The sequence below is a fragment of the Hydrogenophilus thermoluteolus genome (genome assembly GCF_003574215.1).
Taxonomy (GTDB): domain Bacteria; phylum Pseudomonadota; class Gammaproteobacteria; order Burkholderiales; family Rhodocyclaceae; genus Hydrogenophilus; species Hydrogenophilus thermoluteolus.
Window position 1 is genome coordinate 1 of record NZ_AP018558.1, and the last position, 56,853, is coordinate 56,853.

General features: G+C 61.0%; 54 protein-coding genes (1 of these 54 only partly in view). 26 read left to right on the forward strand and 28 right to left on the reverse strand.

Annotated features, from left to right (window positions below):
* Positions 1-22: 22 nt before the first annotated feature.
* From dnaA to HPTL_RS00025, 5 genes are read left to right on the forward strand one after another with little or no spacing between them, the layout of a single operon-like run.
* The gene (gene dnaA / locus HPTL_RS00005) at positions 23-1,636 is read left to right on the forward strand and encodes a chromosomal replication initiator protein DnaA (RefSeq protein ID WP_119335987.1); all 1,614 of its coding nucleotides are present in this window, start codon (positions 23-25) and stop codon (positions 1,634-1,636) included.
* 12 nt (positions 1,637-1,648) lie between these two features.
* Complete coding sequence (gene dnaN, locus HPTL_RS00010) at positions 1,649-2,752, forward strand: DNA polymerase III subunit beta (RefSeq protein ID WP_119334136.1); 1,104 nt, start codon at positions 1,649-1,651, stop codon at positions 2,750-2,752.
* 40 nt (positions 2,753-2,792) lie between these two features.
* Positions 2,793-5,291, forward strand: a complete 2,499-nt coding sequence (gene gyrB, locus HPTL_RS00015; RefSeq protein WP_119334137.1) for a DNA topoisomerase (ATP-hydrolyzing) subunit B — start codon at positions 2,793-2,795, stop codon at positions 5,289-5,291.
* A complete protein-coding gene (locus HPTL_RS00020; RefSeq protein ID WP_197713700.1) occupies positions 5,292-5,561 on the forward strand; it encodes a DUF4160 domain-containing protein in 270 nt (89 codons plus the stop codon). It begins immediately after the preceding gene.
* A gap of 16 nt (positions 5,562-5,577) precedes the next feature.
* Positions 5,578-5,832 (forward strand): DUF2442 domain-containing protein, encoded by a 255-nt coding sequence (locus HPTL_RS00025; protein WP_119334138.1) that lies wholly within the window; start codon positions 5,578-5,580, stop codon positions 5,830-5,832.
* A 55-nt stretch (positions 5,833-5,887) separates the two neighbouring features.
* Here the strand turns inward: HPTL_RS00025 and leuE are convergent, their stop codons facing one another.
* Both leuE and HPTL_RS00035 read right to left on the reverse strand, forming a co-directional pair.
* Entirely contained in the window at positions 5,888-6,589 is a 702-nt protein-coding gene (gene leuE, locus HPTL_RS00030) for a leucine efflux protein LeuE (protein ID WP_119334139.1), read from the reverse strand.
* Complete coding sequence (locus tag HPTL_RS00035) at positions 6,586-7,062, reverse strand: AtaL-like protein (RefSeq protein ID WP_119334140.1); 477 nt, start codon at positions 7,060-7,062, stop codon at positions 6,586-6,588. Before HPTL_RS00035 ends, leuE begins: the two co-directional genes overlap by 4 nt.
* Positions 7,063-7,407: 345 nt before the next feature.
* Here HPTL_RS00035 and HPTL_RS00040 point away from each other — a divergent pair, with 345 nt between their 5' ends.
* The 5 genes from HPTL_RS00040 (at position 7,408) to pstB (ending at position 12,150) form a co-directional block, all read left to right on the forward strand.
* On the forward strand, positions 7,408-8,022 hold the full coding sequence (locus HPTL_RS00040; protein ID WP_145981774.1) for a diguanylate cyclase: 615 nt from the start codon (positions 7,408-7,410) through the stop codon (positions 8,020-8,022).
* Positions 8,023-8,357: 335 nt separating this feature from the next.
* Positions 8,358-9,371: a PstS family phosphate ABC transporter substrate-binding protein gene (locus HPTL_RS00045; RefSeq protein ID WP_119334142.1), complete on the forward strand. Its 1,014-nt coding sequence runs from the start codon at positions 8,358-8,360 to the stop codon at positions 9,369-9,371.
* Positions 9,372-9,457: 86 nt separating this feature from the next.
* Entirely contained in the window at positions 9,458-10,393 is a 936-nt protein-coding gene (gene pstC / locus HPTL_RS00050; protein ID WP_119334143.1) for a phosphate ABC transporter permease subunit PstC, read from the forward strand.
* Between the two features lie 2 nt (positions 10,394-10,395).
* Positions 10,396-11,331: a phosphate ABC transporter permease PstA gene (gene pstA / locus HPTL_RS00055; protein WP_119334144.1), complete on the forward strand. Its 936-nt coding sequence runs from the start codon at positions 10,396-10,398 to the stop codon at positions 11,329-11,331.
* Positions 11,332-11,337: 6 nt separating this feature from the next.
* Positions 11,338-12,150: a phosphate ABC transporter ATP-binding protein PstB gene (pstB, locus tag HPTL_RS00060; RefSeq protein WP_119334145.1), complete on the forward strand. Its 813-nt coding sequence runs from the start codon at positions 11,338-11,340 to the stop codon at positions 12,148-12,150.
* 76 nt (positions 12,151-12,226) lie between these two features.
* Here the strand turns inward: pstB and HPTL_RS00065 are convergent, their stop codons facing one another.
* A complete protein-coding gene (locus HPTL_RS00065; protein WP_145981775.1) occupies positions 12,227-13,798 on the reverse strand; it encodes a GGDEF domain-containing protein in 1,572 nt (523 codons plus the stop codon).
* Positions 13,799-13,851: 53 nt separating this feature from the next.
* Between HPTL_RS00065 and HPTL_RS00070 the strand changes: the two genes are divergently transcribed.
* The 7 genes from HPTL_RS00070 (at position 13,852) to HPTL_RS00100 (ending at position 25,056) form a co-directional block, all read left to right on the forward strand.
* Positions 13,852-15,144 (forward strand): HD-GYP domain-containing protein, encoded by a 1,293-nt coding sequence (locus HPTL_RS00070; protein WP_170141221.1) that lies wholly within the window; start codon positions 13,852-13,854, stop codon positions 15,142-15,144.
* A gap of 66 nt (positions 15,145-15,210) precedes the next feature.
* Positions 15,211-16,236 carry an NAD-dependent epimerase gene (locus HPTL_RS00075; RefSeq protein ID WP_119334148.1) on the forward strand — a complete coding sequence of 342 codons (1,026 nt, stop codon included), beginning with the start codon at positions 15,211-15,213 and terminating at the stop codon, positions 16,234-16,236.
* A gap of 2 nt (positions 16,237-16,238) precedes the next feature.
* Positions 16,239-17,843, forward strand: a complete 1,605-nt coding sequence (locus HPTL_RS00080; protein WP_197713701.1) for an ATP-binding protein — start codon at positions 16,239-16,241, stop codon at positions 17,841-17,843.
* A complete protein-coding gene (locus HPTL_RS00085; RefSeq protein ID WP_197713702.1) occupies positions 17,840-23,635 on the forward strand; it encodes an excinuclease ABC subunit UvrA in 5,796 nt (1,931 codons plus the stop codon). Before HPTL_RS00080 ends, HPTL_RS00085 begins: the two co-directional genes overlap by 4 nt.
* Before the next feature lie 90 nt (positions 23,636-23,725).
* A complete protein-coding gene (locus tag HPTL_RS00090; RefSeq protein WP_119334150.1) occupies positions 23,726-23,983 on the forward strand; it encodes a type II toxin-antitoxin system Phd/YefM family antitoxin in 258 nt (85 codons plus the stop codon).
* Entirely contained in the window at positions 23,973-24,248 is a 276-nt protein-coding gene (locus HPTL_RS00095; RefSeq protein ID WP_119334151.1) for a Txe/YoeB family addiction module toxin, read from the forward strand. Before HPTL_RS00090 ends, HPTL_RS00095 begins: the two co-directional genes overlap by 11 nt.
* 25 nt (positions 24,249-24,273) lie before the next feature.
* A complete protein-coding gene (locus tag HPTL_RS00100) occupies positions 24,274-25,056 on the forward strand; it encodes a cytochrome b/b6 domain-containing protein (protein WP_119334152.1) in 783 nt (260 codons plus the stop codon).
* A gap of 63 nt (positions 25,057-25,119) precedes the next feature.
* On the opposite strand, the gene HPTL_RS00105 is transcribed toward HPTL_RS00100, so the two are convergent.
* The 4 genes from HPTL_RS00105 to HPTL_RS00120 all read right to left on the reverse strand — a co-directional run bounded on the left by HPTL_RS00105 (position 25,120) and on the right by HPTL_RS00120 (position 29,516).
* Positions 25,120-25,584: a c-type cytochrome gene (locus HPTL_RS00105; protein ID WP_119334153.1), complete on the reverse strand. Its 465-nt coding sequence runs from the start codon at positions 25,582-25,584 to the stop codon at positions 25,120-25,122.
* Positions 25,585-25,704: 120 nt separating this feature from the next.
* The gene (locus tag HPTL_RS11515; protein ID WP_119334154.1) at positions 25,705-27,270 is read right to left on the reverse strand and encodes a methyl-accepting chemotaxis protein; all 1,566 of its coding nucleotides are present in this window, start codon (positions 27,268-27,270) and stop codon (positions 25,705-25,707) included.
* A 12-nt stretch (positions 27,271-27,282) separates the two neighbouring features.
* Positions 27,283-27,819 carry a PAS domain-containing protein gene (locus HPTL_RS00115; protein WP_119334155.1) on the reverse strand — a complete coding sequence of 179 codons (537 nt, stop codon included), beginning with the start codon at positions 27,817-27,819 and terminating at the stop codon, positions 27,283-27,285.
* Positions 27,820-28,010: 191 nt separating this feature from the next.
* Complete coding sequence (locus HPTL_RS00120) at positions 28,011-29,516, reverse strand: DegQ family serine endoprotease (RefSeq protein ID WP_119334156.1); 1,506 nt, start codon at positions 29,514-29,516, stop codon at positions 28,011-28,013.
* A gap of 97 nt (positions 29,517-29,613) precedes the next feature.
* Here HPTL_RS00120 and HPTL_RS00125 point away from each other — a divergent pair, with 97 nt between their 5' ends.
* The 4 genes from HPTL_RS00125 (at position 29,614) to HPTL_RS00140 (ending at position 32,586) form a co-directional block, all read left to right on the forward strand.
* Positions 29,614-30,591, forward strand: a complete 978-nt coding sequence (locus HPTL_RS00125; RefSeq protein ID WP_119335990.1) for a hydrogen peroxide-inducible genes activator — start codon at positions 29,614-29,616, stop codon at positions 30,589-30,591.
* A gap of 53 nt (positions 30,592-30,644) precedes the next feature.
* Positions 30,645-31,451: an NYN domain-containing protein gene (locus HPTL_RS00130; protein ID WP_119335991.1), complete on the forward strand. Its 807-nt coding sequence runs from the start codon at positions 30,645-30,647 to the stop codon at positions 31,449-31,451.
* Positions 31,452-31,618: 167 nt separating this feature from the next.
* Entirely contained in the window at positions 31,619-32,092 is a 474-nt protein-coding gene (locus tag HPTL_RS00135; RefSeq protein WP_119334157.1) for a Dps family protein, read from the forward strand.
* 59 nt (positions 32,093-32,151) lie between these two features.
* Positions 32,152-32,586, forward strand: coding sequence for a hypothetical protein (locus HPTL_RS00140; protein WP_119334158.1), 435 nt, complete (start codon positions 32,152-32,154; stop codon positions 32,584-32,586).
* Here HPTL_RS00140 and HPTL_RS00145 read toward each other — a convergent pair.
* From HPTL_RS00145 to HPTL_RS00155, 3 genes are read right to left on the reverse strand one after another with little or no spacing between them, the layout of a single operon-like run.
* Positions 32,539-35,052 (reverse strand): DNA topoisomerase III, encoded by a 2,514-nt coding sequence (locus tag HPTL_RS00145; protein WP_119334159.1) that lies wholly within the window; start codon positions 35,050-35,052, stop codon positions 32,539-32,541. The genes HPTL_RS00140 and HPTL_RS00145 overlap by 48 nt on opposite strands.
* 41 nt (positions 35,053-35,093) lie before the next feature.
* Entirely contained in the window at positions 35,094-36,239 is a 1,146-nt protein-coding gene (gene dprA, locus HPTL_RS00150) for a DNA-processing protein DprA (protein ID WP_119334160.1), read from the reverse strand.
* The gene (locus tag HPTL_RS00155) at positions 36,236-37,381 is read right to left on the reverse strand and encodes a LysM peptidoglycan-binding domain-containing protein (protein WP_170141222.1); all 1,146 of its coding nucleotides are present in this window, start codon (positions 37,379-37,381) and stop codon (positions 36,236-36,238) included. The genes dprA and HPTL_RS00155 overlap by 4 nt, the downstream gene beginning before the upstream one ends.
* A 50-nt stretch (positions 37,382-37,431) precedes the next feature.
* Between HPTL_RS00155 and def the strand changes: the two genes are divergently transcribed.
* Genes def through htpX form a run of 3 tightly spaced genes read left to right on the forward strand, consistent with a single transcriptional unit; the run spans position 37,432 to position 39,774 of the window.
* Positions 37,432-37,935 (forward strand): peptide deformylase, encoded by a 504-nt coding sequence (gene def, locus HPTL_RS00160; protein WP_119334162.1) that lies wholly within the window; start codon positions 37,432-37,434, stop codon positions 37,933-37,935.
* Positions 37,932-38,924, forward strand: a complete 993-nt coding sequence (fmt, locus tag HPTL_RS00165) for a methionyl-tRNA formyltransferase (protein WP_119334163.1) — start codon at positions 37,932-37,934, stop codon at positions 38,922-38,924. The genes def and fmt overlap by 4 nt, the downstream gene beginning before the upstream one ends.
* Positions 38,914-39,774 carry a zinc metalloprotease HtpX gene (gene htpX / locus HPTL_RS00170; protein WP_119334164.1) on the forward strand — a complete coding sequence of 287 codons (861 nt, stop codon included), beginning with the start codon at positions 38,914-38,916 and terminating at the stop codon, positions 39,772-39,774. The genes fmt and htpX overlap by 11 nt, the downstream gene beginning before the upstream one ends.
* Before the next feature lie 30 nt (positions 39,775-39,804).
* On the opposite strand, the gene HPTL_RS00175 is transcribed toward htpX, so the two are convergent.
* The 3 genes from HPTL_RS00175 to HPTL_RS00185 are packed head-to-tail and all read right to left on the reverse strand — an operon-like array spanning position 39,805 to position 42,956.
* Positions 39,805-40,218: a GtrA family protein gene (locus tag HPTL_RS00175; protein ID WP_197713704.1), complete on the reverse strand. Its 414-nt coding sequence runs from the start codon at positions 40,216-40,218 to the stop codon at positions 39,805-39,807.
* 12 nt (positions 40,219-40,230) lie between these two features.
* Positions 40,231-41,928, reverse strand: a complete 1,698-nt coding sequence (locus tag HPTL_RS00180; RefSeq protein ID WP_119334165.1) for a glycosyltransferase family 39 protein — start codon at positions 41,926-41,928, stop codon at positions 40,231-40,233.
* Entirely contained in the window at positions 41,925-42,956 is a 1,032-nt protein-coding gene (locus HPTL_RS00185) for a glycosyltransferase family 2 protein (protein WP_179949080.1), read from the reverse strand. The genes HPTL_RS00180 and HPTL_RS00185 overlap by 4 nt, the downstream gene beginning before the upstream one ends.
* 46 nt (positions 42,957-43,002) lie before the next feature.
* Between HPTL_RS00185 and HPTL_RS00190 the strand changes: the two genes are divergently transcribed.
* Positions 43,003-43,887: a ChbG/HpnK family deacetylase gene (locus HPTL_RS00190; protein ID WP_197713705.1), complete on the forward strand. Its 885-nt coding sequence runs from the start codon at positions 43,003-43,005 to the stop codon at positions 43,885-43,887.
* A 73-nt stretch (positions 43,888-43,960) separates the two neighbouring features.
* Here the strand turns inward: HPTL_RS00190 and HPTL_RS00195 are convergent, their stop codons facing one another.
* From HPTL_RS00195 to pdxH, 3 genes are read right to left on the reverse strand one after another with little or no spacing between them, the layout of a single operon-like run.
* Entirely contained in the window at positions 43,961-45,106 is a 1,146-nt protein-coding gene (locus tag HPTL_RS00195) for a peptidoglycan -binding protein (RefSeq protein ID WP_119334166.1), read from the reverse strand.
* 10 nt (positions 45,107-45,116) lie between these two features.
* Positions 45,117-46,208 (reverse strand): flagellar motor protein MotA, encoded by a 1,092-nt coding sequence (locus HPTL_RS00200; RefSeq protein ID WP_119334167.1) that lies wholly within the window; start codon positions 46,206-46,208, stop codon positions 45,117-45,119.
* 18 nt (positions 46,209-46,226) lie between these two features.
* Positions 46,227-46,892 (reverse strand): pyridoxamine 5'-phosphate oxidase, encoded by a 666-nt coding sequence (gene pdxH, locus HPTL_RS00205; protein WP_197713706.1) that lies wholly within the window; start codon positions 46,890-46,892, stop codon positions 46,227-46,229.
* A gap of 10 nt (positions 46,893-46,902) precedes the next feature.
* On the opposite strand from pdxH, the gene HPTL_RS00210 reads away from it, so the two are divergent.
* A complete protein-coding gene (locus HPTL_RS00210) occupies positions 46,903-47,295 on the forward strand; it encodes a rhodanese-like domain-containing protein (protein WP_119335995.1) in 393 nt (130 codons plus the stop codon).
* Positions 47,296-47,298: 3 nt separating this feature from the next.
* On the opposite strand, the gene HPTL_RS00215 is transcribed toward HPTL_RS00210, so the two are convergent.
* The 12 genes from HPTL_RS00215 to HPTL_RS00270 all read right to left on the reverse strand — a co-directional run.
* Complete coding sequence (locus tag HPTL_RS00215; protein WP_119334169.1) at positions 47,299-47,490, reverse strand: 2-hydroxymuconate tautomerase; 192 nt, start codon at positions 47,488-47,490, stop codon at positions 47,299-47,301.
* 80 nt (positions 47,491-47,570) lie between these two features.
* Positions 47,571-48,446 carry a SphA family protein gene (locus HPTL_RS00220; protein WP_119334170.1) on the reverse strand — a complete coding sequence of 292 codons (876 nt, stop codon included), beginning with the start codon at positions 48,444-48,446 and terminating at the stop codon, positions 47,571-47,573.
* Positions 48,447-48,474: 28 nt separating this feature from the next.
* Positions 48,475-49,260 (reverse strand): 2-oxo-3-hexenedioate decarboxylase, encoded by a 786-nt coding sequence (gene dmpH, locus HPTL_RS00225; RefSeq protein WP_197713708.1) that lies wholly within the window; start codon positions 49,258-49,260, stop codon positions 48,475-48,477.
* Positions 49,261-49,287: 27 nt separating this feature from the next.
* A complete protein-coding gene (gene gstA, locus HPTL_RS00230; protein ID WP_231999992.1) occupies positions 49,288-49,911 on the reverse strand; it encodes a glutathione transferase GstA in 624 nt (207 codons plus the stop codon).
* A gap of 21 nt (positions 49,912-49,932) precedes the next feature.
* Positions 49,933-50,982, reverse strand: a complete 1,050-nt coding sequence (dmpG, locus tag HPTL_RS00235) for a 4-hydroxy-2-oxovalerate aldolase (protein ID WP_119334172.1) — start codon at positions 50,980-50,982, stop codon at positions 49,933-49,935.
* Positions 50,983-51,009: 27 nt separating this feature from the next.
* A complete protein-coding gene (locus HPTL_RS00240; protein WP_119334173.1) occupies positions 51,010-51,933 on the reverse strand; it encodes an acetaldehyde dehydrogenase (acetylating) in 924 nt (307 codons plus the stop codon).
* An 18-nt stretch (positions 51,934-51,951) separates the two neighbouring features.
* On the reverse strand, positions 51,952-52,581 hold the full coding sequence (locus tag HPTL_RS00245; protein WP_119334174.1) for an antibiotic biosynthesis monooxygenase: 630 nt from the start codon (positions 52,579-52,581) through the stop codon (positions 51,952-51,954).
* A gap of 55 nt (positions 52,582-52,636) precedes the next feature.
* Positions 52,637-53,419: a 2-oxopent-4-enoate hydratase gene (gene dmpE, locus HPTL_RS00250; RefSeq protein WP_119334175.1), complete on the reverse strand. Its 783-nt coding sequence runs from the start codon at positions 53,417-53,419 to the stop codon at positions 52,637-52,639.
* 32 nt (positions 53,420-53,451) lie between these two features.
* Positions 53,452-54,312, reverse strand: a complete 861-nt coding sequence (locus tag HPTL_RS00255) for an alpha/beta fold hydrolase (protein WP_119334176.1) — start codon at positions 54,310-54,312, stop codon at positions 53,452-53,454.
* Between the two features lie 102 nt (positions 54,313-54,414).
* Positions 54,415-55,422, reverse strand: coding sequence for a branched-chain amino acid ABC transporter permease (locus HPTL_RS00260; RefSeq protein WP_197713709.1), 1,008 nt, complete (start codon positions 55,420-55,422; stop codon positions 54,415-54,417).
* Between the two features lie 20 nt (positions 55,423-55,442).
* A complete protein-coding gene (locus tag HPTL_RS00265) occupies positions 55,443-56,330 on the reverse strand; it encodes a branched-chain amino acid ABC transporter permease (protein ID WP_119335997.1) in 888 nt (295 codons plus the stop codon).
* 18 nt (positions 56,331-56,348) lie between these two features.
* Positions 56,349-56,853: the 3' portion of an ABC transporter ATP-binding protein gene (locus HPTL_RS00270; protein WP_197713711.1), read on the reverse strand. Its footprint extends 227 nt past the window's final position; 505 of the gene's 732 nt are visible here — the last part of the coding sequence; its start codon lies off the right edge, out of view; it ends in the stop codon at positions 56,349-56,351.

Genomic DNA, 56,853 nt, shown 5'->3' on the forward strand with positions numbered 1-56,853 from the left:
TTTCACGCTACAATTCGCAACGATGAGCGAAACGAACCCTTCCCCATCCGACGACCTCTGGCACACCTGCTGCGCGCGCTTGCAGAGCAAGATCCCGGTACAACAATACAAAACCTGGATTCGACCGCTTGCAGGCGTCGCAGTGGACGGTGCGGGTGCCGAACTGCGCGTCTTTGCGCCCAACCGCTTCATTTTGCAGTGGGTACGCGAACGCTACTGGGGCATCATCACCGACGAACTCGCGGCACTCGGCATCGAACGCGCGGAATTGACATTGGGGGAACCGCCGCGTCGGGACACTGCTTCCCAAACCGGCGCAACCCAAGCGCAGACGGCGCCAGCCGAAGACGCGGTTGCTTCGTCGCGCCCGCACGCCGAACCAGAAACCCCTTCAGTGGAACCCGCACCGGTTTCGGCTGGAGAAGATTCCGCTGGAGAAGAAGAGAAGACCACCAGCCCTGCGGCGCCTGCCGCCGTCCCATCTGCCGACACCGCAGTTGCGAACACCGCCGCTGTTTCCCCACCCCCCACTGCGCGGTTACGGGCTCGGCGCAAGCCGCCTGCGGTAAATGACGCCGACCCGACCCACGCGCCGACGCTCGAAGCGCTCTACGAACGAACCCGGCTCAACCCCAACGCCACTTTCGAGACGCTGGTCACTGGTCGCGCGAACGATCTGGCGCGCGCCGCTGCGATGCAAGTCGCGCACCACCCCGGAAACTCCTACAACCCCCTCTTCATCTATGGCGGAGTGGGGCTGGGCAAAACCCACCTCATCCACGCAATCGGCAACGCGATCTTCCAAAACAACCCACGCGCGGTGATTCGGTACGTCCACGCCGAAGACTATTACGCCGACGTGGTACGCGCCTATCAACAGAAGAGCTTCGACGCGTTCAAACGGTTCTACCGCTCGCTCGACGTGCTGTTGATCGACGACATCCAGTTCTTCCAGAACAAAACCCGCACGCAAGAGGAGTTCTTCCACGCGTTCAACGCGCTCACCGAAGCGCGCAAACAGATCGTGATCACCTGTGACACCTACCCCAAAGACATCCAAGGGTTGGAAGACCGCTTGATCTCGCGCTTCGACTGGGGCCTAACCGTCCAGATCGAACCCCCAGAGCTCGAAATGCGGGTGGCGATCCTCAAGAAAAAAGCGGAACTGATGGCGATCGACCTCGCTGACGACGTCGCGTTCCTCATTGCCAAGCACCTCAAATCGAACGTGCGTGAACTCGAAGGGGCGCTCAACAAAGTGGTTGCGTACGCCAATTTCCTGGCCCGCCCGATCACGTTGGAACTGGCGAAAGAGGCGCTCAAGGACCTGCTCAACGCCTTCAACCGGCAACTTACCGTCGAGCAGATCCAAAAAACGGTGGCCGACTACTACAAAATCAAAGTGGCCGAGATGCACTCTAAGAAACGCACCCGCGCGGTCGCGCGCCCCCGGCAGGTCGCGATGTATCTCGCCAAAGAGCTCACCCCTTTGTCGCTGCCCGCGATCGGCGAAGCCTTCGGCGGCCGCGACCACACCACGGTGATCCACGCCTGCCGAACGATCACCGAACTGCGCAACCAAGACCCACAGCTCAACCACGACGTTCATGTCCTACTGCAAGTGCTACGCGGATAACAAGGAGACGCCATGCTGATTCGAGCCCCCCGTGATACGCTGCTCACACCGCTCGCTGCCGCGGCCGGTATCGTGGAAAAGCGGCAAACCAAGCCGATCCTCGGCTGTTTCCTGCTGGAGCGCAGCGACGACGGTCTTACCGTCACCGCTACCGACCTCGAAGCGCAAATCGTCGTTCGGCAACCGCTTGGCGAATTGGCTGGGGAAAACGGCGCCTGCGCGGTGCCAGCGAAGAAGCTCCTCGATATTCTGAAGAGCTTGCCCGACGGGGCCGAAGTGCAGCTCCTTGCCGAAGAGAACACCCTCAAGATAACGAGCGGACGGTCACGCTTCACGTTGCACACGCTGCCGGCGCACGACTTCCCGCGCCTTACCCCCCCCAGCGAAGGCGACCAACTGACGCTCACGCAACACACCTTGCGCCGCTTGGTGGCGCTCACAGCGTTTGCGATGGCCCAACAAGACGTCCGCTACTATCTGAACGGGCTCTTTTTCCACCTCCACGACCAGAATTTGCACGTGGTCGCTACCGACGGGCATCGCCTCGCCCACGTCGAAGAGGCGATGCCGGAATTTCGCGACGAACGGGAAGCGATCCTGCCGCGCAAAACGGTCCTCGAGCTCCAGCGACTCCTTTCGGACAGCGACCAGCCGGTGGCGATCACCATCGCCGAACGGCAAGTGGTCTTCACCACCGGTGCGGTGCAATTCACCAGCAAAATCATCGAAGGGAAGTTCCCCGATTACCGTCGGGTGATCCCCATGAACCACCCCGTGCGGATCGTCTTCGACCGGGTTGAACTCCTGCGCGCACTGCAACGGGTTGCGGTGCTTGCCGAAGACAAATTGCGGCCGATCAAACTCACGTTCGAAACGGGGCTCGTGCGCATCTCCGGGCACAACGTCGAACGCGAAGAAGCGGTCGAAGAGATCGAGATCCACTACGAAGGGGCGCCACTCGAGATCGGCTTCAACGTCAGCTACCTCATCGACGTGCTCACTGCGCTCACCAACGAAGTGATCCACATCCAACTCAAAGACAGCATGGCCGCAGCGCTCATCACCACACCGGACGACGAACACTTCCATTACGTCGTGATGCCGATGCGGCTGTGAAACAACGCACACCACCGAACGAACGCAGCGAATCAAACCGATGGTCCAGGAAAACGCAATGACCCAAACCTACGACGAAAGCGCGATTCAACAACTCGAAGGGCTCGAAGCGGTCCGCAAACGCCCCGGCATGTACATCGGCGATACCTCCGATGGAACGGGGCTCCACCATATGATCTTCGAAGTGGTCGACAACGCGATCGACGAAGCGCTGGCTGGCTACTGCGACGACATCGTCGTGACGGTCCACGCCGACAACTCGGTTTCGGTGCGCGACAACGGCCGCGGGATCCCCACTGGCATCAAATGGGACGACAAAAACGAACCGAAACGCTCCGCCGCAGAGATCGTGATGTGCGTGCTGCACGCCGGTGGCAAATTCAACCAGAACAGTTACAAAGTCTCCGGCGGGCTTCACGGTGTCGGCGTCTCGTGTGTGAACGCACTCTCCAAATGGCTCAAACTCACCATCTGGCGTGACGGGTACAAACACGTCCTCGAATTTTCTCGTGGCGTGCCCACCCTCTTCGACGAAACCTGGGAAACCCCACCCGGCGGCGGGGAACCGGTGCACGTGCGCAAGATGAAGGTGGTGGGTGCGACGCAAAAGCGCGGCACCGAAGTCCATTGGCTTGCGGACGAAGAGATCTTCGGCACGATCGAATACCACGCCGACCAGATCGCGAAGCGCCTGCGCGAACTTTCGTTTCTCAACAACGGCGTCAAGATCCGCTTCATCGACCAACGCACCGGCAAAGAAGAGGACTTCGCCTTCTCGGGCGGCGTCAAGGGCTTCGTCCAATACCTCAACCGCAACAAGCAGCCGCTCCACCCCACCATCTTCCACGCGAGCGGCGCGGTCACCGTCCCGCAAGACGTCGGGCACGAAGCGGAAATCAGCATCGAAGTGGCGATGCAGTGGAACGACAGCTTCGCCGAACAGGTGCTTTGCTACACCAACAACATTCCGCAACCCGACGGCGGCACCCACCTCACCGGGTTGCGCAGCGCGATGACGCGGGTGATCAATAAATACCTGGAAGCGAACGAAATCGCAAAAAAAGCGAAAGTCGAGATCACCGGCGACGACATGCGTGAAGGGCTCACCTGCGTCCTATCCGTGAAGATGCCCGACCCGAAATTCGCCAGCCAAACCAAAATGAAACTGGTGAGTTCGGAAGCGCGCACCGCGGTGGAAGAGGTAGTGGGCAAAGCGCTCGAAACCTTCCTGCTCGAACACCCCAACGAAGCGAAAGCGATCGTCGGCAAAATCGTCGAAGCAGCACGCGCCCGCGAAGCGGCGCGCAAAGCGCGCGAAATCACGCGCCGCAAAGGGGTACTCGACGGCGTGGGGCTGCCGGGAAAACTTGCCGACTGCCAAGAGAAAGACCCGGCAAAATCGGAACTCTTCATTGTCGAGGGCGACTCCGCCGGTGGCTCCGCGAAGCAAGGGCGCGACCGCCGCTTCCAAGCGATCTTGCCGCTCAAAGGCAAAATCCTCAACGTCGAAAAAGCGCGTTTCGACAAACTCCTGCAAAGCCAGGAGATCGCCACGCTGATCACCGCGCTCGGCACCGGGATCGGCAAAGCGGACTACAAACCGGAGAAGCTGCGCTACCACCGCATCATCCTGATGAGCGACGCCGACGTCGACGGCGCCCATATCCGAACACTGCTGCTCACCTTCTTCTACCGCCAGATGCCGGAGCTGATCGAACGCGGCCACGTCTATATCGCGCAACCCCCGCTCTACAAGGTGAAACTGGGTAAGACCGAGCGCTACCTCAAAGACGACGCGGAATTACAGCAATTTCTCATCGAACTGGCGGCGCAAGAGGCCGAACTCCTCCCGGCGCCAGACGCCGCACCGATTCGCGACGAAACGCTCTTGGGGCTGTTGCGCCAATGGCAACGCGCGCAACGGATCATCGACCGCCATAGCGCCCTCATCGACCCCACCATTCTGCAAACGATTCTGAACCACGCGATTGCGATCGACCTCAGCAACCAAGAAAACGCCGTCGCAAGCGCCCAACGGTTGCAGGCGGTGCTGGGCGACCAACTCCGCGTCCTCGCCGCATTCGACGAAGAGCGCGATCAATGGAGCTTACGCATCGAACGCACCGAACACGGGCTCATCAAGCGCAGCCTGCTCGATGCCGAACTCCTGGAATCTGGGGATTGGCAAACCGTGATGCACGTTGCCGAAACCACTGCGACGCTCGTACAAGGTGAAGGGGAAGTGCGGCGCGGCGAAAAACGGCAGACGGTCCGCCATTTCGCCGATGCGGTCGCTTGGCTGATGGCCGAAGTAGAACGCCAGATCGTCAAACAACGCTACAAAGGGTTGGGCGAAATGAACCCGGAACAGCTCTGGGAGACGACGATGGATCCGGCAACCCGGCGGCTGCTCAAAGTGCAGATCGAAGACGCGATCGCCGCCGACGAAATCTTCTCGACCCTGATGGGCGATGCGGTCGAACCGCGGCGCGAGTTCATCGAGGCGAACGCGCTCTTCGTGCGTAATTTGGATGTGTGAATGATGCCAGTACTGGCAATGTTTTATGGCATCATTATTCGAATGTACCTGATGGAAGGTAGCCAACACCATCGCCCGCATATCCACGCACGGTATGGCGAATTCGAAGCAGCGATTGATATCGAAGAGGGGGAATTGTTGGCAGGTGAGTTACCGCGCAAACAACTTCGACTCGTCCAAGCGTGGATCGAGTTACGGCGGGACGAACTGCTCGCCAACTGGGAACTCGCCCAACAAGGTATTCCTCCGTATCGGATCGACCCTCTGTAACCACGAGGAACCACAGATGGATTGGGACGTTGTCAAAGTGAAACCGTTGGACGGCTACCGACTTCACTTGAAGCTTGCCGACGGAAAAGAAGGAATCGTGGACCTGACCCCGCTCCTCAGCAAGAAGGGGTTTCAAGAGCTACAAGATCGCGACTATTTCTGCCGAGTCTTTCCTTTTCTGGGCGCTTTGACTTGGCCTAACGGTCAGGACATTTCACCGGAGTGGGTTCTCGAACATCTCACACCGAACACTGAGGAAGTGCCTGTGTAACCGGCGCAGCACGAAAGCCGCTTCACATCCTGGGTAAAGGTCTGCGCGGCAAGCTTCACCCCCCCACCCGCGCGAACGCATCGCGCACCAGCTTCGCACTGAAGAGCAGGAAAGCACTGCCGGTGGCCGCAAGCCCCCACGCATGAGCGCGCGGTCGCGCCTGGCTCCAACGGCGCAGGCGCGCACCCGCCAGGATCAGAATCGTCAGATAAGTGGCGCTGATCACCTGTAACGTCAGCCCAAGCAATGCAAACGCCAGATAGGGGTGGGGCGCATCCGCATCGACGAAGAGCACGAAAAACGAGAAGAAAAAGAGGATCGCTTTCGGGTTCAACAGGCTGATCACCAACGCCCGCCGAAACGGGTGGATCGCTACCCGGCGCGGTTCCGGTTCGGGGGCGGCTGCCCGATCGTCCTCGTTCGCGGTGGCCGTTTGCTTGCCCCAGCCGTGCCGAACCGCTTCCCAAACGAGTTTTCCGCCCAACCACGCCAGGTATACGGCACCAGTAAGCTGCAACACCGCAAAGAGCGTCGGCAGATAGCGCAGTAGCGACGCCGCGCCCAACACCGCGGCGCTCATCAGGATCGCGTCCCCGGTCAAAATCCCGAGTGCCGCGCGAAACCCCGCAGCGGGGCCCTGGCGCGACGCGGTGACGAACGCATAGAGCGAATTGGGTCCTGGCAACAAAACCACCAAAACCGTTCCCAAAACGAACGCGCCGTAGTCGTGAATCCCCAATGCGTGCCACAAACTCATCGTCTCTCTTGCTCCGCTTGTAACGCCCGCGCAAGCGCAACGACATACGCTTCGTCTGCGCTGCGGTAAGCCGCCGCCAACCAGGCGGAGAGGTCAGATCCGTCCGGCAATGTGGCGTCACCGTCCCGCACGAACCGCCGATAGGAAAAGGTCAAAGACCAGCGCATCGCGTCGCGTTCCACCAAGGTGATGGTCAAAAGACTCCCGGGGTATTCCGGGGTTGCCTGAGTGACGAACCGCAGCCATTCCCCCGTTTGCCACGTCACACGCTCTTCGAACGTCCGGTCACCGAACGCGATCCGCCGCGTCAGCGCTGCTTCTTTGGGCGCGTGCCAAAGCACATCACACGCCGTCACCCCGTCGATCCACCGCTGTGGGAACGTGACGCGCTCCCACAAACGCTGCCACACCGTGTCCCGTGATAGCGGCACCGATACCGCAAGCGGCAGGGTATGACAAACCTCCAACAACATGGTACCTCACCCACGCGTCGCGCACACGTCACCCATCGCCACTGTAGCGAACGAACCCCTTCGCCGTCAAACGGGCGCGAAGCCGCGCGGCATCCCCCTCAGAGGGCAGTTCTGTTTTTATGGTTTGGTTTTTCTATAAATATCTCTAAAATAAGTCTACACTCTGCCCAATCGTGGGGATAACCCCCTGAAAGCCGCCAAGACATGCGCCAAAACCCTGGGGATACTCCTGTACACAACGCCGGTACGGCGGTTGGAACGTTGACGTACCGTTTGCGGTGCATGCTGAGAAAGAGACGATGGTTCGTCAACCGTTCCCGCGCCATCCCCAGCTTGTCCACTGTGGTGTTTCTGCTACACCTGCTACTGGGTATCGCATTCGCACCCACCGCTTGGGCGGGACTGCTGCCCCAGTGGTTGCAGAGCCACGTCATGCCGACGCTCCTCATCGACCCTACGGACGGCACCATCGTAGACGCGAACGGCGCGGCAAAGGCCGAAAACCGCAACGATTTCGTCTTTCCCCACCGCTTGGCCGACGGCCGCGTCAGCGAAATCCACGGGTTGGTCCACGACGTCACCAAAGAGATGCACTTGACCGAAGCGCTCGAACGGATCGCGTACCACGATCCGCTCACCGGATTGGCCAACCGCAACGGGCTTGTCGCTGGGCCGAGCAAGCGATCGCACGCTGCGTCGCAGAAAAAAAACCAAGCTTCGTCGTGTTGGGGGTGCTCGACCTCGACGAATTCGCGGCGGTCAATCTCCACTACGGGATTGTGCGCAAGGATACGGGATCGCGAAGCCGATGCCTGCGCAGGAAGCCGCGGCGTGGGCGGCGTCGTGCACGTTCATTCACAAAATTATCCACAAGCCGAAACCTGCATTACAGGTAACCATCCTGCAACCGATCGGAGTGGGTCGCATTGGGGAAAAGTTGACGCACAGATCACGCAATGATTTGTCGATAAAAGAAAAATGGCACGGTGACTGCTTTTTCATCCCCAAACGATCCCCGCCAAAATCCAAGTCGATCCCCAAGATTACCGACAGCACATTGCTGGACGAAGTCTATTGTTAACAGAGTTATCCACAGAACAACGGCGCGCATTGTTTACAGAGTCTCTTGTAAGAAAAATCAAAGTCAACAAATTCATCGACCCCGAACCCACGGCAAAGAGTGCGTGGTACGGATCACGAACGCGCCCGTTGCGGTACAATGCGTGTCATCAAATTGTCACATTCGCTCGGTAGACTGCGCCCCGTCATCCTCAGTAACCCAAAGGAGCAGTCCGATGAAACTTCGCAACACCCTTTCCCTGGTCGCCACGCTTGCCGTAGCGGGTGTCGTCACAACCCCGGCGGTGACCTTCGCGGCGGAAAAAATAGTGAAGATCGACGGTTCGAGCACCGTCTATCCCGTCACCGAAGCCGTTGCGGAGGAGTTCCAGACCGCGCAACGCGGCAAGGTGAAAGTCACGGTTGGCATTTCCGGCACCGGCGGCGGTTTCAAGAAGTTTTGCCGTGGTGAGACCGATATCTCCAACGCGTCGCGTCCGATTCTCGACAACGAGATGAAGTTGTGCGCCGAAAACGGCATCCAGTACATCGAACTCCCTGTGGCGTTCGACGCGCTCACCGTGGTGATCAACCCGAAAAACACCTGGGCCGAAGAGATGACGGTTGCCGAACTCAAGAAGATGTGGTCGCCCGAAGCGCAAGGGGTGATCACCAACTGGAAGCAGGTCTCTCCCCGTTTTCCGGATCGGCCGCTCAAACTCGCGGGTGCTGGGTCGGATTCGGGAACGTTCGACTATTTCACCGAAGCGATCGTGGGTAAAGCCAAGTCGAGCCGTGGCGACTACCTGGCGTCTGAGGACGACAACGTGGTCGTGCAGTTCGTGAGCTCGGATGAGAACGCGCTCGGTTACTTCGGCCTGGCGTACTATCTTGAGAACCAAGACAAACTGAAAGCGGTGAAGATCAAGAAGGACGAAAATTCGCCAGCGGTCGCGCCCAGCGTCGAAACGGTGAATAACGGTACCTATCAACCGCTTTCGCGCCCGATCTTCATCTACGTCAATGCCAAAGCGGCCAAAGAGAAACCGGAAGTGCGTGAATTCGTCGCGTTCTACCTCAAGCACGCTGGAAAGTTGGCCAAAGAGGTGGGGTACGTCAATTTGCCCGACCGTGCGTATGAGCTGGCGATGAAGAATTTCCAAGCGATGAAGACGGGTACCGCTTTCGGTGGCCATGCCGAAGTGGGTGTGAGCGTCGAAGAACTGCTTGCGCGCGAAACCAAGGAGTAAATGGTTTTAGAGAAAACGGCTGTGGGCAAGGGTGCGTACAGCCGTTTTTTTTGTCTACCCTGCATCACCGACAAGGAAACCCTGTCGTGACCGCTGAGCCAAGCCATTGCGCATCGCTTCCTGAAGGGCATGTCACCCATACCCGTGCCCGCAACGTCAAAGAGCGGCTGATCGAAACGGCGCTGTTCCTTGCCGCATTTTCTGCGGTGGCGACAACCGTGGCGATCGTCGCGATCCTCCTCTATGAAGGGTGGAGCTTTTTCCAGCACGTCTCACTCGTGGAATTCCTCACCCATACGCAATGGACACCGCTCTTCGAAAAAGCGGAGTATGGGGTCTTGCCGCTTATTGCTGGCACATTCACCATTTCGGCAATCGCGGTGCTGGTCGCGATTCCGCTTGGGCTCACGGTTGCGATCTACCTCTCTGAGTTTGCTTCGCATCGCGTACGCGAAACCGTCAAACCCTTTCTTGAGCTTTTGGAAGGGGTACCGACCATCGTCTACGGTTACTTTGCGCTGCTTTTCGTCACGCCGCTCTTGCAGAAACTCATTCCTGGGCTGCCCGGTTTCAACATGTTGAGCCCCGGGATCGTGATCGGGATCATGATCACGCCGTATGTGGCGTCGGTATCCGAAGACGCGATGCGCGCGGTGCCGATGGCGATGCGCGAGGCCTCGTACGCGATGGGGGCGACACGCTTCCAAACGGCAATGAAAGTGGTGTTGCCCGCCGCGATCTCCGGTGTGGTCGCCGCGTTCATCCTGGGTATTTCCCGAGCGGTCGGGGAGACGATGGTGGTTGCGATCGCTGCGGGGCAACAGCCCAATTTCACCTTCGATCCGCGTGAGCCCGCCGCGACGATCACTGCCTACATCGTGCAGGTGGCGATGGGGGATCTGCCGCACGGGTCGATCGGTTATCAGAGTATCTTCGCAGTCGGGTTGGTGCTCGTGGTGATCACCCTCTTTTTCAACGTGATCGGCCAATACGTGCGCCGGCGCTGGCGGGAGGCCTACTGATCATGCAGCAGAGCGAAAAAAACGAACTTACCGCGCTGCGGCGCGATATTGCGAAGCGCCGCCGCTGGGACGTGATTTTCGGATTGATCGGCTTGGGGGCGACGCTCATCGGAGTGATCGTGCTGTTCGCGCTCTTTACGGACCTGGTGCTCGATGGGTACCGCCACGTGGTGCAGGAAGAGTTCTATTTCAACTTCCCGTCGCGGCGGCCGGAGCGCGCCGGGATCTATTCCGCGTGGGTGGGAACGGCGTTGGTGATGATCGTGACCTTCCTGGCCGCAGCACCGCTGGGGGTTGCCGCTGCAGTCTATCTCGAAGAGTACGCGCCGAAGAACTGGCTCACGGAGCTCATCGAGATCAACGTCACCAATTTGGCCGCGGTGCCGTCGATCGTCTATGGGTTGCTCGCGCTGGGTCTCTTCGTCTATATCCTCGACTTCGGGCAAAGCATTCTCACCGCGGGGCTGACGCTCGCGTTGATGATCCTGCCGGTGGTGATCGTCGCGACGCGTGAAGCGTTGCGCGCGATTCCCCAGCACATCAAAGAGGCGGCGTACGCGTTGGGCGCTACCCGGTGGCAGGTGGTTTCCGACCATCTGGTCCCGTACGCGTCGGGCGGGATCCTGACCGGGGTGATCATCGGAATGGCGCGCGCGATCGGCGAAACGGCGCCGGTGATCACGATCGGGGCACTCACCTTCATCGCGTTCCTGCCGCCGATGCCTTTCGCTGGCGATCCCCCCGCAGGGCCTTTCGACTGGCTCTTTTCCCCATTTACTGTACTGCCCATCCAGATGTTCAACTGGCTTTCCCGACCACAGTCTGAGTTCCATTCGCTTGCGGCTGGGGTGGGGATCGTGATCATCGTCGCCACGCTCCTGATGAATGGTCTGGCGATCTGGCTCCGGTACCGTATTCGTCGCAATCTCACTTGGTAAAGCACCATGGATCAACCACAACGCATCGTTCATGAAGCCACCGGGGTAACACTCGACGCGCCGGTGAAAGCGCAAGCCAAAGGGTTCCACTTCTACTACGGCGCGCACCATGCGCTCAAAGACCTCAACATGCCCGTTGCGGAAAAACGGGTGACGGCGCTGATCGGCCCTTCGGGGTGCGGGAAATCGACTTTCCTGCGCAGCTTCAACCGCATGCACGACCTCTACCCGGGCAACCGCTATGTTGGTGAAATCCGTCTCTATCCGGACGACATCAACCTGGTTTCGCCCGAAGTCGACCCGATCGAGATCCGCATGCGGGTGGCGATGGTGTTTCAGAAGCCCAACCCGTTTCCGAAATCGATCTTCGACAACGTCGCGTATGGTTTGACGGTCCGTGGCATGAAAAACCGCACCGAAATCGCGGACCGGGTGGAAGCGGCGCTCAAAGCGGCGGCGTTGTGGGACGAAGTGAAAGACCGGTTGGATGCGTTGGGCACGTCGCTTTCCGGCGGACAGCAGCAGCGGCTCTGCATCGCGCGGGCGCTTGCGGCGGAACCGGAGATTTTGCTGCTCGACGAGCCCACGTCGGCGCTCGATCCGATTGCGACCGCGTCGATCGAAGAGCTGGTGACCGAACTGCGCGACCGGGTGACGATTCTGATCGTGACCCACAACATGCAACAAGCGGCACGGATCTCCGATTACACCGCGTTCATGTATTTGGGGGAACTGGTCGAGTTCGGCCCGACGGACGAGATCTTCGTCCGCCCGAAAAAGAAACAGACCGAAGACTACCTCACCGGCCGTTTCGGTTGAGCCGTCTCGGGTGCGTTACAGGGGGTGTGCCGTGTCGCACCCCCTACCGCTGGTTTGTGGCCAGAGCTGGCGCGGCTTATGGTTGGCGGGCGGCCACGACCCGGTTCTTGCCCGCGCGTTTCGCGGTGTAGAGCGCTTCGTCGGCGCGGGCGACCAGCTGTTCGAGCGTTTCGCCGTCACCTAGCCATTCGGCGACGCCAGCGCTGAAGGTGATCACGTGGTGGCGATCGTCGTAGAAGAAGAGCGATTTGGTGAGCTCGCGCTGCAGGCGTTGGACCACCCGCTCGGCCACGGAGCGATCGGTTTCGGGAAAGACGATCACGAACTCTTCGCCCCCCCAACGGGCGATGCCATCCTGCGGACGCAGATAGCGTTTCGCGATCGCGGCCAGGTGCTGTAACGCCCGGTCTCCGGCCAGATGACCGAAGGTATCGTTGAATTTCTTGAAATTGTCGAGGTCGAGCACCGCGAGCGAGAGCGGCGTCTGTAAGCGGAGCGCACGCGCTTTTTCGCGGTGCCAGAAATTTTCCAAACCGCGGCGGTTCTTCAGGCCCGTGAGCGGGTCGCTCACCGTCTGTTGCGACAATTCGCGCAGCTCTTGTTCGAGCCGCTCCATCCGTTCGCGCGTCGCCAACAGCTCTTGCTGGATGCGCTGTGCCGTTTGCGAAATCTGCGCAGAAGAGTGGTGCATGAACTGAGTGCGTTCAACCGTTTGCACCAATACGTCGCGCAGTTCGGTGAGGGTTTTTGCCTGCTGAACTTTGGCAACCGTTTTCTTGAGTTCGTCGGCGTACTGACCGCTGTCGCTCGAAAACGACGCAAGCCGTTCGATCACGACGGAGAGGAGTTCGCGGATCTCCACTTCGGCTTTGCGCCGTTCGTCGATCACCTGGCGTTGCGCGTCGATCAATTGTTCGAGCCGTTCGCTCGCCTCCTCCAAAATGCCCGCTTCGTGCATCCGCGCAAGCGCGTCGCGGATGAATTTGACCTGTTGCCGCGCCAGTTCCGCTTCGAGCACGAAATTGTCGAGGTGGCGCAACATCAATTCGACCAGCCGCGTGAGGTCGCGCGCATGGTCGCTTACCGCGATCGCGATCGGCGCCGCGGCCTCGATGAAGAGTCGCAATTCGTGCGCCAGTTCCGCCGTCATGGGTTCCGCATCGAGGCGCTGCAACAGCGAAACCGCGATCTCGTGCAGGTCGGCTTCTGGGTTGAGGAACGGGAGAAAAAGCTCGCGGATCACCGCAGCAAAGAGTTCGTTGAACTCGCGGTCGAACGCGGCAGGCTGTGGCGCTGGAGCCGCGGTCGCGGAAACGGAATGGGGATGTTCCGGCTCGTTGGCCAGAAACCATTCGGCCGCCCGTTCGAGCGCGGGTTGCGCGGCGGTGTAGTTGCGTTTGGCGAGCGCGTCGTGGGCGATTTTCAGGTGGCGCGCGATCTCGGGGGGATCGCTGGGCAGCAGTTTCGCGAGTGTTTGGAGCAAAACCGGCGTGGCAGGAGTCGGGGGGACGGGCAGACCGCGCACGTCGAAATAGGTTTCGCGCAATGCGTCGCCACTCAAACGCGTGCCGAAGCGCTCGATCAGCCGGGCGATGATCGGCCGTAACTCCTCCGTTGCCGCCCCGTTTTTGTTATGCTTCGTACTCAAGCCGTTACCCTCTTTTTTTCTTTGCCAAAGTATATAACAAAGGTTGGAAGCGCGTGCGCGAACGTCGTGATCCGTTACCCGAAGTCTCTCTCGAGCAGTTGCAACCCGGGGTCCATATCGAGCTCGACCTGCCGTGGCTCGACCATCCCTTCTGGTTCAACGCATTCACGATCAAAGACGAGGCGCAGTTGGCCGAACTCAAAGCGTTGGGGTTGACGAAGGTGCGGTGGAACCCCAAAAAGAGCCGGGTACCGCCGCTGCCGCCTCCAGAAAAGGGAACCGCACAGCCGACAACCGAATCCCAGCAAGCGGTAGCCAATGTCGAGAAGGTTCGGGCGCAGATCGCGGCGCAACGGGCCGACAAACGCAAACAGCACGAAGCGGTGGTGGCGATGCGCCGAACGTTGGCCCGCTGCCAAGAGGCCTACCAGGCAACCACCGAACGCACCCGAGCGGCGCTTGCCGCGATCGACCGCGGACAGCCCGACGGCGCGCGGTTGGCGCGCGATGTCGCTGCAGAGGCGGCGAGCCGTTTCACCCCGCAGGCGGAGGTGGTATTGCAGCTCATCGCCGAGCATGCGCACGACGAGGGGGCGACGGGCCATGCGCTCAACACGATGGTGGTGGCGCAGATGCTCGCGCATCGCATGGGCTTCGATCAGGCACAGATCGAGGCGGTGGGCACCGCAGCGCTGCTGCACGATATCGGCAAAGCGCGCATTCCCACGAGCGTGCTCTATAACACGAAGCGAAACCGCGCCGAAGAGCGACTCTATCGCCTCCATCCGGTCTATGGGGCGGAATGGTTGGCCGAAATCCCAGGAATAGCCGACGAGATCCGTCTTTGGGTTCGTGCGCACCACGAGCGCATCGACGGCAAGGGGTTTCCCGATGGCTTGGCGGACGATGCAGTGCCGCTCGCGGCGCAGATCGTCGGGTTGGCGAACCGCTTCGACAATCTCTGTAACCCGATCCCCGGGCTACCTGCATTGCCGCCCGCGAAAGCGGTGGCGTGGCTCTATCGCCACGAAAAGGGGGCATGGAACGAGGCGCTCTTCGCCGTCTTCGTCAAGATGATCGGTGTCTATCCGCCCGGGACCTTCGTCCGTCTGTCCAACGACGCGGTGGGGTTGGTGTTGCGCAATAGCCCCCGGGATCCGTTGCGCCCGTGGGTGCTGCTCTATGAGCCCGAAACGCCGCGCAGCGAACTGGTTGCGATCGACCTCACGACGGTTCCCGACGTGACCATCGCCGAAGCGGTGCCACCGGAACGCTTGCCGCCGGAGGTGGTCGAAACGCTCGACCCCAGGTGCAAGGTCCGTTATTTTCACGACGTGGCGCGCTGATCCTGGCGTACGGTTCGAGAGGGGTTGGGTCGATTGGTCGAAAGCAGTTGAGGGCAAAGGGAAGAAATGCGTTTTTTCATTACCGGAACAGCCGGTTTCATCGGTTTTCACTTGGCGCAGCAGTTGCTCGAAGCGGGTCATACGGTCACCGGCTTCGACGGGCTGACCGACTATTACGACGTAACCCTCAAACGCCGCCGCCACGCGCTTCTTACCATGTATCCGGCGTTCACCGCGGTGGAAGCGCTGCTCGAGGATCAGACGGCGTTGGATCGCGCAGTGGATGCGGCGCAGCCGGAGGTGATCGTCCATTTGGCCGCGCAGGCCGGGGTGCGTTACAGCTTGGAAAATCCGCGTGCGTATATCGACGCGAACCTGGTGGGCACGTTTCACCTTTTGGAAGCGGCAAAACGGGTGCAGCCCAAGCACCTGTTGCTGGCGTCTACAAGCAGCGTCTATGGCGCGAACCGCGAGATGCCATTCGTCGAAACCCAGCCGACCGAGACGCCGCTCACCCTCTACGCCGCGACCAAAAAGGCGAACGAAGCGATGGCGCACGCCTACGCGCACCTGTGGCAGCTTCCCACCACCCTTTTTCGCTTCTTCACCGTCTATGGCCCGTGGGGTCGGCCCGATATGGCGCTCTTCAAATTCACCCGCGGCATTCTCGACGGCACGCCGATCGAGATCTACAACCACGGTGAGATGTACCGCGATTTCACCTATATCGACGACTTGGTGCGCGCGATTTGCTTGCTGGTCGACGTGCCGCCACCCCCTCCGTCGGCGCGTACCGAAGAACACGGTTGGCAGCCGATTCCTGGCGATACGCTGAGCCCGGTTGCGCCATGGCGGGTGGTCAATATCGGCAATTCGCAACCGGTGCGGCTGTTGGATTTCGTCGATGCCCTCGAAAAAGCGCTCGGAAAAAAGGCGGTTCGCCGCTACCTCCCCATGCAAAAGGGCGATGTCCCGGCAACGTGGGCCGACTGTTCGCTGCTCGAGCGGCTCACGGGGTACACGCCGCAGACTCCGGTTGCCGAAGGGGTGGCGCGGTTCGTGGCGTGGTATCGCGACTATACCGGGAGATGAGGATGGATAAGAAACTGCCGATCGGCATCCAGAGTTTCACGCAGATCCGCCGGGAAGGGTACTACTACGTCGATAAGACCCCATTTTTGGCACGCATGGTGGAAAGCGGCGGCAAGTACTATTTTCTTTCCCGTCCGCGGCGCTTTGGCAAGTCGTTGCTGCTCGACACGATCGCATGCGCCTTTTCCGGGCAGCGCGAACTCTTCGCGGCGCATGATGGGCGAGACGGCAGCGCGCCGCGCGAAGCGCTCTACCTTGCGGATCATTGGGACTGGCGCAAACGCTATCCGGTGATTCGCCTTTCGTTCGGGACCGGTTCGTTCGCGAACGAAGCGGCGGTCGATGCGGTGATCCGCTATCAACTCAAGCGCAACGCACAACAGCTAGGACTCGGTGACGCGCCGCAATGGCCGCAACCGGGGCTTGCGCTCATGGAGCTCATCGAACGCGCCGCGAACCAGCACGGCGCGCCGGTGGTGGTGCTGGTGGATGAATACGACAAACCGATCCTCGACGCGATCAACGATCCTGAGCAAGCGGCGGTGCACCGTGCGATCCTGCGCGACCTCTATAGCGTGCTCAAGGACGCTGCAGAGAACCTCCGTTTCGTCTTCCTCACCGGGGTCTCCAAATTCAGCCAAGTCTCGCTCTTTTCCGGGCTCAACAACCTCAACGACATCACGGTCGATGACGACTTTGCGGCGATCTGTGGCTACACCGACGCCGACCTCGACACTGTCTTTGCGCCCGAGTTTGCCGCCGCCGCGGCAGACGGCAAGCCGCTCGACCGCGAACGGGTGCGCTTATGGTACAACGGCTACTGGTGGGGCGGCACCGAGCGGGTCTATAACCCGTTCGACGTGCTCCTTTGCTTGGCCAAGCGCGAATATCGCCCGTGGTGGTTCGAAACCGCAACGCCGACCTTTTTGATCGAGCTCCTCACAGCGCGCGGCTTTTTCACACCACAACTGGAGCGCACCTACGCCACCCACCAGCTGCTGGGTAGCTTCGACGTCGGGACGATGCCAAGCGAGACGCTCTTGTGGCAGACCGGCTATTTGACGATTGCCCGTAAAGTGGAGGAAGCGGGGCAACTCCTTTACGAGTTGGCCATTCCCAACCAAGAGGTGCGGGTGGCGTTGAACGAAGCGTTGTTGGATGCGCTTCTGCCCCACCGCCACGAAGTGGAAGCGACGCTCAACGTGCTGCGGGCGTTGCGTGAAGGCGACAGCGAGACGCTGCGGGCCGAGTTCGACCACCTTTTCGCGCAAATTCCCTATGACTGGCAGTACCCGCTGGGTCACCTCGAAGCCTACTACGCAAGCCTTTTCTACAGCTTTCTGGCAAGCACTGGCGTGCGGTTGCTGGCCGAAGCGCACACCCGTGATGGTCGGGTCGACCTGGTGATCCAGGCGGGTGCGACCGTCTGGGTGGTCGAATTCAAGGTAGTGGCAGGCGAAAGCGCAACGGGGGCGGCGCTGGCGCAGCTGCGTGCGCGCGACTACGCCGCTGCGTATCGTGCCGCGCCGGGTGTGACGCGGGTGATCGAACTCGGGGTGGAGTTCAGCAAAACCACACGGCGGATCGTCGGATGGATGTGCGCATGATCCGGGTGATCGGGGCGCGACAGAACAACCTCAAAGAGCTTACCGTCACCGTTCCCACCGGGCGGCTGGTCGCGATCACCGGCGTTTCGGGGGCGGGTAAATCGTCGCTGGCGCTCGAAATCCTCTACGCCGAAGGGCAGCGGCGCTACGTCGAAACCTTTTCCCCGTACGCGCGGCAATTTTTCGAACGGCTCGACCCGCCGGACGTGGATGCAGTGGAAGGGATCCTGCCGGCGGTGCGCATCGAAGCGGGGGGCGCGGTACGCACTTCGCGGGCGACGGTGGGCACGCTCACCGAAATCGACGACCTCCTGAAGGTGATCTGGGCGCAAGCGGCGACGTGGCGCTGTCCCTGTTGCGATTGTGACGCAGTGCGTTTCGCCGACGCACACGCGGTCTGGTCATGGTGTACCGAGCAGTTTCGGACACCCGACGCAGGGAACGTTGGGGAAGAAACAGAGAACGCAGGGAAAAATGGGCGTGCGGCGGGAGAGCGTGTCGCGATCGCCTGGCCCCTCCTCGTTCCTGCGAATTGGTCGCCCGAAGCGGCATGGCGCGGGCTCGCCGCGCAGGGCTTTTCACGCGTATTGGGCGCCACCCCACACGAAAAGGGGGCGGTGTGGTGGGTGGTGAGCGACCGGTTGCGCTTTCATGCGGACGAACGAGAGCGGTTCGTCGCCGCGGTGACCGCCGCGTCGGCGCGCAGCGATAACGGCGTGGTGCTCATCGCTCGTTGGGACGCTGTTGCTGCGTGGCACGCAAGCGAAGGGGAACTGCCCCGCCATTGGGAACCCCCCCACGACGGAGTTTGGTTCGTTTCGCTCACCGACCCCTGTTGCCCGCGGTGTGGCGAAGCAGCGCCGCGCGCGACCCCGGCGCTCTTTTCCTACAACAACCCGCTGGGCGCATGTCCCACCTGCCGCGGATTTGGCGACCTCCTCGAGATCGACTGGGACAAAGTGATTCCCGACCCGTCGCGCACCCTTTCCGACGGCGCGATCCGCCCGTGGCAGAGCGGCGAATCGCAGCAGTGCCAAACGGAACTGGAACAGTTTGCCCGTGCCCGCGGGATCCCTTTGGATGTGCCGTGGGAAGCGCTTCCCGACGCGGTCCGGCGCTGGGTGATCGAGGGCGACCCGGAGTGGGTCAGCTGGGAGCACAGTTGGCCGAAACACTGGTACGGCGTGCGCCGCTATTTCGAATGGCTGGAAAGCCGCAGCTATAAGATGCACATGCGGGTGCTGCTGTCGCGCTACCGTTCGCCGCGCCGTTGCCCGGCGTGCCACGGCACGCGGCTCACCCCCGCGGCGCTCGCTTGGCGGTTGGCTGGCACGACGATCGCGGCGTTTCGCGAATGGGCGGTGCGTGACGCACGCGCGTTCTGGGAAACGCTTCCCGTCGCCACCTGGCCCCGCGGCGTGCGGCTGGCGTGGGAAGCGGCGCGCGAACGGCTCCGCTACCTCGACGAAGTGGGGCTGGGCTATCTGACGCTCGCCCGCGCCGCACGGACGCTTTCCGGCGGCGAACTGCAGCGGATTCGCCTCACCACGGCGCTCGGGGTGGAACTGACGCAAACCCTGTTCGTCTTGGAAGAACCCACTGCGGGGTTGCACGCGCGCGACGTCGATCGCGTGATCGCCGCGATGCGGCGGCTCGTCGCGTTGGGCAACACCGTGGTGGTGATCGAACACGACCCGCAAGTGATCGCCGCGGCCGATTGGGTGATCGACCTCGGGCCAGGGTCGGGTGAACGCGGGGGTTCGCTCGTCTTCGCTGGGCCACCCAGCGCGCTCGCTGCCCATCCGACTTCACGCACTGGCCACTATCTGCGCCGATGGCACGAACGGTGGGCAGCCGATCGAAACGCTGTTGCCTCCGCAACACACGCCGCACCGCCTTCCTGTGTCCCTGACGCGGAGTCACCTGTGCGCGGCAAGCTTTCCGCACCCCCTGCTGCCGTTGTCGAATCCCAAACCGTGCCGAATGGACGCGCCAAACCCGCTGCGCCGACCCTGACCCTTTCGGTTCGCGAACGGCACAATCTGCGCGATTTCTCCGTGACCCTGCCTCTGACGGGTCTCACGGTGATCGCCGGGGTTTCCGGTTCCGGTAAATCGACGCTCGTCGAGGAGGCGCTGGTTCCCGCAGTGACCGCCGCGTTGGCCGGGTTGCCGCTTCCCGACGGGGTAACCCTCACCGCCGACTGGGACGGGCGAACCGAACGCGGACCCGACCCTGCCATTCCGTTGCCGATTGCCGAAGTGCTGTGGGTCGACCAATCGCCGCTTGCCAAAAGCGCCCGCTCGGTTCCGGTCACGGTGCTCGGGGTTTGGGACGGCTTTCGCAAAGCGTTTGCCCAGAGCGACGCAGCGCGGCAACAGGGGCTCAACGCCGCCGCGTTCTCGTTCAACAGCGGTGCCGGTCGCTGCCCGGCGTGCCAAGGCGCGGGGTACACCCGGATCGAGATGCAGTTCCTGGCCGACGTCTACCTCAAATGTCCGGTGTGCGACGGCAAGCGCTTTCGCAGTGAAGTGCTGCAGGTGACCTGGTTGGGGGCGAACGTCGCCGAATGGTTGGCGATGACCGTCGATGAGGCGATCGCGCGTTTGGCGACCGACCCGGTGGGGAATAAGCTCGTCCCGCCGCTCGCGCACCTGGCGGCGTTGGGTTTGGGGTATCTGCGGCTCGGGCAACCGACGCCGACTTTGGCGGGCGGCGAAGCGCAACGCTTGAAACTCGCGGCGGCGCTCGCCGCCGAAAAGGGGGCGGCGAAGCGCGCGCCCGAAGCGCATAATCGACGTTTGATCGTACTCGACGAGCCAACCACAGGGCTGCACGAAGCCGAAGTAGCGCAACTCCTGGCCTTTTTGCGCGCCCGCACCGCAGAGGGGGACGCGGTGGTGGTGGTCGAACACCATCGCGAGGTGATCGCTGCGGCCGACTGGGTGATCGAATTGGGCCCCGAAGGGGGTGAAGCGGGTGGACGGCTGGTCTTCGCGGGGCCGCCTGCGCAACTCGCGGCGGCAACGACCGCAACCGCTGCCGCGTTGCGCGGCGCGGCCCTTTCCCCATCTCCGCTGGCAACACGAACCGCTACCCCCGCTGGCATCGAGGCGGCAGCATCGGGGAAAGAGGCGAACGACCCCCAACTGCGGCACGTTGCCGAAGCGCCTGCGCCGTACACGGGCGCCGTTTCACACCCTTCTTCCGTCGCGGCTGCGCTGCCCGCACCAGCGGATGAGACGAAGCGACACGTTTCGGTACTCCCACCCTCGGCACCCCCCTCGGCGATCGCGGTGATCGGCGCGCACGAACACAACCTCAAAGGGATCGACGTCACGATCCCGCACGGGCGCTTCACCGTGATCACCGGCCGCTCCGGTTCGGGGAAATCGACGCTCGCGTTCGATATCCTCTTCGCCGAAGGACAGCGCCGCTACCTGTTGGCGCTCGATGCCTACGCGCGGCAGTTCGTTCAGCCGCCGCCCCCGCCCGCGGTCGATCGGCTCACGGGGTTACCCCCCACCGCGGCGATCGAACAGCGCACGAGCCGCGGCGGCTGGAAAAGCACAGTCGCTACCCTCACCGAACTCTCCCCTTTCCTGCGCCTGTTATGGACCAAACTGGGCGTGCCCCAGTGCCCGAAATGTAACGTCCCGGCTGCGGTTCGTTCCGCCGAAGCGTGGGCGGAAGCGCTGTGGCAAAGTGGCGCGCCGCCCGAGGTCGTCTGCGCCGCGCTCGTGCGCAGGCGCAAAGGGGTCTATCAGGATCTCGCCGATTGGGCTGCGGCGCGCGGGTACGAAACGCTCTTCGTCGACGGCGAGGAACGGCCCACCCATCCGTGGCAACGGCCCGATCGCTACCGTGAGCACGAGATCGACCTGCCGGTGGTGTGGCGCCCCCGCACCGAACCGGAACTGGCGCGGGCGATCGCTGCCGCGTGGCGGTTGGCCGACGGCTGGGCGAAGGTGCGCGTCGCGGGCACGTGGCGGGTGGTGAGCGCGCATGCGGTCTGTCCCGCGTGTGGTGACGCACTGCCGCCTTTGGATCCGCGCCTCTTTTCCAACCATTCGCCGCTCGGTTGGTGCCCCGAATGTCTGGGAACGGGACGGCACATGGTTGGAGCACGTGCTGAGACGGACGACGGTCAGCCCCGCTCCTTTGCCGAAGCGGTGGAGTGGGAGACGAAACACGTCGATGCGAACCGCCCCTGCCCGGCGTGCCACGGCAGCCGCTTGAACCCGGCGGCGCGCGCGGTAACGGTGGCGGGACTCCGTTGGGAAGCGCTCGAACGGATGACGATCGCCGAAGTGGCGGCGTGGCTCGACGCCCAAGAAGCGCATTGGCGGGCGTCTGCGTCTGCGGCGATCGTCGCCGAGCTCCTTCCCGGGTTGCGCGCGCGGCTGCAGCTGCTCGACGACGTCGGCGTCAGCTACCTCACGCTCGACCGCGCCGCGCCAACCCTCTCCGGTGGCGAAGCGCAGCGGATCCGCCTCGCGGCGCAACTGGGGGTGCAACTGACCGGTGTCGCCTACATCCTCGATGAGCCGACGATCGGGCTCCATCCCCAAGACGACGCGCGCCTCATCGCTGTGCTCAAACGGCTGCGCGATCAAGGGGCGACGGTGGTGGTGGTCGAACACGACGCGCGGGTGATCGAAAGCGCCGACTGGGTGATCGACCTTGGCCCGGGCGCAGGCGAACACGGCGGCGAAGTGGTCGCGAGCGGTCCGCCGGAAGCGATCAAGAACCACCCCACGTCGGATACCGGTCGCGCACTCCGTGAAGGAATTCCGCACCGCCTGGTTCCACCGCGCGACCCGCCTACCGCGTGGCTCACCGTGCGCGGCGCGTGTGCGAACAACCTCACCGGTTTCGACGTCGCGATCCCGCTCAATCGCCTCACGGTGGTCGCCGGTGTTTCGGGATCGGGCAAATCGACGCTGGTGCATGAGGTGCTTGCTGCCTCGCTCACCGCTCGCCGCCCCGTTGGCTGCCGCGCGGTGGACAACGCCGACGCGGTGGCACGACTCGTCGTCGTCGATCAAAGCCCGATCGGCAAGACCAGCCGCTCCTGCCCCGCCACCTACCTCAAATGTTTCGACCCGATCCGCGCCCTCTTCGCTGCGACGCCCGAAGCGAAAGCGCGCGGCTACCGCGCCGCTTTCTTCTCGTTCAACAGCGGCGAAGGGCGGTGCCCGGTGTGCAACGGCAACGGCTGGGTCGCCGCGGAGATGGCCTTTCTGCCGACGGTGCGCGAACCGTGCGATGCGTGCGGCGGCAGCCGCTACCGCAGCGACGCGCTTGCGGTGCGCTATCGCGGCAAGACCATCGCCGAGGTGCTCATGATGACCGCCGAAGAGGCGGCCACCTTCTTCGCAGCCCACCCGAAGATCGCCGAGTCGTTGCGCCTGATGACCGAAGTGGGGTTGGGCTACCTGCGGCTTGGGCAGACGAGCGCGACCCTTTCGGGGGGCGAAGCGCAACGCCTCAAACTGGTCGCGGAATTGGGGAACCGAGCGGCACGGCCAACACTCTACCTCTTCGACGAACCGACGGTTGGGCTCCACATTGCCGATGTCGCGCTCCTTCTGCCCGTGCTCCACCGCCTGGTCGATGCCGGCCACACCGTGGTGGTGATCGAACACGACCGCGACGTCTGGCAAGAGGCCGACTGGTTCATCGAACTCGGACCCGCGGGCGGGCGTGACGGCGGGCGGCTCCTCTACGCCGGCCCGCTCGATGGCGTGATCGCCGCGCAGACGCCGAGCGCGCGGGCGTTGATGGGTTAGAAACCGTGCGGTTGTCGTTCCTCTTGTCAATCGCGGTGCAACCGTTTAGAATAGTACAGATAATGGTACAATTATCGCGGAACGGTTCCCATGCGCGTAGTCAATTTTTCCGAAGCCCGGAACAACCTCAAACGGGTGATCGACCAGGTCATTGCCGACGCCGACTATACGATCATCGTCCGTCGGGATGCTCCCGATGCGGTGGTGCTGTCGCTGGAAACCTTCAACAGCCTGATGGAGACGGTTCATCTCCTCAAATCACCCGCGAATGCTGCTCACCTCGCGCGTTCGCTCGCGCAGTACCGTCAGGGTCAAGTGACGCAGCAGGACTTGATCGATGCCGAGTGACGAGCGGCCATTGAAACTCACCTGGACCCTGGCGGCGTGGGAAGATTATCAATATTGGCAAAGTCAGGACAAAAAGACCTTGAAGCGCATCAATGCATTGATCCAAGACTGTTTGCGCCATCCGTTCGAAGGCATCGGCAAACCCGAACCGTTGCGCGAGAACCTTTCGGGTTTCTGGTCACGCCGCATTGACGAGACCCACCGCTTGGTCTACTGTGTCGATGGCGAAGCGTTGGTGGTGATTGCGTGCCGTTACCACTACTAGGCGCAACTGCTAAGGAGCATCGGGTATGTCGCAAAACCAAACCCCAATCCCCGTCTGGGATCCGCTGCTGCGCCTCTTTCACTGGGCGCTGGTTGCGTGCGTCGTCGGCGCGTTCGTTACGGTGAAATTGGGCGGTAACGCGATGATCTGGCACGGTCGGTTCGGTGTCGCGATTTGCGGGTTGATCGCGTTTCGCCTGCTTTGGGGGGTGATTGGGCCAGAGACCGCGCGTTTTTCCCAGTTCGTCAAAGGGCCTGCGGCGATTCGCGCCTATCTCCAAGGGGCATGGCACGGGATCGGCCACAACCCGTTGGGGGCGCTCTCGGTGGTCGCGATGCTCGCCGTGTTCGGAATCCAAGCGGTGCTTGGGCTCTTTTCCTATGACGAGATCGCGTTTCGTGGGCCGCTCGCGCGCTTGGTCAGCGAAGCGACGCAGCTCGCGCTCACGAGTTGGCACCGCCAACTCGAACCGGTGCTGATCGCGCTCGTCGCGCTGCACCTCACCGCAATCCTCTTTTACCGCGTGGTCAAACGCGAAGACTTGGTGCGGCCGATGATCACCGGCTATCGTTTGGCAACGCCGCATGAGGTCAAGGCCGCACGACTAGAGGCCACCGCCGCGTCGCAGGACGCATCGGCGGCGTCGCACGACGCAACAACTCTACCCTTTGCGGTGGTGTGGCACACGAAAGCCTATTGGGTACGGGCAAGCATTGCGATTGCGGTGGGGATTGCTACCGCGCTTGTGGCGAGCGGGGTTTGGATCCCCGCCCCAGAAGTGGCGCCGGTTGCGGCGCCCGAATGGTGAGCGCTACCCGGTGATCGCTTCGTTTCTACCCGTGGGCGATCACCGCCGCGCCAAAACGGTGGGTTACTCCTCTTCGCGGAATTTTTCGTGGCAGGCTTTGCAGGCTTTGCCGACTTCACCAAACTGCGCTTTGATTTCGTCTTTGTCACCCATTGCCGCCACTTCGGCGAGTTTGTTCGCTTGTTCGACGAAATTGGTCGCGATTTTCCGCACTTCGTCCTGCTCTTGGAAGAAATTCTCCTTGAGGCGCGACTTCTTGAAGCCGACAACGCCCAGCGTATCGGGCGAATAGAGCGCGCCCATACCGGAATTGGCGATCGCGGCGATCACGTTCGCGGCTGCAGAGACCTGCGTCTGGCTGAACGGCATCGTGCCATCAACGACCATCGCTTTGATTTTGCCCATGTTCCAGGCCATGGTGGTGTAGCTGGCCTGGCGGAATTTCACTTTGTCTTCCGGTTTGAGCGCGTCGGCGTGTGCTGCTGCGGCACAGAGTGTGAGCGCTGTGATCATGGCGATGCGTTTCATGGTTCGTCTCCTATCGGGTTGGTCAATCAAAAAGTGATTATAGACGGTCTTTGCGATCTTTGCACAGGGGTGCCCACCCTTTTGCCGTGTAGGCATCCCGTTTGGCGGCGCTGCGTGTGCTCACGCGGTGCCCACGCTGCGGCCACGCAGGCGCGCTGTTACCGAAGTACGCTTTTCAGGCTGGGCAGTTGCATCGTACTTCTGCGCCATCATCTCCCCGATCAAGCGGATCACCTGCTGGCTGCCGGTTTCGGCTTGGTGCATCCCGGCGACGATCGCCTGCAGGATCGAATCGTCGTGGAGCCAATCTTGCTTCGCTTGCGTGATCGCAGCGCGCACACCACTGTGGACCTGTTGGTGCGGCCCTTCGAGTTCGCGGTACGCGGGCAGATGGGAAAACGCGGCTTTGCCGTGCCCTTCGTAGTACCATTTGCCCAAGCGGCAGTTGTGGTGGTCGACCAGAACCGCTTGCGCCTCTTCCCCTTCGCCGCCCTTCTCCACCGCGACGTAGCCGCGTTGCATATAGATCACATGGTCGAGCTTCACGAGGCTCGCAAACGCCACGTCTTTCGCTTTGGTGAGTGCCGCGATCGTCTCTTTCGCGCTTTTTGCCACCTCGTCGAATTGGGCTTCGAAGCCGGTGACTTTGCCCGCAACCTGTTGCGCGGCGTCTGAGAGGGCGAGCGTTTGTGTGACCATCGCGTCGACTTCGCTGCGTAACCCGCCCATCACCTGCCCGATCTCCTCGGTGGCTTTGCGGGTGCGTTCTGCGAGTTTGCGGACTTCGTCCGCAACCACCGCAAAGCCGCGCCCCATCTCGCCCGCGCGCGCTGCTTCGATCGCGGCATTCAACGCCAAAAGGTTGGTCTGCTCGGTGATATCCGCAATCAACTGCACCGCTTTGTCGATCTGGGTGCTCGAGGCTTCGAGCTGTTTTGCGGTTTGTGCGGTTTCGCTCATGCGGTTGGTGATCTCAGTGAGCGTCGCGGCAATAGCACGTACCGTCTGTTGGCTTTGTGCCGCACCCGCTTCGTTCTGTTGCGCGAGTTTCAAGACGCCGTCCATTTCGTTGCCGACCGCTACCAGGTCGCTCTGATTCCCCGCCAAGTTTTTGAGGAGGTTACCGGTATTGAGGTGGTGGAGTTCGCTCATCAAGCGGTTCTTGCGCGAAAACTCCGCCGCTTGTTGCATCGCGTCGAGCGCTTCGTTGATCGCCGCCATCGAGACCGCGAATTCTCCCGGCATCCCGGCCACGAGCGCTTTGCGGGTGAAATCGTCGCGCTGTGCGCGCAGGAAACAGGTGGTGACCTCTTTGAAGTAGGCTTCGACGATATCGAGGAACTCGTTGAGTTCCCACGCCACTTTCCCGATCTCACCCAGCCCTTTGGTATGGGTGATGCGGCGGCTGAAGTGCCCTTTTTTCACCTCCTGCAGCGTCGTAGCGATCTTGCCAAGGGTGACGAAAGGCTGCACGATCGAGCGGTAGGCAAAAAACGCCAAAAAGGTGGTGACGAGCGGCGCGACGATATTGGGAATTTGTGGACCGTTCATCACGAGTGAGTAACCGGCCATCGCCCAGATGAACAACACGAGGACAACCAGGGTGAATTTGATCCGTTGCAGCAGGAACGGAATGTGGGCGCTGACGTGACTCGTCGGCTTTTCGATGAGATCGAGCTCGCTCATGGTTGGGACTCCTTACGCATTGGGGTGCGACTGGAAGAGGTTGAGGACAAACGACTCATAGGTGTGGCCCTTTTCCGCAAGGTGCGCAGTGAGCCATGCAAGCGACGCGTCGCACGCTTTCGCGGCACCTGCTTCCTGTTCGATGCGGCGCATCTCGGCGTAGAGGGGTTCGATCACCGCGATCGCGGCGCGCGGTGCCTGGCGGCGTACCGAAAAGTAACCGAGGATGCGGCCCGCTTCGATGTCGGGCGTGACGTTCGCGAAGACCCAGTAAAAGTGTCCCTCCTTGGTGATGTTTTTGACGAACCCAAACCACTCGTGGCCCTGCGCGATCGTGTCCCAGAGGTGTTTGAACGCGCCTCTGGGCATATCGGGGTGGCGCACCAGATTGTGTTGTACGCCCAGTGCGTCTTCTTCGGTGAAACCAGAAACCTTCATGAAAACGCGGTTGATATAGGTGATACGCCCTTTCGGGTCGGTCTTGCTGATGATCTGCTCATCGGGCGAAAAAGTGACTTCGGTTTGGGTCGGTGTGATCTTGCGTTTCATCGCGCTTTCCCAGAGAGCCGTTTGCACTCATTATAGTGAATCTATCGGCTGCCAACGGAAAAACTTGAGCCCTTTTGGCCCACAAAAAGGCCCACCACCGGTGGGCTCAGGGGGTATCTCAGGCCGTATCGGATTCAGGCAGTCGGAACGGGCCCCTGCCTTGAGGCGTGAATGGGCAGGGGGTGCTCTTGTTATCGGGTTACCGCGATGAAAAGACGCATGCCGTCACGGTCGATCAGCAACGCCACCCGTTTGCCCGCTTTGGCGAGCGCCGCTTTGAGCTCGGCTGGCGTTTGGACCCGCTTCTGATTGACGGCCAAAATGACGTCACCAGGCTGAATTCCCGCTTGCGCAGCGGCGCCGCTCACCGCAGTGACGATCACGCCGCCTTCTACGCCGCGGTTTTTCGCTTCTTGCGGGGTGAGCGGGCGCACGGTGAGGCCGAACGGGGTGTCGTTGTCGGTCCCTTTGGCGGTGGGTGCCGCATCGGGGTCGTCGAGTTCCGCGAGCGTCACCATTTTTTCCAGCCGTTTGCCTTGACGGAGGAGCCCAATCGTCACTTTCTCCCCAGGTCGGCGCTCGCCGATCATCCGCGGCAAGTCACCCGAGTCCTTCACCTCGTTACCATCGACCGCGACGATGATGTCACCCACCTCGATGCCGGCGCGGGCAGCGGGGCTCCCCGGCTCGACTTGCGTCACCAGTGCGCCGAAAGGTTTTTCAAGACCGAAACTCTGCGCCAGCGCCTCGTCCATACCCTGGATCACCACGCCGAGTTTGCCGCGCTGCACTCGACCGTACTGGATGAGTTGGTCTTTGACCTTGAGCGCAACGTCGATGGGGATTGCGAACGAAATCCCCATATAGCCGCCGGAGCGCGAGTAGATCATGCTGTTGATGCCGATCACCTCGCCCTTGAGGTTGAAGAGCGGCCCACCGGAGTTCCCCGGGTTGATCGCGACGTCGGTTTGGAGAAATGGTACGTAGGTCTCGTCGGGCAAGCGGCGCGATTTCGCTGAGATGATTCCGGCGGTGACCGTTTGGTCGAGCCCAAACGGCGCGCCCACGGCGATCACCCATTCGCCCACCCGCGCTTTTTGGGGATCCCCGAAACGGACCGTGGGGAGATTCTGCGCGTCGATTTTGACCACTGCGACGTCGGTCCGTTTGTCGACTCCCACTACCTTCGCGGGGAATTCACGGCCGTCGGCAAGGCGCACGGTGAGTTCCGTCTTACCCCCCTCTTCATCGGAGACGACGTGGGCGTTGGTCAGAATATAGCCGTCGCTGCTGATGATGAAGCCTGAACCCACGCCACGCCGCACTTCGGGGGCGCCCCCCGGGCCGTGCGGGTTGGGAATGATCGGCATCGGAATCCCGAAGCGGCGGAAAAATTCGTAGAAGGGGTCACCCTCTTCGAACGGGAACGGCATCGCGCCGGGAAAACCGGTCCGCTCGACGGTGGTTTTTACCGAAATGTTGACGACGGTGGGTTTGACCGCTTCGGCAAGGTCGGCAAAATCGGGAAGTGAAGCTTCTCGCGTTTCACTGCCGAAAAAGGCTGGGGTGAGCGCCGCGGAGGCGTGGGGGTGGGCGTGCGCGAACAAGGGTAGCAGCGATGCGGCCGCGGTGAGGCACAGCGCTGCCGCGCGCCGGGAAAGGTTCGTGCGGGGATAACGGGCCAGGATTCCATCCATATTGCGTTCCTTTGCAGACAAACGTGGTGTGATCATACCAGCAGGTTAGAATCCTACTCGGTACGGAGAGTTCCAGGAGCGCGAAACGATGACCGGCATCACGTTGAACGAATTGCGCTACTTGGTGGCGCTGGCGCATGCGCGCCATTTCGGACGCGCGGCGGAGCAGTGTGGTGTGAGCCAGCCCACGTTGTCGTTGGCGATCAAGAAGTTGGAAAAACGGCTGGGCGCGTTGCTCTTCGAGCGCACCGCTGCCGATGTGAAGCTCACCGAAGTGGGGCGCGACGTCGTGGCGCAGGCCGAAAAGGTGCTCTTCGAGGTGCAGCGCCTGGAGGAGATCGCGCAAGCGCATCGCGATCCGTTCATGGGGCCGTTGCGGGTGGGCGCGATCTATACGATCGGTCCCTACCTCTTTCCCCGTCTGGTTCCCAAAATGCGGGAAAAAGCGCCACAGATGCCGCTGATTCTGGAGGAAGGGTACACGGCCCAGTTGGCGGAGTCGTTGAAGCGCGGGACGTTGGATGTCGCGGTGTTGTCGCTGCCGTTCGAAGAACCCGGAATCGTCACGCAACCGCTCTATGACGAACCGTTCCGCGTGCTGTTGCCTGCAGACCATCCGTGGTTGGTGCATGAAGCGATTCCGGCGTCGTGGTTGGCCGAAGCGTCGGTGTTGCTCTTGGGGCCGGGCAACTGCTTTCGCGATCAGGTGTTGGAGATCTGCCCGCAGTGTGTCCGTCGATCCCCGCTTGAAGAGCCGTTTGCCGGCAGTTCCTTGGAGACGATCCGTCTGATGGTCGCCAGTGGCTTGGGGATCACGGTATTGCCCGCCTCCGCGGCCGACGACGCCAGCCGCTTGTCGCCGCTGCTTGCCGTGCGGCCGTTCGCACCGCCCGAACCCTACCGCCGGGTGGTGCTGGCGTGGCGGGTCACCTACCCCCGCCACCGCGCGGTCGATCTGCTGCGCGAAGCGATTTGGGAAGCAGGGTTACCGGGTGTGCATCGGACAGGGACGTTGGCGGACGGTTATCTCACCAGTCAGGGAGAGTGCTGGGAGACGACGCAGTCCGTGCGCTAGTGTGAGACGAAAATTTGAAAAAATAATTGACAGAGAAGGAGTCTTGGACTATGATGACAGAGAAATCCGCCCCTGGCAGTAAGCCTTCCCTCACGGATTCAGGGATCGCCGAACCCAGGGGCAGTTCTCTTTTCGAACTTCGCCCTGTCGACCTTTTGCGCCACGTCTCTCCTATCGTCACTGCGGTGATGGTGGATGCTGAATTTTTTCTCAAGCGTGCGCATCGCCTGTTCGGTCCAACAACGCCCCGCGACGCTGCCGAAAAGCTTCACAAGCTGGCACTTGATCATCTCAATGACTCGCACGGCCAGCGTACGGCCCGTTTGTACCGTATTTTTGTGTACGATGCCCCTCCTGTTGCCTGGAAGGGGCATACGCCCCTCAGAAAGCGGTCGCTGGATTTGGCGCAGTCTCCGACGGCACAGTGGCGGCACGCGTTTCATGAGACGCTTCGTGGTCTGCGAAAAGTCGCGCTGCGCCTGGGTGAAATCCCTACCAACCAAGTGCGGTGGCAACTCAAGGCAGAGGTGTTGAAAGAACTCATCAACGGCAAACGCCGTTGGGAAGATCTGACCGACGACGATTTTCGACTGGACTTGCGCCAGAAGGGTGTCGATATGCGCTTGGGTCTGGATATCGCTTCCTTGGCTTACAAGCGGCAAGTCAACCAGATCGTTTTGATCTCGGGCGATGCCGATTTTGTGCCAGCAGCGAAGCTTGCACGCCGAGAAGGTATCGATTTCATCCTGGACCCGATGTGGGCTACGATCCGCCCAGACTTATACGAGCACATCGACGGCTTGCGCTCGGTATGTCCGCGTCCGTCGAAAAAAACTCAGAGTAACGCCGAAGTTTCTTGACACCGTGCGTCAGTGACCGTGATTTCGAGCGAAAGCGCGTCGATTCGACACGCGGCGCGCCAACTCCCTGTGGTTCCCTATCGTCGCGATAGGTTTTTCGTGCTCGCAATGTGGGAGCGATGCTGCTATAGTGTTGACCACGACAACGGATCGGAAAGGAGCAGACCATGGAACCGAAAATCGACATCGGCATCGCGCAGGAAGATCGGCAAGCGATCGCGCAAGGGCTCTCCAAACTTTTGGCCGATACCTTCGTGCTCTACTTGACGACGCACAATTTCCACTGGAACGTCACCGGCCCGATGTTCCAGACGCTGCACACGATGTTCATGGAGCAATATACGGAGTTGTGGAACGCACTCGACGAGATCGCGGAGCGGATCCGCGCGCTCGGTCATCCGGCGCCGGGGAGCATGTCGGAGTACCTGAAATTGACTCGCCTTTCCGAAGTCCACGGTGTGCCGAAAGCGGAGGAGATGGTCCGGATTTTGGTTGCCGGGCACGAGGCGGTGTGTAAGACGGCGCGCGAGATCGTGCCAACCGTGGAACGCGCCAACGACGAGCCGACGCTCGATCTCCTCACCCAACGGTTGCAGATCCACGAAAAGACGGCGTGGATGTTGCGCAGCCTCTTGGCGTGAGCGTCTGTTCGTTGTCTGGTCTGGTAACGTCTGGTAACGTAAGCAGAGCGCGCTCCGAGATGCCGACGACGCGTCCGCGCGGCTGGTGGCTCGCAGTGACGCAGGCGTTACTCAGCTGGTGGGTCGAGGTGCGCGGTTGGGCGGCCGCCACCGCGACGCCGCAGGGGGCGGCTGTAGCGCTTGCCGTGGTGGGGTTGCTTTTCTTTCTGTTCGGGCTCTGGTGGTTCGTCTTCGACTGGGATCAACTGGTGGCACTCACCCACAACAGTGGGCGCTGCGTCCCATACCTCACCGGCCCGAAAGCGGCGTTTTTCATCGTCGCGACCCTCACGGCGGTGTTGTTGTCGCTCTTTTCCATCGCCGAGGCGGTTTCGCTCTACCTGCACCGCCGTCGGCGCAAACAGCGCTGGTCGAATTGGCTCGTGGGGCTGGGGGTTTCGAGTATGCTACTCTGGAGCGCGCTCCTCTACGGCCTTGCGGCGTGGTGTTTTTGACTCCGGAAAGCGAAATCCCACCTTACCCGTCGGATCGAGCGTCAATTGCGCTTTGAAGCGGCGACGGGTCCGCGCCGAAACGAACCCTTCGAGTACGCGGGTGGTCTTTTCCCGCAGCAGTTCGGCGGCGATTTCCGGGGCGATCGGTTGCTGCAGGATCGTCGCCGCAAGGCGAAAGTCACACGTAGGCTGCGGCGTGAGGTTATTACGACAACGGTAGCCGTTTTGCCAGACGACGACGGCATCGCCACACTTCGGACAGGGACCGATCACCTCGGCGTTTGCGAGCGCTTCGCGCTGCGCTTCGGGGTCGAGTGGTTCCTCTTCGTTTGCGAACGTGAATTTCGGTTCGTGGTTTTCGTCGAGTTTGAGTTCTGCGGTAAACGGCCGCCCTTGCTTGCTGCGGAACCCGTCGAGCGGACCCACCCGTCCGTTGCGGATCAGGGTTTCGGCTTCGTCCGCGCTCAATTCCCGCCCCGCGATCTGCTTGAAGAAACCCCAGCCGCACGTTTCGCACTGGAACTTCTTGTAGTTCTCTTTGACGACGCCCCCGCACTTCGGGCATGGCGCGTTCAGGGTGGCGTAGTCACCCGGAATCGTTTCCGCGTCGTACCGTCTGGCGCGTTCGACGATCTCGGCGGCCATTTCGCGGATCGACGCCATGAAGGCGTCGCGCGGGATTTCGCGCTTTTCCATGAGGGCCAGGCGGTGCTCCCACTCTCCGGTCAATTCCGGTGAACGTAAGAGTTCGATCCCGAGCCCTTTGAGGAGCGTCATCAGAGAAAAGGCCTTCGGAGTGGGAATGAGCTCGCGTCCGTCGCGGATCAGGTAGTGGTCCTGGATCAGCCCTTCGATGATCTGGGCGCGGGTCGCAGGCGTTCCCAGGCCACGTTCGGCCATCGCAGCGCGCAGTGCTTCATCTTCCACGAGCTTACCGGCGCTCTCCATCGCGGAAAGGAGGGTGGCTTCGGTGAAACGGGCGGGCGGTTTCGTGGTGAGGGCTTTGGCTTCGATCGCCGCAACCTTCGCAGTTTCACCAGGCAGCAACGGCGGAAGCGTCCCCGTTGCGGTTTCGTCGTCCGTTTCGCCCTGTTTGCCATAGACTTCGAGCCAGCCGGGCTGCACCAGAACTTTGCCTTCGGTTTTGAACGCGTCTTCCCCGACGCGGCTGATGCGGGTGGTGATGCGGTACTCCGCGGCAGGGTAGAAGATCGCAAGGAAGCGGCGCACCACCAGGTCGAAGAGTTTCGCTTCGGCGTCGTTGAGGTGTTTGGGGCGCTCGCCGGTGGGGATGATCGCGAAGTGGTCGGAGACTTTGCTGTTGTCGAAGATCCGTTTGTTGGGCCGCACCCAGCCGTTTGCGAGGATCTTGTCGGCGAAGGGTTGATAGGTGTCCGGCAGATGGGCGAGTGTCTCCCGCACCGTCGCGATCATGTCTTCGGGAAGCGCTTTCGCGTCGGTACGGGGGTAGGTCAGCACCTTGTGCCGTTCGTAGAGCGCTTGCGCAAGCGCCAGCGTCTGCCGCGCAGAAAAACCGAAGCGGCTGTTCGCTTCGCGTTGTAGGCTGGTGAGGTCGAACAAGAGCGGCGCCGACTGCTGGCTGGGTTTGCTGCGCTCCTCTACCGTAGCGGTTTGACCGCGACAGCGATCGACGATCGCCTGCGCTTCCTCCTCGCGCCACAGCCGGTAGGGCGTTGCGTCCGGGTCGTCCCCCTTTTGGAACGATTCGCGGAACCAGCGGCCGCGGTAGGTGCCGGAGGCGATCGCGAATTCGGCTTCAACCTCCCAGTAGGGGCGCGGGGTGAATGCGCGGATCGCCTTTTCTCGTTCGACCACCATCGCAAGCGTCGGGGTCTGTACCCGTCCCACCGGCGTGAGTTGGAAGCCACCCGATTTCGAGTTGAACGCCGTAAGCGCACGCGTGCCGTTGATCCCGATCAACCAGTCGCTCTCGGCACGCGAAATCGCGGCTTCCCGCAAACCGGTGAGCGCTTCGTGGTCGCGCAGTTCGGCAAAGGCGGCGCGAATCGCTTGCGGCGTCATCGACTGGAGCCACAGCCGTTTCACCGGCTTTTTGATTTTGCCGTAGGTGACGATGTAGTGAAAGATCAACTCCCCTTCCCGCCCGGCGTCGCACGCGTTGATCAAGCCCACCACGTCTTTGCGCTTCGCCAGGCGCAGGAGCAGTTTCAGCCGGTCTTCGCTCTTTTTGATCGGTTGCAGGTCGAAGTGGTCGGGCAGAACCGGAAGGTGGGCGAACGACCATTTGCCCCGCTTCGGTTCGACCCCTTCCGGTGCCTTGAGTTCGAGGAGGTGGCCAACGGCTGAGGAGAGCACGTAAAGGTCCGACTCATAGTAATCCTTTTGCCGCTGGAACCCACCGAGCGCCCGCGCGATGTCCTGGGCCACCGAGGGTTTCTCCGCGATGATGAGCCATTTGCCGTGTGGGGGTGTGGTGTCGTTCATGATGAATGGGTTTCCTGATGATGGGTTCGTTCGCGTTGGGTTTAGGAGAGGCGTTGGTAGCAGTCACCCGGGAGTTTCGCAACCCGCCCTTCGAGCTCCCATTCCAGGAGCCGGGCGCTTACTTCGCTGCTGGAAAGCCCCGTTCGCGCGACGAGCGCGTCGAACGGCACCGGGTCGAAACCCAGCGCCTGCCAGAGGGGGTCGTCCCGGTGTGTTGATTCCGGTTGCTGGGTGCGCTGCCGAGCAGACGCACCGACCCCGACTGCTTCGCCGTTGCCAGCCGCTGTGTCGGAAGGATGGGCGGTAAAGGGCAGCGGCGGGGTTTGCCATCGCCACTCTTCAAGGATATCTTCGACACACTCGACCAGTTTCGCCCCGTCCCGGATCAGGCGGTGACACCCTTTCGCCAAAGGGTTGTGGATCGAGCCGGGAATCGCGAAGACGTCGCGCCCCAGTTCCGCCGCAAGCCGCGCGGTGATGAGCGAGCCGCTATTGACCGCGGCTTCGACGACGAGCGTCCCGCGGGCGAGTGCCGCGATCAACCGGTTGCGCCGGGGGAAGTGGTGCGGCAGCGCCGGGGTGCCGAGTGGAAATTCGCTGACGATCGCGCCGTGTTGCGCGATGCGCTGCGCCAGTTGGCGATGCGCGGCGGGATAGACGCGATCGGCACCGGTGCCGATCACCGCGACGGTGCGGGCAATCGCCCCTTCGTGCGCCGCGGCGTCGATCCCCTGCGCGAGGCCACTCACCACGGTGACGCCCGCTTGCGCGAGCGCTTCGGCGAACGCGCGCGCGGTGGCTTTGCCCGCTGCGGTGGCCCGCCGGGCGCCGACGATCGCGAGCGCGTCGCCGTTCAGCAACGCCGGGTTGCCGACAACAAAGAGGACGAGCGGCGGGTCAGCCAGATCGAGGAGCGTTTTCGGGTACCCGGGCGAGGTGAGGGTGAGCAAATGGTGGTTGGGTTGCGCCAGCCACGCGAGCGCCGCGTCAAGGAGCGCTTCCGCGGGCGGCGTTGCAAGCGCTGCCGCAATCGCTTCGCCCAGTTCGGCGGCTACCCGCGAACGCGGCTGCGCGAGCACCTCTTCCGGTAACCCGTAGCGCGCCAGCAGCAGTCGCAGGTTTGCCGCGGTGAGCTTGGGGTTGAGCGTGAGGGTGAGCCAGGCACGGGCTTCTTCGAGCGACGTCATGGCGCGCGCGCGCGGTCTCCCAAACGGACGGAATCGGTGGTTTCGAGCACCAGCGCGTAGGCTAAGTGCGGGAAGGTGCGAAAGACCATCGCAACGCCGTACCGTTTAGGGGGTAACGGCACCGGTTGCTTCGTTTCGGGGTCGGTAATCGCACCCCGGTCACGCCAGAGCGCAACGACATGGCCGCGTTCGAGCCCTTCGTTTTCACCGGCATCGAGCAAGACGACCTCGTACGCGCCGCTTTCCGGCGCCTCACGCCAAAAACGGACCACTTCGGCGTCGAGGTCGGGGTCCGGCGCGTGCGGGACGAAATTGGTCAGCGGCTCGGGTTCGGGAACGAGCACGCGGTCCCCCGCACGAATCTCTGCGACCGTTTTGGTGAGCGTGAGCACGGCACCTTGGCGGGGATCGTCACCGAACGCGACTTCGGCTTCACCCAAATAGCGCGCCTCGAAGCCGAGCAGGGTCTTGCCGTCGCGCCGGGTGATCGGCTCAGCGGGGCGAAAGAGTTGCACGCGGCGCGCCCCATCGGGAACCCCGACGGCGAACGCCCGGTCGAAGAGTCCCGCGAGCGTCCGTCCCTCTTCGAAACCGATTACGCGCCCGGCCTTTTCGAGTTCGCGTTGTGTCACGACCAAGGGACGAGTGAGGAAGGGATTGACCGCAGCGAGCGGAAGCGTCGGGATCGCGGCTTCGAGCGGCGCGTGACGAAGCGACGGGAAACGCTTTTCATAAAGCAGCGGCTGCGCGATGTGCAGGCGCAATTGCCTGCGGTCGAGCAACAATTTTTGGCCCGGATAGATGAGATGGGGATTGGCGATCGCTTCCCGATTCATGCCCCAGAGTGTCGGCCATTGCCAAGGATCGTCGAGGTAGCGGCGGGCGATTCCCCACAGCGTGTCGCCACGCTGGACGGTATAGAGCTCCGGCGCGTCGGCGCGCAGTGTGAGGGGCGGTGTGGCAGGGCGCTCATGATGCTGTTGGACTGCGGGCGCGGCTGTAGGGGCGGCTACGGGGCGCGCGCCTGCCTCCCCCGTCTGCGCGCGCACGAACGCGGGTGGCGCTACCAGCGCCAATGCGGTGACCAACTGCGCGTAACGCTTTATAATGCCAACCATTCCTGTCCTTTGCGCCCGTTTCATCGCGCTCATTCTAAAACAATTTTTTCTTGAGGCAATAGGAAGACCCAACGATGGCTCTGCTACCGATCCTCCATTACCCCGATCCCCGCTTGCACCGCAAAGCGGAAGCGGTGGAGCATGTTACGCCGGAGATCCGGCAACTGGCAGCCGATATGGCCGAAACGATGTACGAAGCGAACGGCATCGGCCTTGCGGCAACTCAGGTCAATGTCCTCAAACGGGTGATCGTCGTCGATGTCAGCGAAACGCGCGATCAGCTGCAGACTTTCATCAACCCGGAGATCGTTGCGAAAGACGGCGAAGTGGTCAGCGAAGAGGGGTGCCTTTCGGTCCCGGGTATCTACGACAAAGTGAAGCGTGCCGAGCGGGTCACCGTGCGGGCGCTCACGCTCGACGGCGAGACGGTCGAATTCGACGCCGAAGGGCTGCTCGCGGTCTGCATCCAGCACGAGATCGACCACCTCGACGGCAAAGTGTTCGTCGATTACCTCTCTCCGCTCAAGCAGTCGCGGATCAAAGCGAAGCTCGCCAAGCGCGCTCGGATCACGGCATGACGCGGGATTCCGGTGCCCGAATCGAGCGGGTGGCATTTGCCGGGACGCCCGAATTCGCGGCGCGCGCGTTGCACGCGATCGTCGCAGCCGGGTATGCGGTACCGCTCGTGCTTACCCAGCCCGACCGACCTGCCGGACGGGGGATGAAGCCGACGGCGAGTCCGGTGAAACGGATCGCGCAGGAAGCGGGGGTGCCGGTTTGGCAGCCCGTGACCCTCAAAACGCCGCAAGCGTGGGGGGCGCTCGTTGCCGAACCGCCCCCCGACGTCTTGGTGGTGGCAGCCTACGGGTTGATTCTGCCGCGGGCAGTACTGGAATGGCCGCGGTATGGCGCAGTGAATTTGCACGCGTCGTTGCTGCCGCGTTGGCGTGGGGCGGCGCCGATCCAGCGTGCGATCGAAGCAGGCGACGCCGTGACCGGCATCACGGTGATGCAGATGGACGAGGGGCTCGATACCGGCCCGATGATCGCACGGTACGAACTGGCGATCGCACCAGATGAGACCGGCGGGTCGTTGCACGACAAACTGGCCGTACTTGCGGCACAGGCGATCCTCGACGTCTTACCCGATTTGCCGCAGCGTCTGGCCGCGGCAGAGCCGCAGCCCGATGTAGGCGTGACCTACGCCCACAAAATCGATCCCGCCGAACGGCAACTCGATTGGCAACAACCTGCCCCGCTTCTCGAACGCAAAATCCGCGCATTCGATCCCTACCCGGGGACGCAGACGCGCTGGCGGGGACAGCCGCTCAAGGTGTGGCGCGCAGTGGTGGCGCCTGACGCGGCGGAGGTTTCCCCTGGAACGGTGGTGGCGGTCGATCCGGCGCGTGGGGTTCGGGTCGCGTGCGGCGAAGGGAGCTTGTGGCTTACCGAGCTGCAGCGTGCGGGCGGCAAACGGCTGCCCGCAACGGAATTTTTGCGCGGTGCGGCGGTCGAAGCGGGCGAAAAGCTCGGAATGGGTGATGAGGAGGATGACGATGTTCGGTAACTGGTTGAAGACCGGATTGTTGATGGCGGCGATCGTCGCGCTCTTCGGCGTGGTGGGCGCGGTGATCGGCGGGCAGCAAGGGATGCTCATTGCGCTTCTTTTCGGCGGGCTCACCAACCTCTGGGCCTACTGGTTTTCCGACAAAATGGTCCTTTCGATGTACCACGCGCAGGAGGTGGACGAGCTCACCTCTCCCTACCTCTTCCGCATGGTGCGGGAATTGGCGCAGCGCGCCGGGATTCCGATGCCGAAGGTCTATATCATCCCGGAAGCGCAACCCAACGCGTTTGCCACCGGGCGCAACCCTGAGCACGCGGCCGTTGCGGTCACGACCGGTATTCTCGAACTGCTGAACGAACGGGAGCTGCGCGGGGTGCTCGCGCACGAGCTGGCGCACATCAAGAACCGCGACATCCTCATCTCGACGATGAGTGCCACCGTGGCCGGTGCGATCTCGGCGCTCGCGAACTTCGGGATGTTCTTTGGCGGCCGTGACGAAAACGGCCAGCCGACGAACCCGATCCTGCTGCTCTTGGTCGTGCTGCTGGCGCCGATTGCAGCGATGATCATCCAGATGGCGATTTCGCGTACCCGGGAATTTGGCGCCGACGCCGGTGGTGCGGCGATCAGCGGCGATCCGTTGGCGTTGGCGTCGGCCTTGGCGAAGATCGAAGCGTACGTACAGGGCATTCCGCTACCCACGGCGGAGATGCACCCGGAAACGGCGCAGATGATGATCGCGAACCCGTTGCGTGGCGGTGGCGTGATGCGGCTCTTTGCGACCCACCCCTCGACCGAGGAGCGGATCGCGCGGCTCCAAGCGATCGCACGGCAGATGGGGCAGGTCTGAAGCAGGTGGAAAAGGGGCAAATGGAGACCGTCAGCGACGAAAAGTCCAGAGGCGGTTGGCCGCGTAGTGCCAGAAGAAGAGGGTTGCGGTCACTGCAACCTGTGCGGCGAGGTAGGGAAAGTGGGCAACCGCCGTCGCGAGAAAGATCAACCCGGTGTTGAGGCCCCACCCGCTTGCGGCAACCAGCAGAAACTTAATCAGCGCTTCGCGGTGGCGGCTCTGGGTTTCGGGAAAGGCCCAACGCCGCGCCAACAGGTAATTGACGAGCGCGCCAACGACAAACCCGACAGCGGTGCCCTCGGTCGGCGTGCGGTGCGCCCATTCGACCAGCGTGATCAATACCGCGTAGTGAGCCGCGGTGCCAAACAGACTGGCGAAGGCGAAGTGGGTGATGCGTTTCAGGTTCGGGGGTAAGCTGTGCATCATCGAAACCGTTCGTGTCACCCGAAGCATCGCTTATGGGATTGGCGTGGTGAAGGGGCGGTCTTGACGCACCGCTTTGAGGACCGCCAGGGTTACGCCGCGGCGGTCGACCGTCGCGATCGTTTTGCCGTCGAGCACATAGTGGCAGTTGTCGTGGGTGGTGGAGAGAAAGAGGTCAGCGTCGTCCCAATCATCGACGATCACCACGTTTGGCGGTAACCACGGTTCGATCTGAAACCCTTCGCCGCAATAGGCGAGGTTGGCGACCGTACCGGGAGGTTGCTGGGCCAGCCAAGCTTCGATCGCTGGGATCAAGGCGCGCGTGGCGTCACTCCAGTAGTCGGTTTCCCATGCAATTTCAGCCTTTTCGAGGCCGCCAGCAAGGGTGTTGTAATAGACGTGTTCGTAAGGGTGGAGGGTGGCATTCACCCAGGCGACCCAGAAGAGGTTCGCGCACCCCACAAGCGCTACGCCAGCCATTAGAACGCGGCGAGAACCGTGGGCCTTGCCAAGCGCTTCGCTTAGCGCAGCCCACCCGGCGGCCGAAAGGACCAGCAGCCAAGGAACGAGGAAGAGGAAATGGCGGATACCGTTGTAGAGCGGCGGACGTGTGGCGATAACATAGGCGAGTACGAAACACGCCGCAAAGACCACGACCCGCATGCGCGCTCGCCGTTTTACTGCGAATCGGCTTAGGTTTTTGCAACCGTAAACGCCAAAAAACCAAAGAAGCAAGCCAAGCAATACGCCTTCAGGCAGACGGACCAGCAAGTAGCGAAGCAGGTAAAAGCGGCTGACTTGGCTATTGAGTAGGCGCTCCCCGTCTTCCCAGGTATAGATATCGAACGCGAAATGGGAGAATTTGGTGAGCGCCAGCCAGAGGTGGTCCCAGCCCATGACGCTCCACGGCCAGGCAAACGCGGTAATCGCCAGCGCAACCGCACACCCGGGGAGCAGCGACCCGAGCCAGTCAGGGATCCGGTGTGCGAGTGTTCGCAGCCTCGTGCCCCACGGCGGGTTGTCGCTGAAAAACCCATCGGCTGGCGGGGTTTCGGCGCAGGGGCGTGGCCAGAGGGTGTTGATCACGAGCCCGGCAGCGAGAAAGAAGGGGATGAGCACGGCGCCGACGCGGATGCCGAGGGCGATCCCCGTGGCGAACCCCCAGAGGAGCACGTGGCGGAGCGCCAGTCGCTCCGGGTGGTCCGCCAGACGTACGGTGTAGTAGAGCGCCCAGACCATCGCCGCAGCAAACGGAATATCCTTGGTGTGGGTGAAGATCGCGCCCCAGAACGGTCCGGTTAGCAGGGTAAGCGCAAGGGCGATCACTTCGCCCGTTTTGCCGGCAACGAGCCGAGCCAGCCGCGCCGTGCCCCAGAGCGCCAGGAGGCCAAAGGTTGCGGTGAGGAGGTGGCGCCACGGCCACCATTCCCAGCCGAACGCGCGTGTTCCCGCCGCAGCGATGAGGTCGAAGAGCCCGCCGTAGAGATAGAGATTGCTGAACGAGAGGAAGGTCTTGTCGGTGGTGCCCGAAAGCCAGAAATCCCAGAGGAGCTCGCCGTAGGTGTGCTGTACCCATTCGTCGTTGCTGGGGGTATGGCGGTTGTAGCCTTCGACGACGAAGGCGAGCGCCACCACCCAGAGCACAACGCGCGCGATCCGAATGGGTGAGAAGTGGTCGAGCTGTAAGCGCGCTCCCCCGCGCCCCAAGGCGTTACTCAGCGCGCCCATCATCTGGGTTCAGGTTGTTCCGGCTGCGCCGCAAAGCCGGCGCTGGGTGCGACGCCCGGGTCGGGGAGATTCGCGACTTCGCCCACCAGATAGAGCGGGCGCCGTTTCACTTCTTCGAAGACGCGTCCCAGATACTCACCCAGGACACCGAGGCTGATCAGTTGCACCCCGGAGAGAAAGAGGATCGCCACCATGATCGAGGCGTATCCCGGAACGTCGCGCCCGAAGACGAGGGTACGAACGATGAGGTAGAGCCCGTAGCTTCCCGAGAGTAGGGCAACAAACGCGCCGATGCTCGACCAGATGTGCAGCGGCAGCGTGGTGAAAGAGACGAGGCCGTCGATCGCGTACCGCCACAGTTTGCGCAGCGACCACGCGGAACGGCCTGCGTGGCGCGCTGCAGGTCGAAACGGGAGCGTCTGGTGGGTGAAACCAACCCAGTTCGCCAACCCTTTGAGGAAACGTTTGCGCTCCGGAAGCGCGTTAAGGGCTGCGACCACCCGACGGTCGAGCAGCCGGAAATCGCCGCCGCCGGGGGTGAGCGCGACCTCGGAGATCGCTTGATAGAGGCGGTAGAAGAGTCGTGTGAGCGAGCGGCGCCACAGCGGGTCGGTCTCCCGGTCGGTGCGTACCGCGGTGACGACCTGAGCTCCTTGTTGCCACAGTGCGACCATCTGCGGGATCAATTCCGGGGGGTGTTGCAGGTCGGCGTCGAGGATCACGACCGCCTGACCGCGCGCGGCATGCAGTCCGGCGGCCATCGCCGCCTCTTTGCCGAAATTGCGTGCAAAACGGATCCCTTTGACGCGGCGATCGCGCGCGGTGAGACCGACGATTCCCTGCCAACTGGCGTCGCGACTCCCGTCGTCGACCAAAAGGATCTCCCAGCGATCCGGTTCGGGTTCCTGTGACGCTGCGTTTTCAAGTAGAGCGACAGCTGCGTCGAGCGCGGCGCTCAGGCGTTCATAGAGAAGCGGTAGGCCGTCTGCTTCGTTGTAAACAGGGACGATGGCAGAGAGAAGCGGTGTCATCTTACGGTAGACTCAGCACACGAACAAAGAGGGGTTTGCCCAGCCTATGACCCAAAAAAAGGAAAAAGTTCGCAACGGGGAAACGCGCGCTTCCGGTCGTCCGATCGTGCTCTGTGCCGACGATTTCGGGCTGGCCCCAGGCGTGAACGATGCGATTATAGAACTGATTGCCCAGGGAACGATTACCGCGACGAGCGTGATGCCGGGTCAGCCCTTTTGGCCTACTGGCGCATTGGTGCTGCGTACGGTGGCAGCGGGCCGAGCCGCGGTGGGTTGGCACGTGACCCTCACCGAACAGCAGCCGGCATTTACGCACGGACGGTTGGTCCGTTTCGGTCGGTTGCCGCCCCTCAAGGCGCTTCTTGCCCGTGCCTGGACGCGTACGCTGCCGCTTGCCGCGGTTCGGGATGAACTTACCGCGCAACTCGATGCGTTCGAGGATCGGTGGGGCGCGCCGCCCGCGTTCGTCGATGGTCATCAACACGTCCATCTGTTACCGGGGGTGCGGGAGGTGTTGCTGGAACTCTTGCTCGAGCGCTATTCCCCCACCACCTTTTGGGCACGCGACACGGTGGAACCGATCGCTGCGATCCGCGCGCGTGGGGTGGGGGTGGGGAAAGCGGCCTTTTTGTCGCGCTTGGGGCGGCGGTGGCGCACGCTTCTCGACCACCACGGCATTGCGCGCAACGACGGTTTTGCCGGTGCGCACGATTTTGCCGCGGAACCGCCATTTCGGGTCAAATTTCAGGCATTTTTGCGCCACGCGGGGCCGCGGCCGCTCCTTTTTCTCCATCCCGGGATTCCCGACGCGGCGCTTGCGCAGGTCGAGCAGCTGGTTGCAGCGCGGGCCTGGGAATATGCCTATCTCAAGAGCGACGCGGTTTGGAGCGATTTGGCGGCAGCAGGACTACGACCTGCGGCGCAGTGGTAAGCCGGGCGGTGGCGCAAGCCGACGGATACGGCGGCGATCCTGAGGAGAGCAACGGTCCAAAGGAAAGCAGCGGTTACCGCGTCGTCAAGCGCAGTTCGATCCGGCGGTTGCGCGCGTAGGCTTGCGGCGTGTCGCGCGGGTCGATCGGGTGGTATTCGCCGTAGCCGGTCGCGGCCAGGTGCTCGGGCGGGATACCGGCGTCGCGCAGAACCCGCACCACCGCCATCGCGCGTGCGGTGGAGAGCTCCCAGTTGGAGGGGTATTGCGGGGTGTTGATCGGGCGGCGGTCGGTGTGCCCTTCGATCTGCAACACCCAAGGGAGCGTGCGCGGGATTTTTGGCGCGAGCGCCTTGACCACTTGCGCCACCTGTTCGATCCGTTTTCGCCCTTCGGGGGTGAGTTCCGCCGAGCCGCTGGGGAAGAGGATGTCGTCGGCCAGTAAGAAGCGCTCGCCCTCGATGCGCACGTTGGGGTTGTTCTCGAGTGCTGCTTTGAGTTGCGCGAAGAGTTCGGAACGGTAGCGCTCCAACTCACGGATCCGCACGACGAGCGCCAGATTGATCGTTTTTTCCAGTTCGGCGAGTTTGCGCTCTTTTTCCGTTGCTTTCGCTTCCGCTGCGGCAAGCGCCGAATTGAGCGCGTCGAGCTGACGGTTGAGTTCGGCTAGGAGGCGCTCGAGTTCGCTCACCCGCGCGGTACGTTGCGCGATCTCTTCCCGGGCCGATTCGAGTTGCCGGCGCGCCGCGGCAAGCGCGTCGTCCTTTTCGCGCACCGCGGCTTGAAGTTGGGTTTTTTCGGCAGCGAGCACATCGCGCTCGGTTTCTAATTGCGCGATTTTCCCTTCGAGTTCTTTGCGAATCACGGTGTTGGCGTCGATCTCCCCCTGTAGCGCGGTCATACGCCCTTCGAGCTCCAATATCCGTTGTTGCGCGGCGTCGCGTTCGCGCTCAGTGGTGGCGAGCGTCGCTTTGAGTTGCGCGACGGTGGCTTCGAGCTTCTCTCCTTTCTCTTCGGCAAGTCCCAACTTCAGCGCCAACGCTTGGAGCTGTTGCTGAAGCTTGTCGATGACATCGTCGCGCTCACCGATCGCGAACGACAGCGCGAATTGGCCGAAGGTGAAGATCAGGAGCACGAAGGTGAGCGCGATGATGAGCGAAGTGGCCGCGTCAACGAAGCCGGGCCAGAAGTCGAACGGGCGTCTGGGTCGTAAGCGGGCCATCCGAATGCCCTCACCGCGGGGCGCGCAGGTTACTGTGCGCGCTCAACCCTTTGGCCAGGAGACGCAGTTCGTCGCGCAGTTCGTCGAGCTGCAACCGCTGTTGCGTCGGCAGTTGCGCCAGTTGCCGCACGAGCGCCCGCAGTTCGCCGTGGAGTTCGTTGACGGCTTCGATTTCGCGCGACTCACGGGAAAGCAGCGTCACCAGCCGCCCCACTTGGGCGTTGAGTTCCACGAGTTGCGCGGCGCTGTCGCGTTCAACCCCCTGCTGTTCTTGCATCAGGCGGCGTAATTTGTCGAGGCTTTCCGCGGTTTGATCGAGGAGCGCTGCCAGATAGGCGGGCGTCGATTCCTCTTCGCTCCAACCGAAGTGTTTGAGGCGAACCCACCCGGCCAGCCACTCTTCCAGTTGGTTGGTGAAGCGGTTGGCGGCGTGGCCGGCTTGCAGGTCCAAGAGGCCCAAGAGGAGCGAGCCGGCAAGACCGAAAAGCGACGTGGAAAAGGCGGTACCCATCGCCCCGAGCGGCTCTTCGATCCGCGATTTGAGGGCCAGGAAAACCTGCAACGGGTCGCCACCCAATTCGAGCCCGGCAACGATTTCGGCCACCGCGCGGATGGTGCCGATCAGCCCCCAGAAGGTGCCCAGAAGACCCAGAAAGACCAAAAGACCGGTCAGGTAACGGGTGAGGTCGCGTTGCTCGTCGAGGCGGATCTGTACGCCGTCGAGGATCGCGCGCGCTGCGGTTGGCGTCAGTTGCATCGAACGGTGGTCGAGCGGGGTGAGTTGCCGTGCCAACGGCGCCAACAGTCGCGGCGGCGGAGCGCTCTCGTTGCGCGAAAAGGCCTGGAGCCAGCGGATTTCCCGGTTCAGGCGCGCAACTTGAAACATCGCGACCAGAATGCCGACCGCAAGCACCGCGACGATCACGCCATTGAAGAGGGGGTTGTAGCGAAACGCGGTTTCGAGCGGCACCCAGAACACGGCGACGAGAATCGCCGCTTGCACCAGCACGAACCCCATCCAGAAGAGCGTTCGCCCTGGGCGCGCGAAATCGAGGATCAGCGGGTCGAGCGGGGTTTCGCGCGTTTCAACCGATTGCACCATCGTGATCCTCCTTTTGTGTCACGGCGCCAAGCGTTGCCGCTGCCACGTCCCGTCCGGTTGCCAGCGGTAGCTGATGCGGTCGTGCAGGCGGCTGGGGCGACCTTGCCAAAACTCCCAGTAATCGGGGATCAGGCGGTATCCGCCCCAATGCGGCGGGCGGGGCGGATGCACCCCATATTGTGCCGCAAAATGGGCTGCGCGTTCGAGCAGGAAGGCGCGGCTGGGGATCGGTTCGCTTTGCGGGCTTGCCCACGCGCCGATGCGGTTCGCGAGCGGCCGTTCGGCGAAATAGGCGTCCGACTCCGCGGCACTCACCTTTTCCACTCGCCCTTCGATCCGGACCACGCGCTCCAACTCGACCCAGTGGAACTGTAGTGCGGCAAAGGGGTTTTCCGAGAGTTCGCGCCCTTTTCGGCTATGATAATTGGTGTACCAGACGAGCCCACGCGCATCCGCCGCTTTGAGGAGAACGGGGCGCGTAGCCGGGCGCCCTGAGGCGCCGACGGTGGCAAGCGTCATCGCGTTGGGTTCGGGAACGTGGCAGCGCACGGCGTCGTCGAGCCAGCGGTGGAATTGCACGAAGGGGTCTGCAGCGATCTTGTCTTCGTCGAGGCTGTCGCGGTCGTAATCGCGACGCATCTGCGCGAGTCTGTCGAAAATCATGCGATTAGAAAGGGAGACCATGAAACGCGAACTGCAACATCTTACCCCCAAAGAGGCTTATGCGTTCCTGCAGGAACACCCTGAGGCGCTCTTCATCGACTGCCGCTCCGAGATCGAATATTGGTTCGTCGGTCACCCCGTGGGGGCGGTGCATGTGGCATTGGTCGAGGCGCCCCAATGGGCGCGCAACCCTCATTTCGAAGATCAGGTGCGGAAATTGGCGGGCGATGGACTCCACCGCCCGGTGGTGGTGATCTGCCGCAGCGGCAACCGTTCCGTGACTGCGGGTGAAGCCCTTTTGGCTGCGGGCTTCACCCATGTGATCAACGTGGTGCATGGGTTCGAGGGCGACCTGGACGAGCACCACCACCGCAGCAGCGTCAATGGATGGCGTTTCGATGGGTTGCCGTGGGAGCAGGGGTGAAACTCACCGTCCCCGTTTTGCGGCGCTCTCTCCAGCAATCCCAAAGTGCTCTTTCGGCATCTCGATCAAAATCACGCGAATCGATTCCATTGGGGCGTCGAGTGCGCGGTGGATCGCGTCACTGACCTCTGCGATCAACCGCTCTTTTTTTTCGTTGTCTCGCCCTTCCATGATATAGATTTGTGCGATGGGCATACTTTTCCTCTTACATCGGGTTCGTGGTGAGAAAAACGGCACTATCCCGATCGGATAGTGCCGTTCTATTAGCAATAGAATCAAAAGACCTTGATGAGCGTCACTCTAAAAAGATTGCCCTTGGCATCGCTATTGCTGCTGACTTCATGGTAGCCGGCAAATTTGAGAATTACGCCATGCTCCATGAGGGGGTAATCAAACTGAACGCCGATTGCGCTCTTCGATGGCTTGACGGGGAGAGCACCCGGGCCACTGTCTTTCGTCGTCTGTTTCTGATAATAACCAACCAAACCCAGTTGTTTCCCCCCCCCGATCTGTTTTCCAATACCCCACTCGATGGAAAGTCCATCACCCGGCGTAATCCCTGTTTGGTCTTGTTTACCGTTTTGCTCATAACGAGCCAAAGCCGAGATGGACCATGTTTTGGCGGAATCCGGGTAGACGGTACCGCCCAAAGTCCACATCGTCGACTTGTATCCTTTGCCCACTGAGGAAGGGTTAGTAGCAGAGAAGTCACCGTTGTCGAACCATAGGCCTAGAGCAAAAACCGAGTCCCAGTTGCTTCCATGCCAACCGAGGACAACGGGCCCCAGAAAGACGTCGCCCAAACCTCGTGACGAACCGCTGTAGCCGATACCATTGAAGGTGAATGAAGTGGATTGGAGCGGCACGATGGCTTCCAAGCCGTAGTCGGCACCCAGGAATTTCTGGTTGGTGATCCAGACAAAACGATTGGCCAATGCCGTCACGGTGCCATCGTTTTGCCCTGGTGCGCCATCAATTTTGTCGATGTTGTAATTCACCAAATACCCTAGGTAGTACTTCCCAGGGGGGGGAACCGAGGCAGCTTGGATCCCTTCCACCCCAGGTACATAGTGCCCGCCTGCATGAGCAATGCCGCTCATTGCCATCGTCATGCATGAAACTGCGAATGCGAGTTTGCTTGCCTTTCTCATGAGAACTACCTCCTTTGGTTGAAAAGAATCAAACAAAATGCAGGGAAACGGATCCCATTTCCTGTACGTGTAACGTGACATGATCCCCTTTGATTACGGTCACTGCTTCGGTGATGCCTCCGGAAAGGATCAGGCTACCGGCGGGCAGTTTTTCCCCACGCTGACCCAAGTGGTTGGCCAGTGCAGCGACGGCAGCGGCGGGGTGACCGAGGACCGCCGCGCCAGCACCGAATGCCACGGGCGTTCCGTTCTTTTCCAGTACGATCCCGAGCGTGCGCAGGTCAACACCACGGACCGATAGGGGTTTTCCGCCAACGACAAAGCGGGCAGCCGAAGTGTTGTCGGCAATCACGCTTTTGAGATCGAACTTGAAGTCGCGATAGCGACTATCGATCACTTCGATGCCCGGTAGCACGAAATCGGTTGCGGCCAAAACTGTTCCGATGTGGCATCCTGGTCCTTGCAGATCTGCTTTGAGAACGAACACGATTTCGGGCTCTACCTTCGGGTGGATTAGCTCATTCGTTTTGCACGTGCCACTAGCGGGCACGGAGAAGGTGTCGAGCAGGTAACCAAATACGGGAGTTTCTACGCCCATTTGCCGCATTTTGGCGTATGAGGTCAGTCCCGCTTTGTAGCCAATCAGCCGCGCACCGCGCGCCAGTTGGCGCGCACGCAAACGCTCCTGAATACGGTAGGCATCGTCCCAATCAAGTTCGGGACAGTCATCCGTAATTTTCGGCGTATCGCGTGCTTCTTGCGCACACGTATCCAAGTGCTGCGCGAAACGTTCGATAATCTCTTCGCTTACCATAATGGATTCCTTTGATGTCTCTGCGGTTCACGATTTGACGAGCCCTTCGGTCCGCAACGCGGCTTGGACTGCAGGGCGGCTTCCTACGCGCGTTAGAAATTGGGTGAGGGTCGGCCACTGCGTGAGATCGATCGCGACATACTGTGCCCAACTCAACGTCACAAAGAGGTAGATATCCGCAACCGAGAAGCGTTCGCCCAAAAGGTAGGGGCGGTTCGCTAGCTCATGGGCCACATATTCCAACCGCGTCGTAAGGAGATCGCGGGCAAAATTTTTGTGGTCTTGTGATGTGTTCGGTTTGAACAGAGGACTGTAGCTTTTATGGATTTCGGTCGAGATGAAATTGAGCCACTGTTGTAACAGGTAGCGTTCCCAGGTGCCGTTCGCGGGAGCCAAACCTTTTTCCGGGGCCTGGTCGGCGATGTATTGCACGATGGCTGGCCCCTCGGTCAAAGTCCGGCCATCGGCGAACTGCAGGCAGGGAACATAACCGGTGGGGTTCACCTTACGGAAATCCTCGCCGGTTTCTGTCTGTTTTTTGGCCAGATCGACGCGGACCAAAACAAACGGCAATTCCGCTTCGCGTAACGCGATGTGCGGTGAAAGCGAACAGGCGCCTGGTGAATAATAGAGGGTGAGCATGTCGTTCATTTGAGCCTCCTGGTTTTTGGATCAGGCGATTTTGTCCTTGATGAGCCCGCGCTGTTTGGCCAGTGTTAGCGCCGTGTCTTCAATCATGTCTTCTTGACCACCGACCATTCCACGGCGTCCCAGCTCGACCAAAATTTCACGTGCTGGAACGCCATACCGTTGCTCGGCTCGCTTGGCAAAAAGAAGAAAGCTGCCATAGACCCCAGCGTAACCGAGCGTCAGCGCGTCCCGGTCGATGCGGATCGGGAAATCCATCATCGGGACAACCAGGTCTTCAGCAACGTCTTGTATCTTCCAAAGGTCGACACCGGTTTCTACGCCCATGCGGTTGAGCACCGCAACCAGCACCTCCATCGGGGTGTTGCCAGCACCGGCACCTAACCCGGCGCAGGCTGCATCGATACGGTTTGCACCTGCTTCAAGCGCAGCGATACTGTTCGCTACCCCCATCGCCAGGTTATGGTGGCCGTGGAAACCGACTTCGGTTTCGGGTTTGAGCGCGTCGCGAACGGCGCCGACACGGGCTTTGACGTCTTCGGGCAGCATATAGCCAGCAGAGTCGGTGATATAGATACAGTTGGCACCATAGCTCTCCATCTGCTTCGCCTCTTTGACCAAGCGCTCAGGCGAGGCCATGTGGGCCATCATCAGAAAACCAACGGTATCCATATCCAAGTTGCGCGCCAATTTGATATGCTGTTCGCCCACATCGCTTTCAGTGCAATGGGTGGCGACGCGGATGGTATGGACCCCGACCTCATGCGCCATTTTGAGATGGTCTACTGTGCCGATACCGGGAAGGAGGAGCGCAGAGATTTTTGCCTGTTTCATCAAGGGAACGACGGCCCGCAAATACTCTTCGTCGCTGTGCCGCGGAAAACCGTAGTTGACCGAAGCACCTCCCAACCCGTCTCCATGGCTGATTTCGATGAGCGGCATCCCGGCTTCGTCAAGCGCTTGGGCGATGGTGGTCATCTGTTCCAGCGTAATTTGATGGCGTTTGGGGTGCATCCCGTCACGAAGACACATTTCGTGCAAGGTGACGCGACGACCTTTGAGTGTGCTCGTCATGTTCGGACTCCTTTTTTCCATTGGGTTTCAGGCGGTGGCGGCAACAACCGAGTCCAGCTTCAAAGTGCCAGCCAAGATCTCTTCGGCAAACATTTCGGCGGTCCGAGCGGCTGCGGCGGTCATGATGTCGAGATTGCCCGCGTATTTGGGAAGATAGTCGCCCAGCCCTTCGACTTCCAGATAAATAGATACGCGATCCCCATCGAAAACCGGACCGTTGACCAATCGATATCCCGGTACGTATTTCTGAACTTCGGCGATCATTGCATGGACCGACTCTTCGATTTCCGCTGCTTTGGGTTTTCCTTCCACCAGGCAATGAACGGTGTCCCGCATGATGATCGGAGGTTCGGCCGGGTTGATGATGATGATCGCCTTCCCTTGCTGGGCTCCACCCACTTTCGCGACAGCAGAAGCGGTTGTTCGCGTGAATTCATCGATATTCTTACGGGTGCCTGGGCCAGCAGAACGGCTGGAAACCGTAGCAATGATCTCGGCGTAGCGTACCGGCTGAACGCGACTCACGGCGTAGACCATCGGAATCGTTGCTTGGCCGCCGCAAGTCACCATATTGACATTCATTTCACGCTTGCCGATGTGTTCCTTGAGGTTAACCGGTGGCACGCAGTAGGGTCCGATCGCAGCAGGGGTCAAATCGATCATCATCGCCCCTTCTGCATTGACCTTACGGGAATTTTCGGGATGTACATATGCGCTCGTGGCATCGAACACGATCTGAATGCCGTCTTCTTTCATGTGCGGCACAAGACCATCTACGCCTTCTGCGGTGGTTTTCAGTCCCAATTCTTTCGCGCGTTTCAGACCATCACTTTCCGGATCGATACCGACCATCCAGACCGCTTCAAGGAGAGGGCTCCTGCGGATTTTGGCCAGAAGGTCGGTTCCGATGTTGCCCGGCCCAATGATGGCGCACCGTACTTTTTTCGACATTGATCTCTCCTTCGCGAGTTATTCAATGAGTGGAGGGGGGGATGAATCATCGGATTGTGGCGGCTTAGGATGAAGCCAGTTGTGGAACCATTTGGTCAAAGTGGGAGCAACCAACCAAGTCATGACCAGCACGACCAATGCCGTGATGATTGCGGTACGCAGCGGCAGCGGCCAGTGCTCCAAGTATGGTGCGATCGTGAGAAAGAGAACCAGCACCGTGGGATAGATCCCTAACCAAGTAATCAGCGCGATCTTCCATCTTGGTGGTGGCCTGGAAGACTGCGCCTTGGCAGGGGTAAACCAATGTTCGAGGCCGGAAAGTTCATGGAAGACGGTGTGTCCTTCCACATGAGGTTCAAGCGCTTTGAGCCCCAACGCCCGTTCAGGAGACTCCTGCCATTGGTGCAGGTGCTCCGGCGTATCAAACGCAAAGAGCATGTGGTAGAGACGCTCCTCACTGCCACCATCGGGCTCAGAGGGTTTGATCAGTTGTCCACCAATATAACCAGGAAAGCGTGAAGCGACCTCGGAGAGCTTGTTCCAGGTCTTCTCCAACTCTTCTTCGTGCCCTGGTTTTGCACGGCGCGACACCAACACCATTTTGATTTGGGCTGGCAAGGTTGCTGGGAGGGGATCTTTTCCGGCCATGATGTCCTGCTTAAGCATTTAGTTCGCTTTCAAATCGCAACCCATATCGCGCGGGTCAGACAAACCGCACGGAGCAGCCACCGATTCCGCCGATGGTTACCCGTAAGTTGTCGCCGCGCGCCACAGGAACCATTGCCCCCAATGCACCGGAGAGGATTACCTCTCCAGCTTTGAGCGTCACACCCATCGCACCCAAGGTATTGGCAAGCCACGCTACTGCGGTGAGTGGTGAGCCCATCGTTGCCGCACCGGAACCAGTAACAACCACTTCGCCGTTCTTCTCAAGAACCATGCCGCAGGTATAGAGATCGACAGCGCGCGGATCGACCAGGCGGTCGCCCAGCACGAACACACCGCAACTGGCGTTGTCGGCTACGGTATCTTGAATTTTGATTTTCCAGTCGCGGATGCGGCTATCCACAATCTCGAAGCAGGCCAAGACCGCTTCGGTGGCAGCCAGAACGTCGGCTGCAGTGATTCCTGGGCCGGTCAAATCGCGCTTGAGCAAAAACGCGATTTCCCCTTCCGCTTTGGGCTGAATCAGGCGATCAAACGGAACGGCTTCCCCTTCGTTGTAAACCATGGCATCGGTGAGCATTCCGAAATCGGGTTGGTCTACCCCAAGCATTTTCATCACCGCTTGGCTGGTGACCCCGATTTTTTTGCCGATGATGCGCTCCCCTTGTTCGACGCGTCGGGCGTTCATCCGTTGTTGAATGGCGTAAGCATCGGTGATGGTGATTTCTGGGTAGCGATCGGTGAGCGACTCGACCACTTTGCCCTGCATCAATGCTTCGTAGAGTTCGTCACCTAAGGTGGTGATCAGTTGCGGGTCCATCGTTGAAACACTCCTCATGTTTTTTGTTGGGATCAAGAGGAAAGGGGAAAAGGCTCTTGCTCCGAGGCTTCGGCCAGAAAGTCACCCACCAGACGAGCGAAACGGTCGGCCTGTTCGATTTGCGTCCAGTGGCCGCAGCGTCCAAAGACATGCAACTGGCTGCGGTGAATCCACTGGTGGAGCGTGTAGGCATTGCTGAGGGGAATCACCCGGTCTTCCCGGCCGTGGATGATCAGGGTTTCGTGCGGAATTGCGTGAATGGCCGCTTCTGGGCTGGCCAGGGCATCGACCCAGCGTTGCCGGGGGGCCGGAAACATGGCGGCGTATGCTTCCTGAACCCCTGGGCGAATGGACGCGCGGTACCGGAGCTCAGCCAGTTCGTCGGTGACCAAGCGCCGATCATAGGCAAAGATATCCATGAGCCGCTTCATCGCTTCAACTGAGGGTTCGTACCCCCATACCGCGTCGAGTTCAGGGGTGAGGGTAAAGGGAACGCCCGCAGAGCCCATGAGCACCAGGCGCCGTACGCGGTTGGGGTAGCGAGTCGCGAGCGCAATCGCAAGAGCGCCGCCAAACGAATTGCCTACGAGATCGGTTTTTTCGATGCCCAGTGCGTCGAGGAAACCCAGGATGTGGTTGACCCAGGTGTCCATGTTGTAGGTTATGCCTTGGGGACGCTCGGTATAGCCGAAACCCACCATATCAGGCGCCAAGACACGGGCTCGTTGTGCCAACTTGGGGATGGTCAGGCGCCAGTTGGCCCATGCGCTGACTCCAGGACCGGAGCCGTGAATCAGAACCACCGGGAAGCCCTCTCCCGCCTCGTGGTAGTTTGTTTCGATCCCGGCTGCGGTGATCGACATTCCGATTTCCGGATTCGCTGATGTATTCATGGCACTGCCCATGCTTTGAAGAGACTGTTAACTTAATACCATTTTCACTAATGCCAAACAAATATCATATATATATAATTCGATACTTTTACAGTATTGCAATCACCGGCTTTGTGGGTTTTTTTCGACGATCCTGCGCACGGGAAAACCCTGAACAGGCCATCGCTGCGTCATGAGACCCCAGAGTCCTTTCGGTGCCCAAAGGATAACGACAATGGTGAGAAGCCCCAGAAGGATCCAATAGTAGGTGCCCCAGCCACTCAAGGTTTCACGCAGCACGAAATAGAGCAAGGCTCCGATAATCGGACCTTCCAAGGTGCCAATTCCGCCGATCATGACGGCAAAAACCATCAAGATCGTCCATTCCATCGAAAAAGCGGCATCGGGTGAAACCCGTAATTTGGTTGTGAAAAGTAGCGCACCAGCCATTGCGGTCACCCCTGCCGCAATGAGATAAACGGCCCATTTGATGCTAGGGACACTCACACCGAGTGACTCGGAAGCGATTTCGCTGTCACGCACCGCAGTCAATGCCAATCCCCAACGGGAACGCAGCAACGCGTATGTGCCCAACACACTCACAGTGCAGAGCGCAAGTGCGATCCAGAAAGTCCAAGAAAAGCGATCCGATATGGGATAACGCGACAGTATCGGGGCAATACTGAGACCTGAACCGCCCCGCATCTGGGGAAGGTTCATGATCACCAGGCGATAGACTTCGGCAAGTACCCAGGTTCCGATGGCAAAATAGGCGCCGCGCAGGCGGAATGCGACAAGACCCGTGGGAACGGCCAAAATCAGAGCGACCAGTCCAGCGATTGGGACAATCCAAAAAACGGACACACCCAAAAACAAGCCGAAAACAACCAATGAATAAGCACCAATCCCAACGAAGGCTTGTTGGCCCATAGAGAGCAATCCTCCATACCCCGCCAACAGGTTCCACATCTGGGCAAGGGTCAGAATGCATAGAAACTCGGTAACCAACCGAATCGTGGCAAACCCACTCCACCAGGGAAGGGTGAAAAGTCCAACCCACAACAGCAGTGTGCCAACGACGACAGCAGGTCCGATTTTCGGGGAGGCAACACGATACTTAGCAGCAGTCACGTCCGTCTTTTCCATAGTGCTTATCTGTCAAGTGTTTTCGGAAACAGTCCGTTGGGGCGGATTATCAGAACAAGCAAAAAAATGAGATGTCCAGCGAGAATTCCCCACCCGGGATTAAGTGCCGCGCCGATCGCTTGTGCTATCCCAAGCAAAATGCCGCCGACCAGTGTCCCCCACAAAGAGCCCAAGCCCCCTATGATCACCGCCACAAAGGCGTAAATGAGCCGCGCAGGACCATCGGTTGGCGCAACCGCCGCGCGCATCAAAAAAAAGATTCCTGCAATCGCCAGCGTAGCGCCAGTAAATCCCATTGCCAGCGCATAGAGGTTTTTGGGGTTCATCCCCATCAATTGCGCAGTTTCAGGGTCATCTGAGACCGATCGAAAGGCACGACCTAGGGGCGTCACACGAAAAAACCATTGCAAGCCCAATATCAGTACGACCGCAGTAAGTGCCGTGACAAGCGGAAGGACGCCAAGTGAAATACCAGGTAACGGTGACCAACTTGCAGTTGCGAATTCGCCCAAATCGATGCGACGAACGTTGGCAGAGAAAATTTCCACCATCGCATTCTGTAATACGATAGAAAAGCCAAAGGTAACCAACAGAGGTGCAAGCAGATCACGACCCAACGTGCGATTCAAAACATATCGTTGCAACAGATAATTGGCAAAGGCAAAAAAGGCCACGATTGCGAAGAAGATAACCACCGTTGCCCACAGCGGTATCCCTGACCGCAGCAACGGTGCTGTGATGGCAGCTGCCGAAAAACCTGCTAAGACGATGAGATCTCCGTGCGCGATATTCACGATGCGCATGATGCCAAACGAGAGTGACAGGCCAGAGGCAAAGAGCGCGTAGAGACAACCCAGTAATAACCCTTGAAGGATGGTATTGATCCATTCGATCATCGCAGGAGGCTCCGGTTACGTTCCAAAATAGGCCTTGACAATCTCATCATGGCCCAGCTGATTGGGGGCACCGTAGAGGGCGACCCTTCCCTCTTGCAGACATATAAGCCAATCGGCTGCATTGATGGCTTGACGAATATCTTGTTCGACCACCAAAATGGTCGTCCCTTGTGCTTTGATTTCAGGAAGATGTTGGTATATTTCGCGGACTACGATTGGGGCCAATCCCAATGAAATTTCGTCACAGAGCAGCAACCGCGGATTCGACATCAACGCGCGCCCTATAGCCACCATTTGTTGCTGTCCTCCAGAGAGTTGGGTAGCAGGCTGATGGCGGCGTTGGGCAAGGATCGGGAATAGGTGGTAGATTTTCTCCAAATCCCAAAATCCAGAGCGATGGCAGTAGGCGCCAACCAGTAAGTTTTCTTCTACCGTCAAACTGGGAAAAAGGCGCCGCCCTTCTGGCACCATCGCAATGCCCTGTGCCACGATACGAAAAGGAGCTTCACCGCCAATATCC

Excerpts from the sequence above, each read along its gene's own strand:
- dnaA (WP_119335987.1), top strand. The coding sequence starts at position 23 with ATGAGCGAAACGAACCCTTCCCCATCCGACGACCTCTGGCACACCTGC.
- dnaN (WP_119334136.1), top strand. The coding sequence starts at position 1,649 with ATGCTGATTCGAGCCCCCCGTGATACGCTGCTCACACCGCTCGCTGCC.
- gyrB (WP_119334137.1), top strand. The coding sequence starts at position 2,793 with ATGGTCCAGGAAAACGCAATGACCCAAACCTACGACGAAAGCGCGATT.
- HPTL_RS00020 (WP_197713700.1), top strand. The coding sequence starts at position 5,292 with ATGATGCCAGTACTGGCAATGTTTTATGGCATCATTATTCGAATGTAC.
- HPTL_RS00025 (WP_119334138.1), top strand. The coding sequence starts at position 5,578 with ATGGATTGGGACGTTGTCAAAGTGAAACCGTTGGACGGCTACCGACTT.
- leuE (WP_119334139.1), bottom strand. The coding sequence starts at position 6,589 with ATGAGTTTGTGGCACGCATTGGGGATTCACGACTACGGCGCGTTCGTT.
- HPTL_RS00035 (WP_119334140.1), bottom strand. The coding sequence starts at position 7,062 with ATGTTGTTGGAGGTTTGTCATACCCTGCCGCTTGCGGTATCGGTGCCG.
- HPTL_RS00045 (WP_119334142.1), top strand. The coding sequence starts at position 8,358 with ATGAAACTTCGCAACACCCTTTCCCTGGTCGCCACGCTTGCCGTAGCG.
- pstA (WP_119334144.1), top strand. The coding sequence starts at position 10,396 with ATGCAGCAGAGCGAAAAAAACGAACTTACCGCGCTGCGGCGCGATATT.
- pstB (WP_119334145.1), top strand. The coding sequence starts at position 11,338 with ATGGATCAACCACAACGCATCGTTCATGAAGCCACCGGGGTAACACTC.
- HPTL_RS00075 (WP_119334148.1), top strand. The coding sequence starts at position 15,211 with ATGCGTTTTTTCATTACCGGAACAGCCGGTTTCATCGGTTTTCACTTG.
- HPTL_RS00080 (WP_197713701.1), top strand. The coding sequence starts at position 16,239 with ATGGATAAGAAACTGCCGATCGGCATCCAGAGTTTCACGCAGATCCGC.
- HPTL_RS00085 (WP_197713702.1), top strand. The coding sequence starts at position 17,840 with ATGATCCGGGTGATCGGGGCGCGACAGAACAACCTCAAAGAGCTTACC.
- HPTL_RS00090 (WP_119334150.1), top strand. The coding sequence starts at position 23,726 with ATGCGCGTAGTCAATTTTTCCGAAGCCCGGAACAACCTCAAACGGGTG.
- HPTL_RS00095 (WP_119334151.1), top strand. The coding sequence starts at position 23,973 with ATGCCGAGTGACGAGCGGCCATTGAAACTCACCTGGACCCTGGCGGCG.
- HPTL_RS00100 (WP_119334152.1), top strand. The coding sequence starts at position 24,274 with ATGTCGCAAAACCAAACCCCAATCCCCGTCTGGGATCCGCTGCTGCGC.
- HPTL_RS00105 (WP_119334153.1), bottom strand. The coding sequence starts at position 25,584 with ATGAAACGCATCGCCATGATCACAGCGCTCACACTCTGTGCCGCAGCA.
- HPTL_RS11515 (WP_119334154.1), bottom strand. The coding sequence starts at position 27,270 with ATGAGCGAGCTCGATCTCATCGAAAAGCCGACGAGTCACGTCAGCGCC.
- HPTL_RS00115 (WP_119334155.1), bottom strand. The coding sequence starts at position 27,819 with ATGAAACGCAAGATCACACCGACCCAAACCGAAGTCACTTTTTCGCCC.
- HPTL_RS00120 (WP_119334156.1), bottom strand. The coding sequence starts at position 29,516 with ATGGATGGAATCCTGGCCCGTTATCCCCGCACGAACCTTTCCCGGCGC.
- HPTL_RS00130 (WP_119335991.1), top strand. The coding sequence starts at position 30,645 with ATGACAGAGAAATCCGCCCCTGGCAGTAAGCCTTCCCTCACGGATTCA.
- HPTL_RS00135 (WP_119334157.1), top strand. The coding sequence starts at position 31,619 with ATGGAACCGAAAATCGACATCGGCATCGCGCAGGAAGATCGGCAAGCG.
- HPTL_RS00140 (WP_119334158.1), top strand. The coding sequence starts at position 32,152 with ATGCCGACGACGCGTCCGCGCGGCTGGTGGCTCGCAGTGACGCAGGCG.
- HPTL_RS00145 (WP_119334159.1), bottom strand. The coding sequence starts at position 35,052 with ATGAACGACACCACACCCCCACACGGCAAATGGCTCATCATCGCGGAG.
- dprA (WP_119334160.1), bottom strand. The coding sequence starts at position 36,239 with ATGACGTCGCTCGAAGAAGCCCGTGCCTGGCTCACCCTCACGCTCAAC.
- HPTL_RS00155 (WP_170141222.1), bottom strand. The coding sequence starts at position 37,381 with ATGAAACGGGCGCAAAGGACAGGAATGGTTGGCATTATAAAGCGTTAC.
- def (WP_119334162.1), top strand. The coding sequence starts at position 37,432 with ATGGCTCTGCTACCGATCCTCCATTACCCCGATCCCCGCTTGCACCGC.
- fmt (WP_119334163.1), top strand. The coding sequence starts at position 37,932 with ATGACGCGGGATTCCGGTGCCCGAATCGAGCGGGTGGCATTTGCCGGG.
- htpX (WP_119334164.1), top strand. The coding sequence starts at position 38,914 with ATGTTCGGTAACTGGTTGAAGACCGGATTGTTGATGGCGGCGATCGTC.
- HPTL_RS00180 (WP_119334165.1), bottom strand. The coding sequence starts at position 41,928 with ATGATGGGCGCGCTGAGTAACGCCTTGGGGCGCGGGGGAGCGCGCTTA.
- HPTL_RS00185 (WP_179949080.1), bottom strand. The coding sequence starts at position 42,956 with ATGACACCGCTTCTCTCTGCCATCGTCCCTGTTTACAACGAAGCAGAC.
- HPTL_RS00190 (WP_197713705.1), top strand. The coding sequence starts at position 43,003 with ATGACCCAAAAAAAGGAAAAAGTTCGCAACGGGGAAACGCGCGCTTCC.
- HPTL_RS00195 (WP_119334166.1), bottom strand. The coding sequence starts at position 45,106 with ATGGCCCGCTTACGACCCAGACGCCCGTTCGACTTCTGGCCCGGCTTC.
- HPTL_RS00200 (WP_119334167.1), bottom strand. The coding sequence starts at position 46,208 with ATGGTGCAATCGGTTGAAACGCGCGAAACCCCGCTCGACCCGCTGATC.
- pdxH (WP_197713706.1), bottom strand. The coding sequence starts at position 46,892 with ATGGTCTCCCTTTCTAATCGCATGATTTTCGACAGACTCGCGCAGATG.
- HPTL_RS00215 (WP_119334169.1), bottom strand. The coding sequence starts at position 47,490 with ATGCCCATCGCACAAATCTATATCATGGAAGGGCGAGACAACGAAAAA.
- HPTL_RS00220 (WP_119334170.1), bottom strand. The coding sequence starts at position 48,446 with ATGAGAAAGGCAAGCAAACTCGCATTCGCAGTTTCATGCATGACGATG.
- dmpH (WP_197713708.1), bottom strand. The coding sequence starts at position 49,260 with ATGGTAAGCGAAGAGATTATCGAACGTTTCGCGCAGCACTTGGATACG.
- gstA (WP_231999992.1), bottom strand. The coding sequence starts at position 49,911 with ATGAACGACATGCTCACCCTCTATTATTCACCAGGCGCCTGTTCGCTT.
- dmpG (WP_119334172.1), bottom strand. The coding sequence starts at position 50,982 with ATGACGAGCACACTCAAAGGTCGTCGCGTCACCTTGCACGAAATGTGT.
- HPTL_RS00240 (WP_119334173.1), bottom strand. The coding sequence starts at position 51,933 with ATGTCGAAAAAAGTACGGTGCGCCATCATTGGGCCGGGCAACATCGGA.
- HPTL_RS00245 (WP_119334174.1), bottom strand. The coding sequence starts at position 52,581 with ATGGCCGGAAAAGATCCCCTCCCAGCAACCTTGCCAGCCCAAATCAAA.
- dmpE (WP_119334175.1), bottom strand. The coding sequence starts at position 53,419 with ATGGACCCGCAACTGATCACCACCTTAGGTGACGAACTCTACGAAGCA.
- HPTL_RS00255 (WP_119334176.1), bottom strand. The coding sequence starts at position 54,312 with ATGAATACATCAGCGAATCCGGAAATCGGAATGTCGATCACCGCAGCC.